Source organism: Pseudoalteromonas sp. P80D2 (assembly GCF_036680945.1).
Classification (GTDB): domain Bacteria; phylum Pseudomonadota; class Gammaproteobacteria; order Enterobacterales; family Alteromonadaceae; genus Pseudoalteromonas; species Pseudoalteromonas shioyasakiensis.
The window spans coordinates 347076-404746 of record NZ_JAZDAR010000026.1 but is presented as its reverse complement, the minus strand read 5'-3'; the positions used below and the strand labels follow the sequence as shown (position 1 = coordinate 404746).

54 protein-coding genes and 1 pseudogene (2 of these 55 cut by a window edge) are annotated in these 57671 nt (G+C 42.4%); 33 read left to right on the top strand and 22 right to left on the bottom strand.

Annotated features, from left to right (window positions below; all coding sequences use genetic code 11):
• The 3 genes and pseudogenes from agaR to tatA form a co-directional block, all read left to right on the top strand.
• Positions 1-498, top strand: the 3' portion of a protein-coding gene (gene agaR / locus VRK28_RS06650; protein ID WP_054561067.1) for a transcriptional repressor AgaR. It extends 267 nt beyond the left edge of the window; only the last 498 of its 765 coding nucleotides appear in the window; its start codon lies off the left edge, out of view; its stop codon occupies positions 496-498.
• Between the two features lie 315 nt (positions 499-813).
• Positions 814-3630 carry a TonB-dependent receptor gene (locus tag VRK28_RS06645; RefSeq protein ID WP_062566503.1) on the top strand — a complete coding sequence of 939 codons (2817 nt, stop codon included), beginning with the start codon at positions 814-816 and terminating at the stop codon, positions 3628-3630.
• A gap of 54 nt (positions 3631-3684) precedes the next feature.
• Positions 3685-3834, top strand: a pseudogene (gene tatA, locus VRK28_RS06640) (twin-arginine translocase TatA/TatE family subunit); the annotation flags it as partial.
• Between the two features lie 18 nt (positions 3835-3852).
• Here the strand turns inward: tatA and VRK28_RS06635 are convergent.
• Positions 3853-4932 (bottom strand): mechanosensitive ion channel family protein, encoded by a 1080-nt coding sequence (locus VRK28_RS06635; RefSeq protein ID WP_062566502.1) that lies wholly within the window; start codon positions 4930-4932, stop codon positions 3853-3855.
• Between the two features lie 122 nt (positions 4933-5054).
• Here VRK28_RS06635 and VRK28_RS06630 point away from each other — a divergent pair, with 122 nt between their 5' ends.
• The 3 genes from VRK28_RS06630 (at position 5055) to VRK28_RS06620 (ending at position 7929) form a co-directional block, all read left to right on the top strand.
• Entirely contained in the window at positions 5055-6017 is a 963-nt protein-coding gene (locus VRK28_RS06630; protein WP_062566501.1) for a YihY/virulence factor BrkB family protein, read from the top strand.
• Positions 6018-6105: 88 nt separating this feature from the next.
• Positions 6106-6948, top strand: coding sequence for a pirin family protein (locus tag VRK28_RS06625; protein ID WP_062566500.1), 843 nt, complete (start codon positions 6106-6108; stop codon positions 6946-6948).
• A gap of 9 nt (positions 6949-6957) precedes the next feature.
• Positions 6958-7929: a glutathione S-transferase family protein gene (locus tag VRK28_RS06620; RefSeq protein ID WP_062566499.1), complete on the top strand. Its 972-nt coding sequence runs from the start codon at positions 6958-6960 to the stop codon at positions 7927-7929.
• Between the two features lie 40 nt (positions 7930-7969).
• On the opposite strand, the gene VRK28_RS06615 is transcribed toward VRK28_RS06620, so the two are convergent.
• The 4 genes from VRK28_RS06615 to VRK28_RS06600 form a co-directional block, all read right to left on the bottom strand.
• Positions 7970-8545 (bottom strand): AAA family ATPase, encoded by a 576-nt coding sequence (locus tag VRK28_RS06615; protein WP_062566498.1) that lies wholly within the window; start codon positions 8543-8545, stop codon positions 7970-7972.
• A gap of 89 nt (positions 8546-8634) precedes the next feature.
• Positions 8635-8892, bottom strand: coding sequence for a hypothetical protein (locus VRK28_RS06610; protein WP_054561060.1), 258 nt, complete (start codon positions 8890-8892; stop codon positions 8635-8637).
• Complete coding sequence (locus tag VRK28_RS06605; RefSeq protein ID WP_062566497.1) at positions 8892-9338, bottom strand: hypothetical protein; 447 nt, start codon at positions 9336-9338, stop codon at positions 8892-8894. The genes VRK28_RS06610 and VRK28_RS06605 overlap by 1 nt, the downstream gene beginning before the upstream one ends.
• 5 nt (positions 9339-9343) lie before the next feature.
• Positions 9344-9685: a hypothetical protein gene (locus tag VRK28_RS06600; protein WP_054561058.1), complete on the bottom strand. Its 342-nt coding sequence runs from the start codon at positions 9683-9685 to the stop codon at positions 9344-9346.
• Positions 9686-10145: 460 nt separating this feature from the next.
• On the opposite strand from VRK28_RS06600, the gene mraZ reads away from it, so the two are divergent.
• The 16 genes from mraZ to lpxC all read left to right on the top strand — a co-directional run bounded on the left by mraZ (position 10146) and on the right by lpxC (position 27876).
• Complete coding sequence (gene mraZ, locus VRK28_RS06595) at positions 10146-10604, top strand: division/cell wall cluster transcriptional repressor MraZ (protein WP_054552739.1); 459 nt, start codon at positions 10146-10148, stop codon at positions 10602-10604.
• 30 nt (positions 10605-10634) lie between these two features.
• Positions 10635-11570, top strand: a complete 936-nt coding sequence (gene rsmH, locus VRK28_RS06590; protein WP_062566496.1) for a 16S rRNA (cytosine(1402)-N(4))-methyltransferase RsmH — start codon at positions 10635-10637, stop codon at positions 11568-11570.
• Positions 11570-11896, top strand: a complete 327-nt coding sequence (gene ftsL / locus VRK28_RS06585) for a cell division protein FtsL (RefSeq protein WP_054561056.1) — start codon at positions 11570-11572, stop codon at positions 11894-11896. The genes rsmH and ftsL overlap by 1 nt, the downstream gene beginning before the upstream one ends.
• Positions 11893-13710: a penicillin-binding transpeptidase domain-containing protein gene (locus VRK28_RS06580; RefSeq protein WP_062566495.1), complete on the top strand. Its 1818-nt coding sequence runs from the start codon at positions 11893-11895 to the stop codon at positions 13708-13710. The genes ftsL and VRK28_RS06580 overlap by 4 nt, the downstream gene beginning before the upstream one ends.
• Positions 13703-15181, top strand: a complete 1479-nt coding sequence (gene murE / locus VRK28_RS06575; RefSeq protein WP_062566494.1) for a UDP-N-acetylmuramoyl-L-alanyl-D-glutamate--2,6-diaminopimelate ligase — start codon at positions 13703-13705, stop codon at positions 15179-15181. Before VRK28_RS06580 ends, murE begins: the two co-directional genes overlap by 8 nt.
• Entirely contained in the window at positions 15178-16566 is a 1389-nt protein-coding gene (locus tag VRK28_RS06570; RefSeq protein ID WP_062566493.1) for a UDP-N-acetylmuramoyl-tripeptide--D-alanyl-D-alanine ligase, read from the top strand. Before murE ends, VRK28_RS06570 begins: the two co-directional genes overlap by 4 nt.
• Complete coding sequence (mraY, locus tag VRK28_RS06565; RefSeq protein ID WP_054552733.1) at positions 16560-17642, top strand: phospho-N-acetylmuramoyl-pentapeptide-transferase; 1083 nt, start codon at positions 16560-16562, stop codon at positions 17640-17642. The genes VRK28_RS06570 and mraY overlap by 7 nt, the downstream gene beginning before the upstream one ends.
• Positions 17643-18968, top strand: a complete 1326-nt coding sequence (gene murD, locus VRK28_RS06560) for a UDP-N-acetylmuramoyl-L-alanine--D-glutamate ligase (protein WP_062566492.1) — start codon at positions 17643-17645, stop codon at positions 18966-18968.
• Entirely contained in the window at positions 18965-20140 is a 1176-nt protein-coding gene (ftsW, locus tag VRK28_RS06555; protein WP_054561050.1) for a cell division protein FtsW, read from the top strand. The genes murD and ftsW overlap by 4 nt, the downstream gene beginning before the upstream one ends.
• Complete coding sequence (gene murG, locus VRK28_RS06550) at positions 20137-21210, top strand: undecaprenyldiphospho-muramoylpentapeptide beta-N-acetylglucosaminyltransferase (protein ID WP_332393618.1); 1074 nt, start codon at positions 20137-20139, stop codon at positions 21208-21210. Before ftsW ends, murG begins: the two co-directional genes overlap by 4 nt.
• A 17-nt stretch (positions 21211-21227) precedes the next feature.
• Complete coding sequence (murC, locus tag VRK28_RS06545) at positions 21228-22664, top strand: UDP-N-acetylmuramate--L-alanine ligase (protein WP_290442290.1); 1437 nt, start codon at positions 21228-21230, stop codon at positions 22662-22664.
• Positions 22661-23581: a D-alanine--D-alanine ligase gene (locus tag VRK28_RS06540; RefSeq protein WP_054561047.1), complete on the top strand. Its 921-nt coding sequence runs from the start codon at positions 22661-22663 to the stop codon at positions 23579-23581. The genes murC and VRK28_RS06540 overlap by 4 nt, the downstream gene beginning before the upstream one ends.
• 1 nt (position 23582) lies before the next feature.
• The gene (locus tag VRK28_RS06535) at positions 23583-24362 is read left to right on the top strand and encodes a cell division protein FtsQ/DivIB (protein WP_054561046.1); all 780 of its coding nucleotides are present in this window, start codon (positions 23583-23585) and stop codon (positions 24360-24362) included.
• Positions 24359-25591, top strand: coding sequence for a cell division protein FtsA (ftsA, locus tag VRK28_RS06530; protein WP_054552726.1), 1233 nt, complete (start codon positions 24359-24361; stop codon positions 25589-25591). The genes VRK28_RS06535 and ftsA overlap by 4 nt, the downstream gene beginning before the upstream one ends.
• Positions 25592-25612: 21 nt before the next feature.
• Positions 25613-26860: a cell division protein FtsZ gene (ftsZ, locus tag VRK28_RS06525; protein ID WP_054561045.1), complete on the top strand. Its 1248-nt coding sequence runs from the start codon at positions 25613-25615 to the stop codon at positions 26858-26860.
• Between the two features lie 104 nt (positions 26861-26964).
• Positions 26965-27876: a UDP-3-O-acyl-N-acetylglucosamine deacetylase gene (gene lpxC, locus VRK28_RS06520; protein ID WP_036971181.1), complete on the top strand. Its 912-nt coding sequence runs from the start codon at positions 26965-26967 to the stop codon at positions 27874-27876.
• Positions 27877-27947: 71 nt separating this feature from the next.
• Here lpxC and yjjG read toward each other — a convergent pair whose 3' ends face one another.
• The 3 genes from yjjG to VRK28_RS06505 are packed head-to-tail and all read right to left on the bottom strand — an operon-like array spanning position 27948 to position 30122.
• Entirely contained in the window at positions 27948-28622 is a 675-nt protein-coding gene (gene yjjG / locus VRK28_RS06515) for a pyrimidine 5'-nucleotidase (protein ID WP_062566489.1), read from the bottom strand.
• 11 nt (positions 28623-28633) lie between these two features.
• Complete coding sequence (yjjX, locus tag VRK28_RS06510) at positions 28634-29173, bottom strand: inosine/xanthosine triphosphatase (protein ID WP_054561043.1); 540 nt, start codon at positions 29171-29173, stop codon at positions 28634-28636.
• 49 nt (positions 29174-29222) lie between these two features.
• On the bottom strand, positions 29223-30122 hold the full coding sequence (locus VRK28_RS06505) for a phosphoribulokinase (RefSeq protein ID WP_054561042.1): 900 nt from the start codon (positions 30120-30122) through the stop codon (positions 29223-29225).
• Positions 30123-30352: 230 nt separating this feature from the next.
• Between VRK28_RS06505 and VRK28_RS06500 the strand changes: the two genes are divergently transcribed.
• Positions 30353-31222, top strand: coding sequence for a hypothetical protein (locus VRK28_RS06500; RefSeq protein WP_062566488.1), 870 nt, complete (start codon positions 30353-30355; stop codon positions 31220-31222).
• Between the two features lie 65 nt (positions 31223-31287).
• Entirely contained in the window at positions 31288-31653 is a 366-nt protein-coding gene (locus tag VRK28_RS06495) for a hypothetical protein (RefSeq protein WP_062566487.1), read from the top strand.
• Between the two features lie 39 nt (positions 31654-31692).
• On the opposite strand, the gene VRK28_RS06490 is transcribed toward VRK28_RS06495, so the two are convergent.
• The 6 genes from VRK28_RS06490 to VRK28_RS06465 form a co-directional block, all read right to left on the bottom strand.
• Positions 31693-34263 (bottom strand): M1 family metallopeptidase, encoded by a 2571-nt coding sequence (locus VRK28_RS06490; protein ID WP_062566486.1) that lies wholly within the window; start codon positions 34261-34263, stop codon positions 31693-31695.
• Between the two features lie 112 nt (positions 34264-34375).
• Entirely contained in the window at positions 34376-35053 is a 678-nt protein-coding gene (locus VRK28_RS06485) for a hypothetical protein (RefSeq protein WP_062566485.1), read from the bottom strand.
• A 217-nt stretch (positions 35054-35270) separates the two neighbouring features.
• Positions 35271-35621, bottom strand: coding sequence for a DUF2750 domain-containing protein (locus VRK28_RS06480; RefSeq protein WP_054552718.1), 351 nt, complete (start codon positions 35619-35621; stop codon positions 35271-35273).
• Between the two features lie 17 nt (positions 35622-35638).
• Positions 35639-36217, bottom strand: a complete 579-nt coding sequence (locus tag VRK28_RS06475; RefSeq protein WP_062566484.1) for a glutathione S-transferase family protein — start codon at positions 36215-36217, stop codon at positions 35639-35641.
• A gap of 60 nt (positions 36218-36277) precedes the next feature.
• Positions 36278-36559 carry a peptidylprolyl isomerase gene (locus VRK28_RS06470; protein WP_054552716.1) on the bottom strand — a complete coding sequence of 94 codons (282 nt, stop codon included), beginning with the start codon at positions 36557-36559 and terminating at the stop codon, positions 36278-36280.
• Positions 36560-36631: 72 nt separating this feature from the next.
• Positions 36632-37207: a glutathione peroxidase gene (locus VRK28_RS06465; RefSeq protein ID WP_062566483.1), complete on the bottom strand. Its 576-nt coding sequence runs from the start codon at positions 37205-37207 to the stop codon at positions 36632-36634.
• A gap of 75 nt (positions 37208-37282) precedes the next feature.
• On the opposite strand from VRK28_RS06465, the gene VRK28_RS06460 reads away from it, so the two are divergent.
• The 3 genes from VRK28_RS06460 (at position 37283) to VRK28_RS06450 (ending at position 41014) form a co-directional block, all read left to right on the top strand.
• Positions 37283-37774, top strand: coding sequence for a GNAT family N-acetyltransferase (locus tag VRK28_RS06460; protein ID WP_062566482.1), 492 nt, complete (start codon positions 37283-37285; stop codon positions 37772-37774).
• A 143-nt stretch (positions 37775-37917) separates the two neighbouring features.
• Positions 37918-39867 carry a hybrid sensor histidine kinase/response regulator gene (locus VRK28_RS06455; RefSeq protein WP_062566601.1) on the top strand — a complete coding sequence of 650 codons (1950 nt, stop codon included), beginning with the start codon at positions 37918-37920 and terminating at the stop codon, positions 39865-39867.
• A 19-nt stretch (positions 39868-39886) separates the two neighbouring features.
• A complete protein-coding gene (locus tag VRK28_RS06450; RefSeq protein WP_062566481.1) occupies positions 39887-41014 on the top strand; it encodes a response regulator in 1128 nt (375 codons plus the stop codon).
• Between the two features lie 20 nt (positions 41015-41034).
• Here VRK28_RS06450 and queG read toward each other — a convergent pair whose 3' ends face one another.
• From queG to VRK28_RS06415, 7 genes are all read right to left on the bottom strand, one after another.
• Positions 41035-42168, bottom strand: coding sequence for a tRNA epoxyqueuosine(34) reductase QueG (queG, locus tag VRK28_RS06445; protein ID WP_062566600.1), 1134 nt, complete (start codon positions 42166-42168; stop codon positions 41035-41037).
• Between the two features lie 71 nt (positions 42169-42239).
• On the bottom strand, positions 42240-43457 hold the full coding sequence (locus tag VRK28_RS06440) for a methyl-accepting chemotaxis protein (RefSeq protein WP_062566480.1): 1218 nt from the start codon (positions 43455-43457) through the stop codon (positions 42240-42242).
• A gap of 85 nt (positions 43458-43542) precedes the next feature.
• Positions 43543-44241 carry a glycerophosphodiester phosphodiesterase gene (locus VRK28_RS06435; protein WP_054561032.1) on the bottom strand — a complete coding sequence of 233 codons (699 nt, stop codon included), beginning with the start codon at positions 44239-44241 and terminating at the stop codon, positions 43543-43545.
• A complete protein-coding gene (locus tag VRK28_RS06430) occupies positions 44238-45104 on the bottom strand; it encodes a DMT family transporter (protein ID WP_058585886.1) in 867 nt (288 codons plus the stop codon). The genes VRK28_RS06435 and VRK28_RS06430 overlap by 4 nt, the downstream gene beginning before the upstream one ends.
• An 87-nt stretch (positions 45105-45191) precedes the next feature.
• Positions 45192-46718 (bottom strand): polyamine aminopropyltransferase, encoded by a 1527-nt coding sequence (locus tag VRK28_RS06425; protein WP_082710970.1) that lies wholly within the window; start codon positions 46716-46718, stop codon positions 45192-45194.
• A complete protein-coding gene (locus VRK28_RS06420; RefSeq protein WP_062566478.1) occupies positions 46708-47526 on the bottom strand; it encodes a hypothetical protein in 819 nt (272 codons plus the stop codon). The genes VRK28_RS06425 and VRK28_RS06420 overlap by 11 nt, the downstream gene beginning before the upstream one ends.
• 20 nt (positions 47527-47546) lie before the next feature.
• Complete coding sequence (locus VRK28_RS06415; protein WP_062566477.1) at positions 47547-48395, bottom strand: DUF350 domain-containing protein; 849 nt, start codon at positions 48393-48395, stop codon at positions 47547-47549.
• Positions 48396-48576: 181 nt separating this feature from the next.
• Between VRK28_RS06415 and rnr the strand changes: the two genes are divergently transcribed.
• A complete protein-coding gene (gene rnr / locus VRK28_RS06410) occupies positions 48577-51060 on the top strand; it encodes a ribonuclease R (protein WP_062566476.1) in 2484 nt (827 codons plus the stop codon).
• A complete protein-coding gene (gene rlmB, locus VRK28_RS06405) occupies positions 51057-51803 on the top strand; it encodes a 23S rRNA (guanosine(2251)-2'-O)-methyltransferase RlmB (protein ID WP_054561023.1) in 747 nt (248 codons plus the stop codon). The genes rnr and rlmB overlap by 4 nt, the downstream gene beginning before the upstream one ends.
• 69 nt (positions 51804-51872) lie before the next feature.
• Here the strand turns inward: rlmB and VRK28_RS06400 are convergent, their stop codons facing one another.
• The gene (locus VRK28_RS06400; protein ID WP_250659650.1) at positions 51873-52799 is read right to left on the bottom strand and encodes a manganese-dependent inorganic pyrophosphatase; all 927 of its coding nucleotides are present in this window, start codon (positions 52797-52799) and stop codon (positions 51873-51875) included.
• Between the two features lie 151 nt (positions 52800-52950).
• Here VRK28_RS06400 and VRK28_RS06395 point away from each other — a divergent pair, with 151 nt between their 5' ends.
• The 4 genes from VRK28_RS06395 to VRK28_RS06380 all read left to right on the top strand — a co-directional run.
• Positions 52951-53442 (top strand): hypothetical protein, encoded by a 492-nt coding sequence (locus tag VRK28_RS06395; RefSeq protein ID WP_054552702.1) that lies wholly within the window; start codon positions 52951-52953, stop codon positions 53440-53442.
• A gap of 11 nt (positions 53443-53453) precedes the next feature.
• A complete protein-coding gene (mutM, locus tag VRK28_RS06390; protein ID WP_054552701.1) occupies positions 53454-54263 on the top strand; it encodes a bifunctional DNA-formamidopyrimidine glycosylase/DNA-(apurinic or apyrimidinic site) lyase in 810 nt (269 codons plus the stop codon).
• A gap of 74 nt (positions 54264-54337) precedes the next feature.
• The gene (locus VRK28_RS06385; RefSeq protein ID WP_062566474.1) at positions 54338-55564 is read left to right on the top strand and encodes an efflux RND transporter periplasmic adaptor subunit; all 1227 of its coding nucleotides are present in this window, start codon (positions 54338-54340) and stop codon (positions 55562-55564) included.
• Between the two features lie 2 nt (positions 55565-55566).
• Positions 55567-57671: the 5' portion of an efflux RND transporter permease subunit gene (locus VRK28_RS06380; protein ID WP_062566473.1), read on the top strand. Its footprint extends 1030 nt past the window's final position; the window shows 2105 of its 3135 coding nt (coding positions 1-2105); the start codon lies at positions 55567-55569; the stop codon falls past the right edge of the window.

The following is a 57671-nucleotide window of genomic DNA, read 5'->3' as shown; positions in this document are numbered from 1 at the left end:
TTGGTTGATGATGGCGATTCATTGATTATTGATTCTGGTACCACCACAGAAGAAGTTGCCAAAGCATTAACCAATAAGCAGGGCCTTACTGTGATGACAAACGGCCTTAATATTGCCCATGTACTGGCTGATATTGAAGATGCAAATGTGTTTATGCTGGGTGGGCAATTACGAAAGAAATCAATGTCTTTTTACTCAAATGAAGTCGAGCAAGCACTTAGTAAATATAACTTTAAAAAGGTTATTTTAGGGGTTGATGGTATCGACTCAGAAGCAGGGATCACCACTCATTATGAGCCCGAGGCAATGCTGAATCGCACCATGTGCACCCGCGCAGATAAAGTCATTGCAGTCACAGATTCAAGTAAATTTGGTAAGCGTGCTTTGTATAATGTATTGCCGCTTAAATCAATCGATGTGCTGGTCACCGACAAAAATATGCCAGCAGAGTTCGTTGAATCATTAACGAGCTTAGGTATCGAAGTGATTACCGTTTAACTCTCTAGTTAAATAGAACTATTGAAAGGTGGCTTTTGCCGCCTTTTTTATTGTTCGTAAAAACCGAATCTCCCCACCGAAAAGAAAATCTTCAGAAAAAATCATTATCGTAACTTTCGAAATTAACTCCCCATCTTTAAAGGCATGCGAAGCCATTTTTGCTGTTTTTGAAACTTGATTCGTAACTATCGAAAGTTTCACTAGGTAATTAATTGTTGCTAGTTTGTTTCATTTTGTTATAGATTAAATATAAGGCCTTACTCATTACCATTTTTATGGTGAAAAAATCTGAACATTTAAAAACAGGAAATCATCATGGCAACAACAACTAGAAAAAAATATTTGAGCGTGCTGATAAGCTCGATTTTGGCCTCATCAGTCAGTTTCGCTGCGACGGCCCAGCAACAAGAAAACGATAGTAAGGCCGAAGAGGATGTTGAGGTTATTGAAGTTACAGGGATCCGTAGCAGTATTAAAGAATCAAACTTTCGAAAGAAAGAAGCAACGACGGTTGTTGATGTCGTTGTCGCTGATGACATCGGTAAGTTCCCCGATGAAAACTTAGCGGAAGCATTGCAGCGTATTCCGGGCATCACCATTACTCGTAATGGCGGTGAGGGGCAAAATATTTTAGTCCGTGGTTTAGGTGGCGGCTACAACATTACCACGTTGAATGGTCGTAAACTGGCTTCTGAAAACTCAGGCCGCGACTTTAACTTTGATACGATTGCTTCAGAGTTAGTGGGGGCACTACAAGTGTATAAGTCACCAGAAGCACGCTTAATTGAAGGGGGCATTGGTGCGGTCGTTGATATCGAAACTCGTAAACCACTAGACCAAGATGGCTTTACCTTGAGCGCTTCAGCAAAAGGGATTTATGAATCTCGAACAGGCGATGTACACCCGCATGCTTCATTCATCATCGGTGACAACTTTAATGATGATACTTTTGGTGTGCTTTTCTCGGGTGCGTATTCTAAGAAAACCTTACGTGCAGACACATACTCGGCAAGCGGTTTTTTTGACGAAGAAGAAGGTTGGGGGGCAGACAGCGCAGGTGTGCCAGTCGACATGAACGGCAACGGAGAAATTGATGGGCAAAGTGAAATATTTGCCTCAAAAATCCCGAGTTACATGTATTTTGCCAACGCGCAGGATGTGCGTGAACGCGTCGGTGCGACGTTAGCAATGCAATGGCGCCCAACAGATACCCTAGACATTAACTTTGATGCTCTTTATTCACGTTACAACACCGATGGTCATCGTTATCAAATCGGTTTTGTTAACTATGATGAAAGCTGGACGCCAGGCACGCCAGTGTTTACTGATGCAGAATTTGATGACACAGGCCGTGTAGTATCAATGACGCAAACCGGTAACACCATGGTGGAGCTACTCAACTTAACCAACCCACGTAAAACCGATACTTATCAGTTTGCCCTTAATGCTAAATGGTATCCAATGGATGGCCTAACACTGGCTGTAGATGTTGCCCATTCAAGAGCGAAAAACGAAAACGGCGGTGATAACCGCTTTATTGTTGCGCGTGGTTTTATTGACTCAATTGGGATTGATTACACCACGGGTAATATGCTGCCAGATGTGACCTTATCGCCGGGCTTAACTGCGGATCAATCATACGGTGCTCACTATAGCCGTAATACAGGTACTGGGGTTGAAGACACGGTTAATGACTTTAAGTTTACCGGTACATTTGTGCCAGAAAGCGATTTAGTGACCCGTGTTGATTTTGGTTTAACTTACCTTGAACAAACTAAAAGTCAGCTTGAATATGCATCAAAAAATGCCAGCCAATTCAGTAATGGTGGTCAATATTTAGAACGCGATGGCTATGAATTCGATGACAGCACCGTGGTCAATGTTGGTGACTTTAACCTCTTTGAAATCCCAAGTGATGTGTTTGTTGAGGCGAATTTCGATAACTTCTTAGAGGGTGAAAGTAGCATTACACCTGAGCCATGGCCAAGTTTCGACTACGATAAGTTACTTGCTTATTATCGCTCAATTAATGCTGAAGCAACCGATAAGAGTATTGTTGCATCGCTCAATTCATCGGGCACTTATGAGGTAACCGAAGAAGTTCTAACTGCGTATGCGCAAGTGACGCTCGAGAGCACTCTTGCAAATATGCCGTATATGTTAAACGTTGGTATTCGCGGCTCGCAAACTGAAGTGAGCTCTAAAGGGTCGGTTTATGATCTATCGTTAATTGACTTACAAGAAGATGGTAAACCACTTGAAAATGGTTGGCGCGAAACTGTTGAGCAATCATTTAAAGGGGATTACAGCAACATTTTACCAAGCATGAACTTTAAGCTTAGTATTACCGATGATTTAATTTACCGCTTCTCTGCGGCACAAGTGATTAGCCGCCCATCTTTAAGCTACTTACGTCCGTGGCTTGCGCCAAATTTTGATACGTATCGTGAAGGTTTACCACAACTTTCTATGGGTGATTCGTCGTTAACACCTGAAGAAGCTAATCAAGCCGATATGACCTTAGAGTGGTACTTTGAAGACAGCAGCTCGTTAAGTGGTGGGGTGTTTGTCAAAGACCTGAAATCATTTATCGATTACGTCGAAAGCCCAGTTGAAATTGAAGGTGTGCGTTACTTTGCATCTTACCCTGGTAAGAGTAAGTACGGTGCAACGATCAAAGGGGCTGAGTTTGCTTATCAGCAGTCGCTCGAAAACTTACTACCCGAACCTTTCAATGGCTTAGGCTTTCAGCTTAATTACACCTATGTTGACAGTAGTTACGATGAACCAGAGCTAAAAGAATCAGGTTTGCCATTTAGAGGCATGTCGAAAAACTCATATAACGCCGTGGTTTACTATGAGCAATATGGTTTCCAAGCACGTTTAGCGTATAACTGGCGCAGCAAGTTCTTGTCGGATCCTGATGCATGGGGTGGTCCATATTGGATCTCTGATTATGGTCAGTTAGATGCCAGCATGAGCTATAACATCAGTGACCAATTCACAGTGTTTGCCGAAGCAACGAACTTAACGAATGAACGTTATTGGGGTTACACCAAGCGTACTGACCAAGTGAGTTATCTAGAGCGTTTTGGTACTCAAGTAGCCTTGGGTGTTCGAGCTAGTTTCTAATTTTAGTGTTTACAAGCGCCTGTAAGGGCGCTTTTATTTTTAAATGAGGTTGTTATGGCAGGAATTAGTGTTTGGCAATTAGTCATTATTGCTGCAATTGTGGTGCTGTTATTTGGCACAAAAAAATTATCTCGAATAGGTGGAGATTTAGGGACGTCAGTCAAAGGGTTTAAGCGTGCTATGCAAGATAAACCCAATGATGAAGCCTAGTTCGCAAGTACTTTAAATTATATTGCTACCCTGCTCAGGGTCGCGAGATTGATCGGCTTGTTCGCGAATATCATCGGCATCACTACTAACGTCATCAAGGCTATGGTCGTCGAGTGATTTTGCTGTTTTTGGCTCTGCGCTTACACTATTGTTTGGCTGCTCGGTCTCGTTTTCGCTATTTAAAATAATTCGCTCGCGAGCATCATCAGGCATGCTTATTTGCTCTGCTAAATAGGTATTGACCAGCTCTCGCATTAATTGTGATGCCACTTTGATAGTACTGTGTTCGTTACTATTGACCCAAAAATAAATGGTTAGATTAAGAGTCGCTGAGCCTAATGAATCAATTAACACTTGGCTTGGCGGATCACTAATAACAGCAGGGTTTTGATTAACCACTTTCATTGCTAATTGTTGGGCATAGCGAATGTCATTATCGTAGCCAATGCCAACGTTAAAGTGACCTCGCATTTTAGGATTTGCGGTGAGGTTTTTAATGACGTTTTTATAGACGGTCGCATTGGGAATTTGAATGTGATTACCATCAAAATCAACCAAGGTGGTGGCGCGAGCCGTAACCTTTTTAACTACCCCTAAACGACCATCAACTTCGATAACATCATCAATACGAAAAGGGCGCTGCACACTAAGCAGCATACTTGAAATAAAGTTTTCGGCGATATCGCGAAAAGCAAAACCTAAAATAAGCCCGACTAAGCCAGTACCACTCATAATCGCCACGGCAAAACTGGTGAGTCCAGCAAGACGCAAAAATAAGTACACCCCAAACAAGATGATAATGATGCTAAAAAAGCGCCTAGTCACCACATGCAAAAGTTTACTTTCACTGACAAAGCCAAGTGGTTTGATTAATAAATACGATAAAGGGCGGGCTAAAAAGTAGCAAACAATGATGGCTACAATACCGAGTGTCAGTGCAGGTAACATTTGCCATGTAGTATGTAAAAACTGCGTGATTTGAGAGTTTAAGTCTTGCCAAGATAAGCTCTCAGGGATTGCTTGCGATGTTACTGAAACTGTCGGTGTAAACAAAGTAGCTAATTGATTTTTAATAAGTAAATAATAATTCATCGCACCGCTCCATGGACCTTTGTACTGTTTTTATAAGCTTAGCTTAATGCAATTCAGACGCCATTATTACTGGCAAGTTGTTTGCAGCTTGAGAGTGATTAAAGCAATTTTTTAGGTCGCTTATGAGTAAGGACAACCGAGGTTACCAAGCTCGCTCACCAATGGAGATCCCAATGCGAGGCTGGTGGGATATCTGCAAGCGGGTTTATCACAACCTATCACAAGACAATTTATCTTTTGTGGCGGCAGGCGTGGCATTTTATGCTCTGTTGGCTATTTTCCCTGCGCTGGCGGCTATTGTCTCTGTGTATGCATATTTTGCCTCGCCAACAGATATTTATGATCAGCTTGATAAAGTGATTGCCATTTTACCTGAAAGTAGCCGTGACATCATTTTGCTACAGGTTAGTGGTATCACTCAGCAATCGCAAAAGGTATTGAGTGCCAGTGCCATAGGTACTTTATTATTGACTGTTTGGAGTAGCAGCAAAGGCTGCCAAGCACTGATCACTGCCTGCAACATTACTTATCATCAGCGCAATAAGCGCCAGTTTTTTATGGCATTAGTGGTGCGTTTTTTATTTTCGTTAGGTGCTATTGTGGTTGCGCTGGTGGCGTTATTGATCATTGGTATTTTGCCAATAGTGCTTAACTTAGTTGGCTTAACTGAGCTTATCGATTTAATGATTCAGCTTATTACTTGGCCACTATTAGCCATTATTTTTAATTGCGCTTTAGCATTTTTATATCGTTATGCACCGCATAGAACGCCTGCCAAATGGCGCTGGATCACCCCAGGCTCAATGCTTGCCACGTTTCTTTGGATCATCGCATCAATCGGTTTTTCATATTATGTATCGCAATTTGCAAGTTATAACGAAACTTACGGATCGTTAGGTGGTGTGGTGATCATGTTGATGTGGCTTTATATCAGCGCATACATCATTATTTTTGGTGCCGCCATTAATGCCAGTGCCGAGCAACAAACCTTAGTCGATAGCACCATAGGGCCAGAGAAAGAAGTTGGAGAGCGGGGTGCTACAGTGGCTGATAGATTAACCAGACAACAAAATGAGCATTCTTAAAAATAGAATGATTAGCGCTAATTTTACTCATGGTTGTTAGTTAAATTAGCGCCTACAATCATTTCATACAATTTACGGGAGTAAAGTTATGAAAGTGATTCAACAATTAAATAGTCATGCCACACAAGATGGTGACGGCGTAAACATCAGTCGTATTCCTGGCTTTGATGGCAAGTATTTAGACCCTTTTTTAATGATCGATGAGCTTAAGTCAGATGATCACAGTGATTTTATGGGGGGCTTTCCTGCGCATCCTCACCGCGGTATCGAAACCTTTACTTATATTATTAAAGGTGGCTTTGAGCACCAAGATCAAATGGGTAACAAAAAAGCGATCCGTGCTGGTGATGTGCAGTGGATGAGTACCGGTTTTGGTGTGATCCACAGTGAAATGCCATTAGCAGATGCTAAAGAAGGCATGCACGGTTTTCAGATTTGGCTCAATATGCCAAGTGCCGAGAAACTAAGAGCACCACGTTATCAAGATACCACTGAAGCGCCAGCACCAACGACTCAAAATGAGCAAGGTGTTGAGCTTAAAGCGTTGGCAGGAAGCTGGCAGTTTGCCGGTGAAAAGCAGGACTCTAGCCTACAAGACCTCGCCGCTGATGGCATGCTTGCTGATGTGACTTTACCGGCTGGTACGCAGTTTTACCATGCACCATTAGCGCAAACTAAGGTGATGATTTATATCCATACTGGAGAAATTCATACTGAACAGGGCGGTCCAGTTAAAGCTGGCAGCTTATTGATTTTAGAGCCTGGCAGTAACATTGAGTTTAACTCGCAAACTGGTGCTGGGGCGTTGATCCTAGCCGGTGAGCCGCTTAAGCAACCAATCGCTCATATGGGCCCGTTTGTAATGACAACCCAAGCTGAGTTACAGCAAGCAGTGCGTGACTATCAGCTAGGTAAATTTGGCACACTATAGGAGGTTATTGTGGGATTACTAGTAAATGGCCAATGGCAAGATAAATGGTACGACACCGATAACAATCAAGGTGAGTTCAAACGTGAGGCAGCTCAGTTACGTAACTGGGTTACCGAAGATGGCAGTGCAGGGCAAAGTGGTGATGCGGGCTTTAAAGCTGAGAAAGATCGTTACCATCTTTATGTCTCTTTAGCTTGCCCTTGGGCTCATCGCACTTTGATTTTTCGCCATTTAAAAGGCCTTGAAGATTATATCAGTGTGTCGGTTGTAAGTCCTGACATGCTAGAGCATGGCTGGACCTTTGATAAAGACAATCACAGCACCGGTGATGCACTTTTCGATAGCGAATTTATGCATCAAATTTATACGCGTAACAAAGCCGATTATTCAGGTCGTGTTACGGTTCCCGTGCTTTGGGATAAAAAAACGCAGCGTATTGTTAGCAACGAATCTGCTGAGATTATCAGAATGTTTAATAGCGCGTTTAATGCCCTAACAGGTAATGAACGCGACTTTTATCCGCAATCGTTACGTTCTGAAATTGATGAAGTTAATGAGTTTGTTTATCACAACATTAATAATGGGGTGTATCGTGCAGGCTTTGCGACAACGCAAGAAGCTTACACGGAAGCCTTTGATGATCTCTTTGCCGCTCTAGATAAGATTGAGCAACGTTTAACAGCTAATCGTTATTTAGTGGGTGAGACCCTGACTGAGGCCGACTGGCGTTTATTTACCACCTTAATTCGCTTCGACAGTGTTTATGTGGGCCACTTTAAATGTAATTTGCGTACTATTGAGAGCTATCCGGCGATCAGCAACTATTTACGTGAGTTATATCAAATTGAAGGTGTAAGTAAGACCGTTGATTTTTATCATATAAAACGTCATTACTATTTTAGCCACACCATGATCAACCCAACTCAAGTTGTGCCAAAAGGGCCTGATATAGACTACGCTCGACCACATAATCGTGGTTAATAGATTCTGATAACTAACAGTTTTATGACTGATTAAGCTGTTAGTTATAACTATCCATGACCTTGCGGATAGTGTCGATGCCAAACATCACCTTTTGAATAAATGACTCTGAACTTTTCACTAAATTAAAGTTAGGGTGCTGTGACCAAACAGCTTGCAGTTTGTCATCAAGCAAAATAGCTTGCTGATCAGATTCGTTTCTAACAGGGTTATTAGAATGAATACTTTGCCCAGACTTAGCAGCTGTTTCAAAAAAGATCACTGCATCATACTGGTTAAGTTCGATTTCTAGGCTGGTGTTTAAACACTGAAAAAACTCATCTTGCTCACCGGGCCAATAGGCAAGCCCATCTAAACTACCACGATCGCAAAGCATTAAACGATCTGGGTGCATGGTTCGCTGAATATGTTCAAGGTGTTTTTGTAAGCTGAAGATAGCTTGTTGGTGAGCTTTAATGAGGTGAGTTGCATCACCACGTTCTACACCACCGCTGAATAGCATGGTCGCAGACTCTGGTACAACAACAATTTGATTAGAAAATTCACGTCTTAATAGATCGATGGCTGTTGTTTTACCACCGCCTGGGCCGCCTGTTAATACAATCCTTTTTTTCACCTTACATTCTCACAAATTGCTCGTTTGTGTTTAAGGTAATGAAAATAGGTGGCAAAGAGAAGTAAAAAGCAAACATTACATGATAAAGATCACAACAAACGCAGTAACCAGCTGAAGCGGCTGACTTGTTTCAATTTACCGTCTTTGTGGTCTGAGTTATTAAGTGCTTCGTAGCCCATTCCCGCAGTGAAGGCACTGGCAATACCTACTTTACTTACTGCAAAGCGTTTTAAACGGTATTTGAATGCTTGATGGTGTTGACGTTTAAGCTCATCTTGTAGATCCATTTGTTGGCTTAGTTCAGTCACTCTGTGCTGTGGTTTATTAATAAAATAATCAATTAACATCATTCATCCTTATTAATATTAAATAATTGACGAACGCTTTTTAGCGTGTGATCAAAGCCTATCTTACTACTTACATAACCAATATTTTTCCAAAGCCATGCAAGGCATATCAGTTGTAATGCAATCAATGAAATAGCGGCTAACCACAATGATTGGCTAAAGCTAAATATTGCGATACCGACAGTAGCAAGTAGACCAGCCCAAAGTAGCACCAAGCCGCCTGCAAAACAGACGAGTAGGATGATCGTTAAGGCGAGTGAGCGTGTTGATAAGCGCCACTCAGCAGCTGCAAGCTTTTTACAAGTTCCAGTTTGTTCACGGTAGTCAATGTATAGCTGTTTGCCGTAATCAGATAATTTAGCAAGATGATCTTGCCACTGATCAGCGTTTAACGGCTGTTCAGTGGCATCTTGCGTTTTCTCATCTGTGGATTGAGAAGACTGCATAACAATTACTTACGACGAATAAGAGCAGTTACTAACATGCCTGCAGCAAAGGCAATACCTGCTGTTGCAAGTGGGTTTTCTGATGCAAGCTTACGAGTTTTACCACTGTACTCATTAATTTTAGCGCGTGCTACAGCTTGCTTTTCAGAAAGCGTTTGAGCAGAGCTCGATGCGCCTTGGCGAACACTATGTTCAGCACTTGCTGCACGAGTTGAAAGTGCATCAACAGCGTGATGTGCTGCTTCAGTTGCTTTTTCTGTGAATGGCGCCTCTACTTGAGCCGCGTTCGAGTTTGCACTGCTATTAGTTTCTGTGCTTGAATTCGATTTAGAAGTTGCGGTAGTCATAATCATTCCTTAAAAATTGCCATTTAATTGGTATCTAATCTATTGCAACCTTCATACCAAATAATAAAAATTAACTTTTTCAATGCGTTATAATTTTTAATCAGCCATTGGAGGGAGAACATTCGTAACTCTTGCAGGGTGATTAAGTAAAAATTACAACATTCGATAATTTTGTAATTATTCATTGGTTATTCATTAACCATTTTTCCCTAATACATCGCCAAGAAAATTGAAAAAATATTTTTTTTCGATGTTTTCCACTTTTTCCCACGTAATTCATAGGCTTTGCTTGAGGCCTTATTTTTTCTGGCTTCACAAGGCGCTTATGATGATCTGCTTACTTGACAAAATGGCTTGTCAAGCCCTAAACTGGAGCACTGTGGTAAAAAGTGGTTTTTAGTGGATCAAACTGGATCGGAAATAATCATTAACGATTAACAACCTATTTTTAAGGCAAGTTATGTTTCGGGGTGCGAGCTCTCTGAGTTTGGATGATAAAGGACGCTTTGCGGTACCGACTAAGTACCGAGATGCGATCTTGTCTGAAGATCAGGGAACGGTTATCTGCACTGTGGCCTTAAATGAACCTTGTTTGTGGTTATACCCGCTAGCAGAATGGCTCGAAATTGAAGAACGATTATTAAAGATTTCGAACATGAATCCACGCGCTCGCCGTATGCAACGTATGCTGCTCGGTAACGCTACAGAGTATCAACTAGATAAAAATGGCCGAATTTTGCTGGCGCCGTCGTTACGCGCACATGCAGAACTTGGAAAAAAAATCATGTTGGTTGGCTTGATGAACAAGTTTGAAATTTGGGATGAAGATCGTTGGCATGAACAAATGCGCCAAGATACTGAAATTGAACGCCTAGGCGATTTTGAGGCGAATCCTGAGTTCGATAATTTCTCACTCTAACCACAATAATAAAAAGGCAAAAAATAGCTAATGACAGCGCAATTTGAACATGTCTCTGTACTGATGGACGAAACCATAGATGCTTTGGATATTAAACCCGAAGGCATTTACATGGATGGCACATTTGGTCGCGGTGGGCACTCTGGACAAATTCTTGCGCGTTTAAGTGAGCAAGGTCGTTTACAAGCAATTGACCAAGATCCACAAGCTATTAAAGCCGCAGAAAAGTTTGCTGATGATGCACGTTTTTCGATTGCCCACACTCGTTTTTCAAACCTTAAAACAGTTGCCGAAGATAACGATTTAATCGGTAAAGTTGACGGTATTTTGTTAGATATCGGTGTTTCTTCGCCACAGCTTGATGATGCTGAACGCGGTTTTAGCTTTATGAAAGATGGCCCGCTTGATATGCGCATGGACCCAACCAGTGGTCGCAGTGCTGCACAATGGCTCGCTGAAGCTGAACTTGAAGATATCACTCATGTGATTAAAACCTACGGCGAAGAAAAGTTTGGTCGCCGTATCGCTCATAAAATAATTGAAACACGTGAACACACTGCTATCACAAGCACAAAGCAGCTTGCTGAGTTAGTCGATGAAGCGGTGCCAGTGAAAGATAAACACAAACACCCGGCTACACGTACATTCCAAGCGATCCGTATTTATATCAACAGTGAACTTGAAGAAATTCAAACTGCACTGCAAGCCGCTGTTGACGTTTTAAAACCAGGTGGACGTTTAGTCGTTATTTCGTTCCACTCGTTAGAAGATCGCATTGTTAAGCAATTTATAAAAAAACAGAGTAAGGGAGAGGCGATACCCAGAGGTCTGCCTTTGACGGACGCACAAATAAACAAAAACCTGACGTTAAAGGCAGTGGGTAAAGCCATTAAGCCGAGTAAGGCGGAAATAGAAGCTAACCCGCGTTCACGTAGTTCTGTGTTAAGGGTTGCTCAGAGGTTGTAATGAAAGCTAAAGCGACACATCGCCAACCCAATTTATTTGTAGAGATTTTTAAAGGCCTAGGAGCTAATAAGCTGACCTTGGCCTTGTTGGTTGTGATCCTTGCTTCGAGCTTAAGTGTGGTTCAAGTGACGCACCTAGCGCGTCAACAATTGATTGAACAAGATAAATTATTGCAAGAGCGCGATGAACTTGATCTTGAGTGGCGTTACTTGCTTGTAGAAGAAGAATTTTATTCGCAGCATGCGCGTATTGAAGAAGTCGCAACCATGCAATTAGAAATGAAACGGCCAACTAGCCAAGACGAACAGGTGGTGGTACTGCAATGAGAAGCAGAGGGAAAAAGCCAACGAATACCTTGATAACATGGCGCTTTTTGCTCGTGTGCTCAGTGGTGTTGCTAGTCTTTATGACGCTGGTTGCGCGTGCCGCTTTTTTACAGGTCATTGAGCCAGATAAAGCGCGTTCAGAAAGTGATAAACGTACTGTGCGAGTTGAAAAACAACATGTGCAGCGAGGTATGATCTTCGATCGCAATGGTAAAGAGTTGGCAGTCAGCGTGCCTGTGGTGAGTGTGTATGCCGATCCTAAGGCACTACATAAATCACTGATCAGCAAGGTACTGCGTCAAGCACGTAAAAATGGTGAAGATCAACAAGCGCTTGCTGAAAACACTGTTGAGTTAGATAAACGTATTGCCGCTTATTACAATAATGATATTCGCTGGCGTGAACTTGCGGATGTATTACGTATTGAACCAAGCAAAATTAACTCTCGTCTTCGTGATAATCCAAAGCGTCGTTTTGTCTACTTAAAACGTCAGGTTACCCCTGCTGTTGCTAACTATATTGGTGATCTTCGTTTACCAGGTATCCACTTACTTGATGAGTCAAAACGTTATTACCCTGCCGGTGAAGTGACAGCTCATGTTATTGGTTTTACTAACATAGATGGTCATGGTATTGAGGGGATCGAAAAGCTTTATGAAAAAGCTTTAACCGGTGTTGAAGGTCAGCGTACTATTCGTAAAGATGCGCAAGGCCGTGAAGTAGAAGTTCTTGATGAGCGCGAGCGTGTAGAGCCAGAGAGTATTCATTTAAGTATAGACCAACGTATTCAAGCAATTGCTTATAAGGCAGTGAAATCAGCGGTGTTATCGTACAAAGCGACCTCAGGTTCAGCCATGGTTGTGGATGTTAAAACCGGTGAAGTGTTGGCTATGGTAAATAGCCCATCGTTTAACCCAAATAACTTATCAGATGCTGCGCCGCATAAGCGTCGTAACCGTGCTATCACCGATTTGTTTGAGCCAGGCTCAACTGTTAAGCCGCTAGCCATTTTAGCTGGTTTAGACTACGGCGTAATTCAACCGGATTCAATTGTTGATACTTACCCTGGCTGGATGCGAGTAGGTGGTAGCCTTGTGCAAGATACTCGTAATCATGGTGAGATGACTTTAAGAGAGATCTTAAAATATTCAAGCAATATGGGTGTGACTAAGGTCAGCCAAGAGCTACCAAAAGATTACTTTGTTGGTCTTTATCAAAAAGTTGGTTTTGGCAGCGACAGTGGCACGGGCATGGTTGGCGAAAGCAGTGGTTTATTTTATCCAAATCGCCGCTGGTCTGATCATGAAATTGCTGCACTATCATTTGGTTACAACTTAGCAGTAAGTACCGCACAAATGGCGCGTTTTTATGCCATGTTAGGTTCAGGCGGTGTTATGCGTCCATTGACTGTACTTAAACAAGAGTCGGTACCTGAAGGCGAACGTATTTTTCAACAAAAAGATGTTGAAGCTGTTGTTCACATGATGGAAAGCGTGTTTGAGAAAGGTGGTACTGCTCAAAAAGTTCATGTTGATGGTTATCGTGCTGCAGGTAAAACAGGTACTTCTAAAAAAGCGGCTGTTGGTGGTTACGGTGATGAGTATGTTGGTTATTTTGCCGGTATTGCACCTGCAAGCAACCCGCGTTTAGCGGTAGTAGTATTGATTAATGAGCCGGGTGGAGATGTTTATTACGGCGGTGCGACGGCAGGTCCTGCATTTGCAGAGATTGTCTCCAATGCTTTAAGAATTCTAAACGTCGCACCGGATAAAGATGCGGTTGCGTACGTAGAAGGCAAAGATAACGATGCGTGATTTAAAACCGATTCTTAATCAAATTGATGTTGAGGCCAATAGTTTATTGGTTAATCAACTACGTCTTGATAGTCGAGATGTAAAAGCTGGCGATGTATTTGTCGCTATAAAAGGTCATCAGCTTGATGGCGGACAGTTTATTGAAAAAGCCATTGAAAATGGTGCGGTGGCAGTTATTGCTGACCGTTTATGTGAGTTCGAAAGTGAGTTTGAACCACTTTATTTAGTTACCGATTTAGCGAAAAAGCTGCCTGCACTTGCAGCTGCTTTTTACCAGCAACCATCAAAGCAGTTGGATTTAGTGGGTGTGACAGGCACCAATGGCAAGTCAACGACCACAGCGATGATCGCGCATTTAGCACAGCATTGTCATAAACGTGCGGCTGTGATTGGTACGCTCGGTTATGGGCACCCTGATAACCTGACTGAGCTTGCAAACACCACACCATCGAGCGTCGATTTACAGCGTATTTTATCTGAACTTGTAACAGAACAGCATGATGTTGTGGCTATGGAAGTCTCATCTCATGGCTTAGTTCAGCAACGTGTTGATCAGTGTAAATTTAAAGCCGCTGTGTTTACTAACCTTTCGCGTGACCACTTAGATTATCATGGCACGATGGATGCCTACGGTGATGCGAAGTTGATGTTAATGCGTGACCATATGCCTGAGCTTGTGGTGCTTAATCAAGATGATGCGCAAGTTGAAGCATGGTTAGAAAAATACGACTTCAATAACCTAATTTGTTACGGCCATAAAAACCTAACGCCTAAAAATGCGCGTTTTGTTTATTTCAGCGATGTAACCTATGATAACACCGGTATATCGGCGAAGTTCGATACCAGTTGGGGACAGGCTGAAGTTAATTGCACACTGTTTGGCGAGTTCAACTTATATAATTTAGCCGCTGCAATGGCTACTTTATTAGGTATGGGTTACCCACTTGATTTACTCGTTGAAGGGTGTAAATCATTGCAGCCTGTTGCTGGGCGCATGCAGGCATTTAGTGCGCCAGGTCAACCGACTTGTATTGTTGACTATGCCCATACTCCTGATGCGTTAGCACTAGCATTACAAGCATTGCAAAAGCATGTTCCAGGTGGCGTCAGCTGTGTGTTTGGCTGTGGTGGCGACAGAGACAAAGGCAAACGCCCGATGATGGCAAAAGCTGCTGAAGCTAATGCAGACCGTATTATTGTCACCAGTGATAACCCAAGAAGTGAAGACCCAGACGCAATTATTGCTGATGTGATTGCAGGGCTTGAGCAGCCTGAACGCGCACATTGTGAAGCAGACCGCGCGCAGGCTATTAGTTATGCCATTGCGCAAGCAGGTGCTGATGATGTCATTCTAATTGCGGGCAAAGGCCACGAAGACTATCAAATTATTGGCGACCAACGAATTGACTTCTGCGATCGTCAATATGTACAACAACAATTAAAAGAAAAATCGCAAGGGGCGCAGTTATGATCCCTATGGATTTTGATTGGCTAGCTAAAGTTCTAGCAACCGATTACCAAGGTGGTAATCAAACGGTAAAAAATATTAACACTGACACCCGTACTTTGTGCGACGGTGAAGTGTTTTTAGCGCTACAAGGGCCTAATTTTGATGGTCATAAATTTGTTGCGCAAGCAAAAGAAAAAGGCGCGATAGCTGCCATCGTAGCGCGTCCTGTTAACGTCGATATTGTGCAGTTTGTGGTCAGTGATACACGTATTGCGCTTGGCCAAATTGGCGCGGCTGTGATGGCACAGGTTGCACCAAAAACAATCGCTATTACAGGTAGCGTGGGTAAAACGACCGTTAAAGAAATGTGTGCGGCGATTTTATCAGGCCACGGTGAAGTACTGGCCACAAAAGGCAACTTTAATAATGACATTGGTGTGCCACTGACGTTATTACGTCTTGAGCCACAGCACCAATATGCGGTGATTGAGTTAGGTGCCAACCACATTGGTGAAATTGCATACACCGTTGCAATGACGAAACCTGATGTTGCTGTGGTATGTAATGTTGCAGCTTCTCACTTAGAAGGCTTTGGCTCACTACAAGGTGTAGCAACGGCCAAAGGCGAAATCTATGACGGCTTAAAGCCTGATGGTGTTGCCGTAGTTAATTGCGACAGTGATTATGCCGATTTTTGGCTTGATAAATTAACTGATCGCAACGTAAAACGTTTTTCTACTAACCAACAATTAGATTATTGGGCAGAAGATGTGGTGCTTGATGAGCAAGCCCGTGCTTCTTTTGTGCTTTGTAATAAAGATAAAAAAGTACCTGTCACACTGGCACTACCGGGCAAACATAATATTGCAAATGCATTAATAGCCACCGCGTTAACCACTGAGCTGGGTGTAAGCCTCGAAAGTGTTGCATCGGCGCTGGCAACCATGGGTGAAGTTAAAGGTCGTGTAAACGTCCTTAAAGTGTCAGACACATTGACGGTTATTGATGATACCTACAACGCGAATGTGCAATCGGTTAAGGCGGCAATTGATTTATTAAGTGATATGCCAGGGCGTCGTATTTTTGCGTTAGGTGATATGGGTGAGCTTGGTGAAGAAGCGCGTTTTTATCATCAACAAGTCGGTGAGTATGCACAGCAAAAAGGCATTGATGAGCTATACAGCTTAGGTGTTTTAAGCAAGTCAGCCAGTGATGTATTTGAAAAGCCAAACCGCCACTTCTCAAGCCGTGAACAATTATTACAACAATTACAAAGTGAACTTGCTCAATCGACGCAAAAAACCACAGTTGTTGTAAAAGGTTCGCGCAGTTCTCGTATGGAGCTTGTGGTCACAGATTTAGTAAATAGCCAGCAAAATGGCAACAATGGAGTATCGTCATGTTAGTTTGGCTGGCCGAGTATTTAACACAGTATTACAGTGGTTTTAATGTTTTTTCTTACCTAACGCTGCGCGCGATTTTAGGTATTTTAACAGCACTACTTATTTCACTTTATTTTGGCCCTAAGCTAATTCGTGCATTACAAAAAATGCAGATTGGTCAGGTGGTTCGTCACGATGGTCCAGAGTCACACCTATCTAAAAAAGGCACGCCAACTATGGGCGGTATTTTGATTTTAGGAGCGATTTTTACCAGCACATTACTGTGGGCAGACCTTTCAAATAAATATGTTTGGGCAACCTTATTTGTTGTGGGCTCGTTAGGTGTAGTTGGTTTTATTGATGACTACCGTAAAGTGATCCGCAAAGACCCTAAAGGCTTAATCGCTAAGTGGAAATACTTTTGGCAATCAGTGATTGCGTTAGTGGTTGCCAGTGCGCTTTATTTTACCTCGCAGCAAGGCAGCGAAACCTCATTAGTTGTGCCGTTTTTCAAAGACGTGTTACCACAGCTAGGATTGTTTTATATCGTGATGACTTACTTTGTAATTGTAGGTACGTCGAACGCGGTAAACCTAACAGATGGCCTTGATGGTTTAGCGATTGTGCCAACCATTTTAGTGGCGGCAGCGCTTGCCATTATTGCTTATTTAACAGGTAACGTTAATTTCTCAAGCTACCTACATATTCCGCATTTGCCACTCGCCAGTGAGCTTGTGGTTGTGTGTACAGCAATTGTGGGAGCTGGACTTGGTTTCTTATGGTTTAACACCTACCCAGCACAGGTATTTATGGGTGATGTAGGCTCATTAGCACTCGGCGGTGCTTTGGGTATTATTGCGGTGCTGGTTCGTCAGGAACTGGTACTTATCATCATGGGTGGTGTGTTTGTAATGGAAGCATTGTCGGTGATTTTACAAGTGGGCTCTTACAAATTACGTGGTCAACGTATTTTTAGAATGGCGCCTATTCACCACCATTATGAATTAAAGGGTTGGCCTGAGCCGCGCGTAATTGTGCGCTTTTGGATTATTTCAATCGTGCTAGTACTTGCTGGCCTTGCGACATTAAAGATCAGGTAAATGACAGTTATTAACGAGATTAAAAATAAACAAATTTCAGTGCTCGGACTCGGTGTAACCGGTCTGGGCATTGTGCGTTTTTTATTATCTCAGAATATTAAGCCAATTGTTGTTGATAGCCGCACAGCGCCGCCGGGTGCTGATTGGCTAAATGAGCATGCCAGTGAGTTAACGACTCACTTTGGTGATTTAGAGCAGGCAGACTTAGCCAGCAATGACATTATTATCATCAGCCCAGGTCTAAGCCTCGCGACACCTGCTGTAGCAAAAGCGATTGATGCTGGTGTTGAAGTGATTGGTGACGTTGAGCTTTTTGCCCGATTAACCGATAAACCAATTGTTGCGGTGACTGGTTCAAATGGTAAGTCGACTGTAGTTACATTGGCGTTTGAAGTACTTAAAGCGGCCGGTTATAAAGTTGGCCTTGGTGGCAACATTGGTACTGCGGTACTTGATTTACTATCGCAAGACTATGATGTGTATGTACTTGAACTGTCGAGCTTTCAGCTTGATACCACACACAGCTTAAAAGCAAAAAGTGCCTGTGTATTGAATGTGAGCGAAGATCACCTCGATCGTTATCCAAGCTACCAAGCATACATTGACTCTAAGCAAAGTATTTATAACGGCTCTGAGCTTGCGGTAGTTAATGCCATTGATGTGGCAACGCATACTGCAAAGCAGCCCCAAGTGAGCTTTGCGCTCGCTAATGCAGATTTTGCCTTGGTTGAATATCAAGGTGAGCAATACTTTGCAGCACACGGTAAGCCGGTGTTACCAGCAAGCTGTTTAAATGTTGTTGGCTTGCACAATCAACAAAACGCGCTCGCGGTGATGGCATTACTGAGCCCGTTTGATATTGCTAAAGAGCATTACCAGCAAGCGTTTAGTGCTTTTACTGGGCTTGCACACCGTTGTCAGTTTGTTGCTGAAATTAATGAAGTAAAATACTTTAACGATTCAAAAGCGACCAATGTAGGTGCAACTATCGCTGCGATTGAAAGCTTAGCAGGTCAAGCAAAGCAATTAGTTGTGATTGCCGGTGGTGATGCAAAAGGGGCTGATTTAGATGCCCTAAAGCCATACTTAAACAACAAAGTAAAAGCGCTTGTTTGTTTTGGTAAAGATGCTAAAGCGTTAGTGGCTCTGACTGAAAAAGGTCACCTAACCACCAACATGCATGAAGCTGTGCAACTAGCAAAACAGTTAAGCAGCAGTGGCGATATCGTTTTATTAGCACCTGCATGTGCCAGCATTGATATGTATAACAATTACATGCAACGTGGTGATGACTTTGCTCAGTGCGTATTGGCGGAGGCGGTATGATTGCATTTGCTGACATCCGTGAAGCATTAACACCTAAGCAATCGCCACAGCTTTATGATGTGCCGTTATTGTATTGCATGTTGATGTTGATTGGCGTTGGCTTTGTGATGGTAACCAGTGCCTCTATGCCAACAGCAGAGCGATTATTTGATAATCCGTATCACATTATCATTCGCCATGGCATGTTCTTAATTATGGGCTTTTTCTTGTTTTGGATTGCCACTAACGTGCCTATGGATTGGTGGAAGCGCAGTAACGCCTATTTATTGTTGCTGGGTTTAGGTTTGCTGGTTTTGGTGCTGATTGTTGGCCGTGAAGTGAACGGTGCAAAGCGTTGGATACCTATTGGCCCTGTGGGCTTTCAGGTTGCTGAAGCCGCCAAACTGTATTTCTTTAGCTACATTGCTGGTTACTTAGTGCGTAAACGTGAAGAAGTACAAGAGAACTTAAAAGGTTTCTTTAAGCCATTAGCCGTATTTGGTGTGTATGCGTTTTTGATTTTGATGCAGCCAGACTTAGGAACTGTAGTTGTATTGTTTGTGACGACAGTTGGTTTGTTGTTTTTAGCGGGTGCTAAGTTATGGCAGTTTTTTGGCCTTATCTTAACGGGTATTGCTGCAGTGGTGGTGCTAATTATCGCTGAACCATATCGTATGGCTCGTGTTACAGGCTTTTTAGAACCGTGGGAAGATCCGTTTGGTAAAGGTTATCAGTTAGTACAATCGCTAATGGCCTACAGCCAAGGTGGTTGGTTTGGTCAAGGTTTAGGTAATAGTGTACAAAAACTGCAATACCTGCCAGAGGCACATAATGACTTTATCTTTGCAGTGATTGGTGAAGAGCTCGGCTTTTTTGGCGTATTTAGTATTTTGATTGTACTTGCTGTATTTGTATTCAGAGCCCTTTTAATTGGCCAAAAAGCGCTGCAATGTGGCAAAGAGTACGAAGGCTATTTTGCCTTTGCTATTGGTATCTGGTTTGCGTTTCAAACCATGGTAAATGTTGGTGCAAGTGCGGGCATTTTGCCAACCAAAGGCTTAACACTACCGTTTATTTCGTACGGTGGCTCTAGCTTATTAATTATGACCATAGCAACAGGTGTACTTTTGCGAATAGATTTTGAAACAAAGATGGCGACTAAGCAGGCAACCTCACGTGGAGGTAAACGATGAGTAAAAAATTACTTGTTGTTGCAGGTGGTACCGGTGGCCATATTTTTCCAGGTATTGCCGTGGCTGACTTTTTAAAACAGCAAGGCTGGCAAGTTAGCTGGATTGGCACGCCTGATAGAATGGAAGCAACGGTAGTACCTAAGCACAACATTGAGATTGATTTTATCAATGTAAAAGGTGTGCGCGGAAATGGAATTAAACGCCTGATTAAAGCACCTTTTATGGTGATGAATGCGATTTTTCAAGCACGTAAAATTTTAAAAGCTCAAAAGCCTGATGTTGTTCTTGCTATGGGTGGCTATGTGACCGGACCTACTGGCATTGCAGCAAAGAGCTTAGGAATTCCTTTGGTTATTCATGAGCAAAATGCTGTTGCTGGCATGAGTAACCGCTGGCTAGCGAAGTTTGCCAACAAAGTGCTGGCAGCTTTTCCATCGGCTTTTGCAAAAGAACAATGTGAAGTAGTGGGTAACCCAGTCAGAGCAAGTGTCGCTAATGTCACTGCTAAGCAAACAACGACACCAATTAATGTGCTGGTGGTAGGCGGTTCACTTGGTGCACAGGTACTAAATGAGACTTTACCTGCTGTATTCAGTGAACTTTCAGCGCTAACAACGCTTAATATATGGCACCAAACGGGTAAAAATAATGAACCGAATGTGACTGCCAGCTATCAACAGTTAGGATTAACTGAAAATAGTAAAGTCGCTGAATTTATTGATGATATGGATAGTGCATATCAATGGGCCGATTTGGTTATTTGCCGTGCTGGTGCGTTAACGGTGAGTGAGATTGCGGCAGCGGGAAGAATGGCCTTATTTGTGCCTTTTCCACATGCTGTAGATGACCATCAAACTGCCAATGCAAAGTATTTAGTGACTGAGCAAGCTGCGTTGATTATGCAGCAAAGTGAGTTTAACCAAGCGGCGGTTGTTGAGTTATTAACGCCTTACGTAAATGCACCAGAAAAAATTTCAACAATGGCAAGTAAAGCAAAACAGCTTGCTATTTTAGATGCCACAGCCAATGTTGCAAAACTTTGTGAGCAACTAGCAGATAGAAGAGATTAGTAGTGAAAGAAAGCACGATGAAAGAAAACAACACTCGTCCTGCGATGCGTCGTATCGACACTATCCACTTTGTGGGTATTGGTGGCGCAGGCATGGGTGGTATTGCCGAAGTACTTGCTTTTGAAGGCTACCGCATCACAGGTTCAGACATTGCGCACAGTGCGATGACTGAGCGCTTAATTAAAGTGGGTGCAGAAGTATTTATTGGTCATGATGAAAACAATGTAAAAGATGCCAGCGTGGTGGTGGTATCAAGTGCGATTAACGAGCAAAACCCTGAGATTAAAGCAGCAAAAGCGGCGCGTATTCCTATTGTTCGCCGCGCAGAAATGTTGGCTGAATTAATGCGTTTTCGCCACGGTATTGCAGTGGCAGGCACTCATGGTAAAACAACAACCACGAGTTTAATCGCGAGTATTTATGCACAAGCAGGCCTTGATCCAACCTTTATTATTGGTGGCTTGCTAAACAGTGCTGGTAGTAATGCCAAGGTCGGTAAAAGTGACTTTTTAATTGCAGAAGCTGATGAGAGCGATGCGTCATTCTTACATTTACAGCCTATGGTATCTGTGATCACGAATATTGAAGAAGATCACATGGATACGTATGGCGGTAGCTTAGAAAAAATGAAAGACACCTATGTTGATTTCATTCATAACTTACCGTTTTATGGTTTAGCTGTGGTGTGTATTGATTCTGAGGTTGCGGCAGAGCTGATCCCTCGTTTTGGGCGTCCTGTTATTACCTATGGTGAGTCGGCAGAAGCTGATTACCGCATGGTTGATTTTAGCCAAACAGCGAATACTTGTTCATTTAATGTTGTAAATAAGCAAGGTGAAAGCCTAGCAGTTACGCTTAATATGCCGGGTAAGCACAATGCGCTTAACGCGACTGCAGCGATTGCGGTCGCTAAAGATCAAAACATCGCTAACCATGCAATTTTAGAAGCGCTAACAAAATTTGAAGGGGTGGGTCGTCGTTTTCAGCATTACGGAAGCTTTGAAAATGAGCGCGGCAATGTCATGTTAGTTGATGATTATGGTCATCACCCATCAGAAGTTGCGGCGACGATTGCGGCGGTTCGTGAAGGGTGGCCAGATAAACGTTTAGTGATGATTTATCAGCCGCACCGTTATAGTCGAACCCGTGATTTATACGAAGACTTTGTCAAAGTACTGGCTGATGTTGATCAGTTATTACTGCTAGATGTGTATTCAGCGGGTGAAGAGCCAATCGTGGGAGCCGACAGCAAGAGTTTATGTCGTAGTTTACGCCAGCGTGGTAAAGAGCCATTACATGTTGCTAGTAACTCTGAGCTTGCTGGTGTCCTTGCCAGTACACTGCAAGATAATGATTTAGTTTTAACACAAGGCGCTGGTAACATAGGCCAGTTAGTGAAAAAGTTAGCAGCAACCGAGTTGTCTATTGAACAACTAAAGCAGGTAAACGTATGAGCCAGTTAAGTGACAAATTTGGCAAAGTAGCGGTACTTTTCGGCGGCACATCTGCCGAAAGAGAAGTATCTCTTAAATCAGGCCAAGCTGTATTGAATGCTTTGCAAAGTGCTGGCGTTGATGCCATTGCTTTTGATCCGAAAGATCAGCCGTTATGGCAATTAAAAGAATTAAACATTGAACGTGTATTCATTGCCCTTCATGGTCGTGGTGGTGAAGATGGCACTATTCAAGGTGCACTTGAGTTTATGGGTATTCCATATACAGGCAGTGATGTTTTAGGTTCTGCGCTTGCGATGGATAAAGTACGTTGTAAGCATTTATTTAAAGCAATGGGGCTGAGCACTGCACCTTATGCTGTTGTTGATAGCCGCCATGAGTTTGATAGCCAAGCGATTATTAATGAATTTGGTAAAGTGATGGTGAAACCGTCACATGAAGGTTCAAGCATTGGAATGGCAGAAGCAAACAGTGCGGAGCAACTCGATGCTGCGCTTAACGCTGCATTTAAGTTTGATAGCCAAGTGCTTGTTGAGCAATGGATCACTGGCCGTGAATTTACTGTTGCTGTACTCGGGCAAGATGTTCAGCCTGTCATTGAGATGACGACGCCAAATGGTTTTTATGACTATCAAGCTAAGTATCAATCGAATACAACTCAGTATCATTGCCCTGCAGATATATCTGTGCAAGAAACTGAATTGTTGCAAGATATGGCATTAAAAGCGTTTGATTTAGTCGGTGCAAGTGGTTGGGGTCGTGTTGATGCAATGCGTGATCAACAAGGTAACTTTTACTTATTAGAAGTAAATACGGTACCAGGCATGACAGAAAAGTCTTTAGTACCAATGGCAGCAAAAGCTAATGGTGCAAGCTTTGAGCAATTAGTTGTTCGCATTTTGGAGCAAACCCTTTAATATGCATCCTTTTTTAGAAAAAGCGCAACAATTAAAACAGCAGCTAAATTGGTCGTTGATTTTTGGTGTGAGCTTTTTTCTAGTAGTGATTTTTGCATTAGTAAAAATCACTACAGGCGTCTCAGATTGGTTGGTAGAGAACAAAGACGCACAAATAAAGCACTTATCAGTACTTGGGCAACCCCAATATACTGATGAGAAAGCAATTATTGGTGCAATAAAAAAAGCCGACTTATCGAGTTTTTTTGAATTAGACGTAAAACATGTGCAACGCTTAGTACAAGGCTTGCCGTGGGTAGCAACGGCATCGGTCAGAAAGCAATGGCCAGATACCTTGCAAGTATATGTTGTTGAGCATCAAGCTGTAGCGCATTGGAACAGTGACTTACTGTTAAACCAAGCTGGCGAAGTGTTCCAAGCAAGTAGTGATAAATTACCTACAAGCTTGCCACAGCTATATGGCCCAGAAGGCAGTGAAATCGAGGCTTGGACTGCTTTTAGTCAATTTCAAGAAATGCTCAAAGTGAATAACTTAGAGCTGACCAGTTTAGCGCTTTCTGAGCGCTTTTCGTGGCAGTTATGGCTTGATAACGGCATTCGCCTGAACTTAGGCCGCAAAGAAAAAGCAAAGCGTGTACAGCGTTTTATTGACGTGTATCCGCGCATGGAACAACGTGCAGATGCACAAATCGATGTTGTTGATTTACGGTATGATACCGGTCTTGCAGTGAGCTGGAAGCCAGTGCAAGAAGAACAATTAGAAAATAAGAGTAAGGCATGACCAAGTCAGCAGAAAGAAACCTAGTGATTGGATTAGACGTTGGCACATCGAAAGTTGTGGCCACCGTTGGTGAAATCACCGCAGATAACAAACTAAGCATTGTGGGTGTTGGCAGCCAAGTATCGCATGGTATGGATAAAGGCGGCGTTAACGACCTTAACCTTGTTTCTGAATCGATTCGTCGAGCTATAGATGAAGCTGAGTTGATGGCTGATTGTCGTATTAGCTCTGTTTATTTAGGTATTTCTGGAAAACATATCCAGTGCCAAAATGAAAGCGGTGTAGTGGCAATTAACAACACGGAAGTGACTGACGAAGATATTGAAAATGTCATTCATATTGCTCGTTCAGTGCCTATTTCGGCAGAACGGAAAATGCTACATGCATTGCCACAAGAATACAGCATCGATATGCAAGAAGGGATTAAAAACCCACTTGGCATGAGCGGTGTGCGTATGGAAGCTCGCGCGCACATCATTACTTGCTCAAACGATATGGCAAAGAATATCGAGAAATGTGTTGAGCGTTGTGGCCTTGAAGTGGATCAGTTGATCTTTACTGCACTGGCATCATGTTATTCAGTACTCACAGATGACGAAAAAGAGCTCGGTGTAGCCGTGTTAGATATCGGTGGGGGCACCATGGATATCACCATTTATATTAATGGTGCGCTTCGTCATTCAGCGGTTATTCCAGTGGCGGGTAACCAAGTGACTGGTGATATTGCAAAAATATTTAGAACACCTATATCACATGCTGAGTCACTCAAAGTACAATATGCGTGTGCGAGTAGCCAAATGGCAAGCAACGAAGACACAATTGAAGTACCGAGTGTTGGTGGCCGACCTGCGCGTATTATGTCGCGCCATACTTTAGCTGAGGTTGTTGAGCCACGTTTTAGAGAATTATTCGAGTTGGCGATGGAAGAAATACGCCGCTCAGGTTTTGAAGACCAAATTGCTGCAGGTCTCGTCATTACTGGCGGAACAGCAAAAATGACGGGTGCAATGGAAGTGGCAGAAGACATTTTCCAAATGCCAGTCAGAATTGGCAAACCAATCGGGATTGTTGGTTTGACAGATTATGTAGATGATCCTTCGTACGCGACCGCGGTTGGTTTGTTACAATACGGCCGTACAATGCAATCGATGAATGCACAAAAGTCGAAAGCTGAAGGTGATAATAATTGGTGGAACCGTATTACTAAGTGGTTCCAAGGTGAGTTTTAAGACTCAAGTCGGAGAGTAAACATGTTTGATATGATGGAACAGCACAGCGAAGAAGCTGTCATTAAAGTAATTGGCGTGGGCGGTGGCGGCGGTAACGCTGTTGAGCACATGGTAAAACAACAAATTGAAGGCGTACGTTTCATTGCTGCGAATACGGATGCACAAGCATTACGTAATTCATCAGCAGATGTAACTGTACAGCTAGGTACACAAATCACCTCTGGTCTAGGTGCGGGTGCTAACCCTGAAGTGGGTCGTAACTCTGCTGAAGAAGATGCTGAGACTATCCGTGCCAGCCTTGAAGGCGCTGACATGGTGTTCATCGCAGCTGGTATGGGCGGTGGTACTGGTACAGGTGCTGCGCCAGTGGTTGCTAAAATTGCTAAAGAGTTAGGCATTTTAACGGTTGCTGTTGTAACGCGCCCGTTTGACTTTGAAGGTAAAAAGCGTGCTGCAGCTGCTGAACAAGGCATTAATGAATTGTCAGAAACTGTAGACTCACTTATTACAATTCCGAACAATAAATTGCTTAAAGTTTTAGGCAAAGGCACTACACTGTTAGATGCCTTCGCAAAAGCGAATGACGTGTTATTTGGTGCGGTACAAGGTATTGCAGAGCTAATCACACGTTCAGGTCTAATCAACGTGGATTTCGCCGACGTACGTACTGTTATGTCAGCGATGGGTACTGCGATGATGGGTACAGCATCTGCGTCTGGTCCTGACCGTGCACAAGAAGCTGCAGAAGCGGCTATCTCAAGCCCACTACTTGAAGATGTCGATTTAACAGGTGCTAAAGGTATCCTAGTTAATATCACTGCAGGTATGGATATTGCGATTGAAGAATTTGAAATTGTTGGTAACCACGTTAAAGCACTTGCGTCAGAAAACGCAACAGTGGTTGTGGGTGCGGTAATTGACCCTGAAATGAGCGACGAGTTACGTGTAACGGTTGTTGCAACAGGTTTAGGCGGCGATCGTCGTCCACAGTTTGGTATTGTTGATAATGGCTTTAAGAAAGCATCAGGTTCTGATGTACAAAGCTCAATGAACCAAACAACTAGCAGCATGTATGTACCAAGCTTTGCAAGTCAAGGTAGCAGCGATGATGTAAGCATGTCATCAGCGTCTGAAAAGCAAGAGCCAGTACAACAAAGTACAACGAGCAGCTCAGTATCTAGCAGCACTGAGAGCAGCAAAAAATCTGATAAGTCAGAAGGGGGAGATTATTTCGATATCCCTGCTTTTCTTAGAAAGCAAGCTGACTAAATAGACTTTTACTGGTTATTTTGTTCGATAAATAAACAAATTGGCAGCTGGATGTATTTATGATACAATTCGCCGTCTAACTGTAACTATAAGTGAGCGAACCTATGATTAAACAGCGTACGATTGCAGAAGTAGTCAAAGCCATAGGAATTGGACTTCATAAAGGTGAGAAGGTCACTATTACTCTCCGACCTGCGAGCGCAAATACTGGGATAGTATTTCGTCGCGTAGACCTTGATCCGGTTGTTGATTTTGAAACAACACCAGAAGCCGTTGGTGATACGCAACTGTGTACCTGTTTAACAAACAAAGATGGCGTTCGCTTATCAACGACTGAGCACCTTATTGCGGCGGTAGCGGCAATGGGTATTGATAATCTAATTGTTGAATTAGACAGCTCAGAAGTACCAATTATGGATGGTAGTGCATTACCATTCATCTATTTGTTACAAAAAGGCGGCATTAAAGAAGTAAATGCAGCTAAGCGCTTTATTCGTATTAAAGAAAAAGTACGCATTGAAGAAGGCGATAAATGGGCTGAGATCGAACCATACGATGGTTTCCACATCGATTTTGAAATTGCGTTTGATCACCCAGCAATCAATGAAAGCCGCCAACGTATCGGTTTAGATATCACGGCACAAAGCTTCACTGAAGAAATCAGCCGCGCACGTACTTTCGGCTTTATGAAAGATATCGAGTATATGCACGCTAACAACCTAGCATTAGGTGGTAGCATGGATAACGCAGTTGTATTGGATGAGTTTAAAGTACTAAATCCAAACGGCTTACGTTACAGCGATGAGTTTGTTAAACACAAGATCTTAGACTGTGTGGGCGATATGTTTATGACAGGCCACAACATTCTAGGTAAAATCACGGCTTATAAATCAGGCCATGATTTAAACAATAAACTACTTCGTAAAATTATGGCGACTGAGTCAGCATGGGAATGGGCAACATTCGATACCCCAGTGACTATGCCAGCACCAGGCCTAGAAGTAGCGACAGCTTAATCGCAAGCATATTACAGTTATAAAAAATGACGCTTTAAGCGTCATTTTTTTTGCCAAACTATTATCAAGAATCATAAGCCTAGAATAGCTTCAAGCTCGACCAACTGATTGATTTGATAAGTTGGTTTAATATCCTCTGGTAGCTCAACTCCCGGGTGTTGTAACCAACACGTGTCGATACCCACATTGTGACCACCTAAAATATCGCTGGCAGCTGTATCGCCTACCATTAAAATCTGTTCTTTTGGCGGATTCCCCATTAATTGAAATGTATGTTGAAAAATCTCTGGGGCAGGTTTTGCTTTACCGACTAACTCTGAAATAACCAGCCAATCGAACATATCCTGTAAACCGGTGTGACCTAGGCGTTTTTGTTGTAACTTAGCAAACCCATTGGTAATAATGCCTAGCTTGGCGTGTGGTTTTAACTTTGTAAGCAAGTCAACTGCACCAGGTAATGGCACACAAATAGAGGCCATAGCATCCAAGAAGCCATCGTTAAGCTCTTTTGCTGGCACATCGAGTCTATTAGCCCATTCTGTAAAGCGAGTTATCTGTAGCTCGCTGGCGGTAATTTCATGCTTTTGATAAGCAACCCAAAGCGGCTTATTGGTTGCTTGGTAATGATGATAATCTGACTCAGTAAATTCTACGCCGTAATGTGCAAACATCACTTTTAAACCTTCGAATGCATTAAAACTAAATAGCGTTTCATCTGCATCGAATAATACGTGGCTATACTTCATGGTTATCCTAATTACTGGTTGAATAGGGTAGGGTGTGAAAATGGCGCCATGGCCAATGTCAGCGCTTGTACATAAGTACTTTCGCGCGTAGCAAGATGATTGGTTAATAAGCCAATAGCACCACCTTGTTGTTTGATATTAACGGTATTGAACGCCTCATCCATGACATCACCTAGTTCTTTACCAGCTAGCAAGGCATCGTAAAAAGGTTGCGGTAACGGTAGGTTGCTACTGCGACCAACGCTAAATTGCTGCTTGTTTGCAATCACTACAAAGGCAAAGGTTGCAGCGCCATAACTAAATTGTTCTGCGCCGCCTTCCATTGCTGCATAAAAGTCGGCGTCAAAGTGATCTTGGCAATACTTAACACGGTTTTCAGCGCCGATACGGGTTTCATCTTCGCCTAGCGGCTGATCAGGCACACCAGAAGGTGCATCTTCACCTTTGCATTCAATGGTATGATTTGGGAAATAAAGACTAAAGACATGTTTAGCCGCGTTAATTTTAACGGGGTTCTTTGAACCAACAATAACACGTAAAGTTTGTTTCAAGCCGACGACTCCATTGTTTTCACCAGAGTCAGCAGTGTACCCGAGTGAGTTAAATCGGCAAGTCAACCGGGGCTAAATTTTCAAGGGCGCGTTTTTTCAAAATAATATCTTTGATCAATGGGGTTAACACAAGCTCCATGGCTAAACCCATTTTGCCTCCAGGTACCACAAGGGTATTGATACGAGACATAAAGCTGCCTTCAATCATGCTCAAATAGTACGGAAAATCGACGTCATCTATGCCACGAAAGCGAATAACAACAAAGCTTTCGTCTAAAGAAGGAATATCTTTTGCGCTGAATGGGTTTGAGGTATCAACCGTTGGCACTCGCTGGAAGTTAATATGAGTACGCGAAAACTGCGGAGTAATATGATTTATGTAATCGTCCATCGAGCGCACAATAGAGCCCATTACCGCTTCACGAGAGTGGCCTCGTTCAGAGGTGTCACGAATGAGCTTTTGGATCCACTCAAGGTTGATAATAGGCACCATACCAATCAATAAATCGACATGCTTAGCAACATCATGATTCTCATCGACAGCACCACCATGTAGACCTTCATAGAATAAGATATCTGTATTTGATTCTAAGTCTTGCCAAGGGGTAAAGGTGCCCGGTAATTGGTTATAAGGGACCGCTTCGTCGAAAGTATGTAAGTAGCGTCTGATTTTACCTTGCCCGGTTTCGCCATATTGATAAAAAAGCTCCTCAAGGGCGCCAAAATCGTTAGCTTCTCGGCCAAAGTAGCTAATATGCTTGCCTTCTTGTTGTGCTTCACGGACTTTTTTATCCATTTCTGGACGTGTATAACGATGAAAGCTATCGCCTTCGATGAAGGCTGCATCAATGCTTAAGCTTCTAAAAATGTGCTTAATCGCATTGGTGGTTGTAGTAGTCCCCGCCCCAGATGAACCGGTAATAGCGATGATAGGGTGTTTAGCTGACATAATTATTCTCGTTATTGTTGATACCAGTCGGCATGAATTGTTAACCATTCTAGCGTGTTAAATGGTCAGTTACTTAGCTCGATTGGTATTATCGTGCATAAAATCAATCAGTAGAAACTGATAAAAAACGAACACGTCCTAGTTATAAAGGTCGAGCATGGTAAGGTCAAGTGACTGGCGGATTAATTAACGCTATCATGGGCTGATAAAAATTAAAACGAGAGAACAACATGAAATTGATTTCGTCTTTACTTTTCGTCGCAGCAGGGACATTTTTTACCAGTCACGTACATGCAGCGATGCCTAAAAGCGAAATATTACTTGCCGAGTTAGACACCCCATATGGTATGCAGGTGTCGCGAGTAACAGATGATAAAGCTTATAATAATCAACCATTTTTAGTTGATACAGGGCTTTACTATACCCATGAGGTTGTTGACGAAAATGGCCAGTCACAAACCGATATTGCGTTTTATGACTTTACATCTAAGAGCAGCGTGAATATCACCAACACGCCTGTCAGTGAATACTCGCCTACGCTGATGCCAAATCAGCAAGCCTTGTCGGCAATCGTGGTCGAAGCAGATGGCAAGCAAAAGTTATGGCAGTATCCATTAGCAGAAGAGCCAGCTGCAAGCCGAATTTTTGAATGGATTGAGCCGGTTGGCTACCACGCTTGGGGCGCTGATGAAGACCTGATCATGTTTATTTTAGGTGAGCCGCATACATTGCAATACACTCGTGTTGCAGCTGCTAAACCGCGTGTCATTGCCGGTGATATTGGCCGTACTTTAATTTTTGACAAGCACACAAACAGTTATTTATTTAGTTATAACAAAAACAACCAACATTGGGTTGCACGCTTTGCGCCGCAAACTGAGGAAGTTAGTGATTTATTTAGATTACCTGAGTCGGTGCAAGACTTTGCTTTAATTGACAAAGACACTGTGGCTTATGCGGTTAATAATCGAGTTCATAAGCGCAGCCTTACAGAGCCTGAAGTGGTATCACAGTGGCTCGATTTAAGACGCTTTTGTGAAGGCTCAATCTCACGGTTAAATTACAAACAGAGCAAACTGGCATTTGTATGTAATAAATGAGTAACGCTTTCAGCCTGATTGCTGTACTGTGGCTAAACTATCCACGTTATATGTAAGGAATGCCTTTGTCTTTTTCTGCCGAGCAAGTGAGTGTACAGCTGGTAAAAGCGGGCTGCCGCAGTAATTTTAAGATTAAGAATATTAACGAATTTATGCCAGCTAGCTCAAAAGAGGCATTTTATGTTCATGAGCAAAGTGGCCAGGCTAAAATTGTTATTAGACCTATATTTGAAGTATTCAGTGCTGATTTTGAGTCAATAGAGGGCATTACGCGAATCAAAGACTACTTTCACAGTAGTGAAATGACCCGCTTTCCAACTCGCATTTATAAAAGTGCACAGCCCATTCATTATGGTATTGCATTTAAAGTCACCTCACCTGACGCTGCTGAGCAATTTATAACTAAATTAACTGCTATTTTAGCGCAATAAAAAAGGGCCACATTGTGGCCCTTTTTGCATTTGCTTTAATTAGCGTTTAAGGAAGCTATTCACCGAGTTTAGCTCACGGTTTTTCAGTGCAATACAATCATTGATGCTTTCTTCAAGCTTACTAAGAGAACGTGCATAACCTGGTACTTCAGTGATTTTATCGTTGAAGAAGGTTTTGGTTTTTTCTAGGCTTTTCGCATCGCAGCTTGCCGTCGTGAAGAACGGTAAGTTTGGAACAAAGAACGGCGGTAAGTTCTTAGTGATGGCATCGTAATTGTTGTAAATCCACTCAATAAACAGTGCTTCACGCTCTTTACCATAGCCTAACCCACCTAGTAAGGTACGCATATCAGAGGCTGTTACGTTATCTGTTAAGCTGTATTCTAGAACCGCTTTTTGTAACTCAGGTTTACCAAAGTAACCCATCGCTGCCAGCATCTTAGTACGAACTTGTGGATCTTTGGTGGTTTTAAAGGTTTGTTTGTACTTTTCAAGTAACTTCGCATCGCCATGGTAAGCTGCAAGGTTTAAGTAAGTTGAGGCTAAATATGGGTCAACATTTTCAGGGTTGTTTAAGTACAGTGCCGCTTGTGCTTTTGCGGTATCAATGACTTTTTGATCTTGGCCATCAAAACCTAGACGGGCAATAACTTGCGCACGTAACTGTGATACCGCCGCGTCTTCACCTGTTTTTGCCGTTAATCCATATTGCTTAGCAGCTGGTGCAATGCTGTTACGGATAAACTTAGGCCATAGGTCACGGTTGCTGTCGTCTTCGAATACGCGTTTTTGAGAAGCAAGGTAACCTAATGCTGTGTTTGCCACTAATGGGTGAGCATCACTCACAAAGGCTTCTAAAGTTTGCATTAAGTGAGCCGCAGAGATAACACCTGCATCAAGTAATGAATCAACCGCAGAAAGTAGCGCTAAGCGCTCACGTACCGTTAGCTTGTCAGCAGCGTTCTCTAGTAGGGCATTAAACTGAGCATCATCTAATACCCAGCGGTAATAACCCATGGCACCTTGATCTGGGTAGATCCACTCAGGTTCAAAGTCGAGAGTTAGTTGCTGTGTTTCTTTATTCAGCAGTACACTTGCGGTTTTAACTTTGTCGCCCGCACCATACTTGATTGCAACCGGAACATTCCACAGTTGTGCAGGCGCATCAACGCCAGCATTTACAAAGCGGCTTTGGCTGATATTAATTTTCTTACCGTCTTGCGTTACTTTAATAAGTGGGAAAGATGATTGTTCGATAAATGATTTAAGAACACTTGCTACATCTTTATTAGACGCTTCGCCTAGTGCTTGCCATAGATCCGCGGCTTCTGCATTTTTATACGAGAATTTTTTCAAGTAAGCACGAATACCTTGCTGGAATGCCTCTTCGCCAATCCAGTTTTCAACCATAGATAAAACCGCACTCCCTTTACTGTAGGCAAGGCCAAGGCCATCCATGATATCAGCTTCAGTTTTGATTGGCTTACGAATAGGTTTAGTACTTAGACGCGCATCCAGTGCCATCACATGGTTTTGTGGTAAGTCTAAGTGCGACTCAAACTCAGGGTTAATTTGTGCAGTGATTTTTGCTGCCATCCAGCTTGCGAATGCTTCGTTTAACCATAAGTCATTCCACCACTTCATAGTCACTAGGTTACCGTACCACTGGTGCGCTAACTCATGGGCAATGATTGATACATTACGCTCTTTTTTGCTGCGCGTTGCTGTTGCTAGGTCTACTAGTAAAATGTCTTCACGGTAAGTCACTAGGCCTGCGTTTTCCATTGCGCCAAATGGGAACTCTGGTACTGCCACTGAGTCTAGCTTTTTGTATACGTAAGGAATGCCAAAATAATCTTCTAGGGCTTTTAACACTCGCGGCATATTTTCTTTTGCGTAATCAGCAAGGTGAATTTTACCTTGCGGAGTCAGTACACGGCCAGGGATTGGCATGCCTTTAATTTCAAGCTCTTCAAACGGGCCCACAGCCATAGCGACTAAGTACGAAGGAATCGGTGGCGTTTTGTCGAAAAAGTGCGTTGTCATATCGCCATCAACTTTGGTTTTTAAAACCGGTGTATTGGCATACACTTTTTGTGATGTTGGCGCTGTGATAGTCAGCTGAAATGGAATTTTATAACTTGGCTCGTCAAAAACCGGGAATGCACGACGCGCATCGCTCATTTCAAATTGCGTGAAAAGATAAGGTGTGCCTTGATCTAAAGTTTTATATAAACCAACACTTTGACGATTATAAGGGGCTGTAAAATCAACTTTTAAAGTGTATTTTCCTGGTTGGATTTTTTCTTCACAAGCGAATTTAACTTTGCCTGTTTTTAGCATTTCAGCACTTAGGTCACAGTTTTCTGCACCTAAAATTTTCGCCATGCTAACCGCATAATCAATACCGTTTAATTCGATATAATTCGTTGCTTTTAGAACCTCTAAAGCAATTTCGGTATGACCAGAAAAATTGTCTTTTGCAGGATCAAGCGTAAGTTCTACTTGTTGTGAGCTAGGCTTGGCAAGCTTTTCGATAACATATTCATTGGCATGGGCAGAGCTAACTGCAAGTGCAACACTCACCGTTAATAGGCTTTTTAAGAACATAAGTATCCCTGATTTTTTGTTGTTAGAAAGGCACCTGCTATGAGGGGCGAATCACCATGCTATCAGGTTTTAATTTGAACAGTAATAAATAGTTAGTAACAAAGTTTGTCAGTTAATTATGGCGGTCAATGAAACGCTGCCAATGCAGTTGCGGGTTTATTTGTCGTATGTTTTGCAGCACGGTATTTAATAACTGCATATCAGCAAAGCGTTGCTCGTTGAAATCTTTAAAACCAAGCAAGTAGTTAAAGGCGTCTTTGCAGTTGGCTTGCAGTGCATGAATTCGCACTTGTTGTTCAAAGTTGAGCCGTAAGCTGCTTATCGCGGTTTTCATACCTTGCTGATCAACAGTAGGAATAGCGCACTTTTGTAAATAACCAGCGCGTTCACCTTCACCCGAAAACCAAATACGTACTTTTTCGCTGTAGCGACCAGATTTAGCGGGTAAATCAAACATCAGTCGTTGCTGATTTTGCTCATTTAAATAGCCTAAGTATTGGTCAAGTCCTGCATCGAGTAATGCATTGTGGATAGGCACATAGCGGGGTTTTATCTTGCCATGTGTATGAAAATCAAAGCAGCGAATTCCATCAAGGGTGACAATATTATCAAGGGTTAAATGGCCAATTTCATCGCTGTAGGCACCGGTGTAATAAGCAAATAAAGGCAGCCAAAAGTGCCAATGCTTAGCTTGTTCACGTGCTAAACGCTGATCACCATAAATGTAACCATTATACAGGGTATGTAATTCCATGGCCGAAAAGGGCCTACGACCAAGATGGGACTTCAACCTAATACCTTGATAATAAAGATGTGTCGAAGAGTATAACTGATATACCCAAACCACCTCAAGATGCGAGCTTCAGTTGGAATTAAAAGCGATTTAGGCAAGGCATTGATTGCAAGTAATAGTGGTTCTATTGTTAAAATCAATATAAGTATCAAGTTTCCAGCTAAACGACACTGCCATAAATACGGCCGTGTCGTTATAAGCTTAAGGATTGCGATTAATCGCAAAGAGCTTTAGCTAAACCAACCGGTTCGATTTCAACGCATACTTGATCATCGTTCCAGTTTAAACCAACAAGCGCATCATCTTCGTTAAGGTCTTCAACCCACTCATCAAGAAATTCGTCTAGGCCAATTTCAACAGGGGTATAGTCTTGCCACTCATCTTTACATTGTGCTTTTGCAGCGTCTTCAGTACCCCAAAGTAATAGCACATCTGTGTCGCTAAATTGGTTTGATTCACAGACAACAAAACCACCATCTTCGGCACCCAGTGCCCACATAGATTCGTTCAAACGAACTTTTTCTACAAAGCTAACTAATTCTGATTCAATTTCGATATCGCTCATTTGCGTAACCCTTATCTTTATATTCGTGGATCTGTTTGTTGTACCGCCGCTTTATCGGCGAATTTATGATAAAAATCAACTAAGTTTTCTAGTTGGCTAAAATCAGTTAATTCGCGGAAGCGGATCCAATCTAGCAAGCAGTATAAACTGATGTTGAGGTATTCACAGCTTTTAAATACTGGCTCCGATAAATGAGTATTCAAATAGGCTAATGTTTCAACAATTCGTTCATTCTGTAAATTAAAAAATAGTTTGTCGCTGTTGGTATCAAACCCTGAACGCTGACAAAGTAAAATTTCTACCAGTGAATCATTGCAGGCATTGATAATGGTTAAGTAGTTCTCTTGCTGCCAGCTAAGTAACGGCTGATCAGCTTTCTCGAGCAGGTAGCGAATAATGGAGTTGGAATCACATAAGGTAAAATCATGGTCGATTAATACAGGAATTTTTCTGGCAGGGTTATGAGCAATCATGGTTTGTCTGTCTTGCTCAGAGAAAATATCCAAATTAATAAAATCAATAGGTAGGTTATTAAGTTCCGCCCAAATCCGAATACGGCGCACAAAAGGTGAGGTAGTAGAGCCTAGTAATTGCATGATGGTATCCTTTGCAAAAAAAAGCCGCTGTGAAGCGGCTTTTTGAAATCAATTTGTTAATTAGTCAGTACGGCTTGTTACTTCTAGAAGATGATAACCAAACTGGGTTTGCACTGGGCCTTGTACTTGGTTAATTGGTGCAGAGAATACGACTTTGTCGAATTCTGGAACCATCATGCCAGGGCCAAACTCACCTAATGCACCACCATCTTGACCTGATGGGCAATTAGAATGAGCACGAGCAAGCTCTGCAAAGTCAGCTCCTTGCTCAATTTGCTGTTTTAAATCTAAACAGTGAGCTTCACTGTCTACGAGAATGTGTCTTGCACTGGCTACTGCCATAACATCTCCTAATGTGTGTTTTAGTATTAAATTACTAGTTTAGTTCAATATTTACCGAACGAAAAATTAAATTTATTTTGCAGTTAGCTCAGCTTCAATTGCATCGCGTAAAGTTTGCGATTGTGGCTTAGTTTTACTATTAAAGCGCTGCACTGTCTTACGGTCAGCAGACACTAAATATTTGTAAAAGTTCCAGTTAGGTGAGCTAGTTGCTTCGTTTAGGTGTTTGAATATCGGGTTTGCATCGCTACCGCGAACGGCACTGGTAGCAAGCATATTAAAGGTTACGCCATAATTGATGAAACATACTTTTGCAGTGTCTTTTTCATCGTCTTCTTCTTGGAAAAAGTCATCTGATGGAAATCCTAATACGACCAAGCCTTGGTCTTTATATTCTTTATGAATAGCCTCTAAGCCTTCAAACTGGCCGGTAAAACCACAATTACTAGCTGTATTGACTATTAGGAGTGGTTTGTCTTTGAATTCGCAGAAGTTAATTGACTCTTTTGAGCGTAACTTTCTCATAGTGACATTGGTAAAATCATCACATTGGCTGCTTGCTTTAGCAGCTGGCGTAGCCTCAGTAGTTTGTGCTGCAAGGTTGGTTGTTATTAGGCCTGCTGCAAGTAACAAAGCATATTTATACATAGTTATTTCCCGCTAGTTATTTGTGATGAATATACGCTAATATGCAGCAAAGTGATCATTTAATTTCAGCTATTTATGACGATTCGCAAAGCAACACAAACCGATTTAACTGACATAGTCGCTATTTATAACGAGACCATCCCTGGTCGTATGGTAACTGCAGATACAGAAGAGGTATCGGTTGCAGACAAACAAGCTTGGTTTGATAGCCATACAGAGAAAAGACCTATCTTTGTTTTTGAGCAACAAGGTAAAGTGCTTGCTTGGCTGAGTTATAAGTCATTTTATGGCCGACCTGCCTATGATGGTACCGTTGAAATTAGTATTTACATCACCCAGCAAGCTCAAGGGAAGGGGCTAGGTAAACAATTGCTTACATTTTCAGAACAGCATGCAAAAACACTTGATATCAAGGTGTTATTAGCTTTTATCTTTAGCCATAACCTACCGAGCATAAAACTGTTTAATCGCTTTGATTACAAGGTCTGGGGAGAGCTTCCTGAGATTGCGATCATGGATGATAAAGCCTATAGCCTTACTATTTTAGGTAAGCGTTTAGACAGTTAATTAGCTAAAAAGCTAATAAAAAATGCGGTACAAATTGTGACCCATTGCGATTTTAGGCTACGCTAAAATAGGTATTTATTATTAAGCGAGTCTAGTCTACTGTGCGAAGAATATTGATTGTTGATAGCAATAGTGTTTTAGCAATGCGGGTCAAGGTGCTGCTAGAGCTTATTGGCTGTCGAGTTGAGCTATTACATTTTGCAATGGTTGATGATGCTGTTTTAGAGCAAGACTTTGATCTTGTTGCAGCTTCTCATGGTGTGCCAACCACTGTTATTAAAACGCTAATGGGAGTGTTCTCACAAGAGCATTTCTTGCTGTTAGCGCCTAAAGCGCAGCGTAGTGATTTACTAGAGCATTTTAGTGAAGTAAATCGCCTATTACCTAATGCTGTGGTGATTTACCCCTTCTTTGCAAATAAAGAGATTAGCTCTTTATTAGAAGGGGTACTTGAGCTCGACAGCGATAATATTCTTCAACTTCCTACCGTGTTACTTGTCGATCACTGTGCTGAACGTTTGGCGCAAATAGCCCTAAACCTCAAAGGGGCACATATTAAAACCTTCACAGCTGATAATACTGCATCTGCTGTGGATGTTATTAAAGAACAGAGCATTGATTTACTCATTAGTGATTTTACTTTTACTGATGGCACAGGGCTTGAGCTCTTTAATAAGCTCAAAACATGTCAGCCTAATAGTCGTTGTTTACTTTATACCTCTAAGCCAGATCAAGTCTCGATGGTAGCAGCTATTCGTCAAGGGGTAGAAGATGTGCTCATCAAGCCGATTGATGATAATAGTCTGCTGCAATCAGTACATAAACTTTGGCAGACAGAACTATTAAGGCGTCATAACACTGAATTAGTAGAGCGTTTGCAAAATACAGTTGATGCACTCATTGAAAAAGACAGCTTATTACGGGTCATTTTTAAGCATACACCCGATGCCATTATTCTATTTGAGCGTGGTGGTAAGGTTATAGAAACTAACGACGCCTGCGAGCAGCTGTTTGAAAAGCCGCTGAAAGAATTTGAGAATTGCTCTGTTTTTGAATTTTTTGATGTGGCATCAACTGAGCGCATCAAAGATAAGATTGCGACTTTAAGTAAAAACCGACAATTTAGTTGTGACTTACGACTACTCAAGAAAAATGGCAGTGAGGTGCCTTTAGTTGGCTCGTTTAACGAAATCGACCACCACGGAGAAATTGCGCTAGCGGTGATCTTTAAGAACGTTACACATCTTAAAGAGAAAGAAGATTTACTCGTTGAAGCTAAAGATTTGCTTGAAGAAGAGGTCAAAGCCCGTACTGCTCAGTTAGAGCATGCTAAAAATGTGGCAGAAGCGGCAAATCATAGTAAATCTGAGTTTTTAGCGAACATGTCTCATGAACTTAGAACACCTATGCATTCTATTTTAAGCTTTGCTCGCTTTGGGCTTGATAAGGTTGCTAATGACGATTTAAGTAAAGACAAGTTAAACAAGTATCTATCTAGAATTGAGCAAAGTGGTGAGCGATTATTATCGCTGCTAAATAACTTACTCGATCTATCAAAGCTCGATGTCGGGAAATTCCCGTTCAATCCGCAAAAGCATAACTTAAGCAATATTATAAAAACCAGCATTGATGATGTGTCGGGCACAGCCCTTGAAAAAAGTATTGCTATTCGGCCTATAGGTTTTGAACAAGGCATTGTGCTTGAGTGCGACGAAGAACAAATTAATCAAATTATGCGTAACTTGATCGGTAATGCACTGAAGTTTAGTGAGCCGAATAGCGAAATTGATATTAGTTTAGCGGTGAATGAGCAGATGGCCGAAATCGCTGTTATTGACCGCGGAATAGGGATCCCTGAACAAGAGCTTGAAAAGATTTTTGCTAAGTTTGAGCAAAGCAGTAAAACCAACAGTGGTGCGGGAGGCACTGGGCTTGGATTAGCTATTTGTCGGGAATTTGTAGCCTTACATCAAGGCACTATTTCGGCAAGTAATAATGAGTACGGGGGGGCCACTATTTTGGTACGGCTGCCCTTAGAAATAGACTTGCCGCAACACTTGGCAAATGAACAACAGTCTATATCGATGAATTAATAAAACGGAAGAGATAATCATGGCCTTGAAACGTATTTTAGCGGTTGATGATGAACCATTTAATTTAGAAATTATTGAAGAGATCCTTGAGGATCTCGATTTTGAGCTGAAAATGGTTAATAGCGGCCCAGAATGCTTAGAAGTCGTTGAAGAGTTCGACCCTCAAGTGATTTTACTCGATGTGAGCATGCCACAAATGAGTGGTTACGATGTCTGTCGTAAGCTCAAAGAAAACCCCAATACGCAAAAAATTATTGTGATGTTTGTCTCAGCCAGAGGCACCGTTGAGGAGCGCATGGAAGGTTATTCTGTTGGTGCAGAAGACTACATTGTTAAACCATTTAGCCATAATGAGCTCAAGCTTAAGTTACAACATTTGAATCAAGTGCTAATTGAAAAGGAATCGCTAGAACAACAAGTTGAAGATGCTACGTCAACGGCATTTAATGCGATGGCAAACAGCAGTGAAATGGGACAAATTGTTAATTATATTGAGCATATAGGTTCAATAGATAACGAACATGAACTCGGCAAAGCCTTTTTAAACTGTTTAGGTGCATTTGATTTACAAAGCAATGTGGAGTTTAGATTAGATAACGAAGTATTACATTTCTCTGTGTCGGGTGTGTGCTCGCCGATTGTGATCGAGCTGTTTGAAATGCTGAAAAGCAAAGGTCGATTGCACGAGTTCTCAAATCGGATTTTAGTAAACTATGAAATGATCAGTTTGCTTATCTTAAATATGCCTGGGCAAGACCCCGATAAGCATGGTCGAATTCGAGATCATATTTGCTTTTTAGTCAGTGTTACAGAGCAGCAGCTTAAAGCGATTCTCACTAAAAAAGAGCTACTTCAGCAGCAGCAACAGTTAAATGATGCTGTAAGTAAGGTGCACAGCAAATTTACAGGTTTGATTGAGCTTTTAAATGAAAACCGTATCAATAACGAAGCTGTATTTAAGCGGCTTCAAGAAGACTTAGAAAGTCGCATACCGACCATGGGCTTAGATGAAGACCAAGAGGTGTTCATCTATCAAAAGGTCGATGAAACCATTCAAAACTCAGTGGCTCGAGAGGAGTCAGTAAAAGGGGTTAAAGCAGCCTTTAAAGAAATTGAAAATGACTTATCACTATTATTAACGCGATAGGGCAAAGCTTGAACTAGTCATCAAGCATCTCTGGGTAGGCCTTTTTCAACAATGCGAATTAAGCGCGCCGTTTTACGAAGCTTTAACTGGCGCTTATTTTTTTGCTGATCAAGCGCCCACTCGATATGCTCAGCGACCAAAGCTGTAGCGGTTGTTAACCTTTGCTCTAAAGCCTCGATTATTTGCTCGTTGTAATCAGCGTTACCTAATCCGACAGCAAGGTTTCTTAACCAGCGCTCGTGACCAATACGGCGTATAGGGCTGCCTTCGGTATTTTTAAGAAAGGTTGCTTCATCCCATGCAAATAAAGTCAGTAATTCTTGATCTTTAAGTTGCTTTCTTGGGTGAAAGTCAGCTTCATCGGTGAGTTGACCGTAGCGATTCCATGGGCATACTAACTGACAGTCATCACAGCCATAAATGCGATTCCCTAACAGTGGGCGATACTCTTCAGGAATTGCGCCTTGTAATTCAATAGTAAGGTAAGAGATACATTTACGGGCATCGACTACATAAGGCTCGACAATCGCACCGGTTGGGCACAGTGTCATACAGGCAACGCATTTCCCACAGCCTTCAAAGCTATTCTCATCATCAATAGGTAGTGGTATATCAACAAACAGCTCCCCTAAGAAAAACCAAGAGCCCGCTTCTTTATTGATTAATAAACTATGTTTTCCACGCCAGCCCAAGCCTGCCTTTTCGGCTAGTTGCCTTTCAAGCACTGGAGCTGAGTCAACAAAGGGACGAAAGCCGAGCTGGCCAACTTGCTGCTCTATTTTTTGGCCTAACTTTTTCAGACGGTTGCGAATTAACTTATGATAGTCACGACCCAATGCATAGCGACTAATGTACGCTTTATCAGTCTGTTTGAGGTTTTTAGCAAAGCTTGCATCAGGCGGCAGGTAGTTCATTTTTACTGAGATGACTCGCTGCGTGCCAGGTACCAGCTCTGCTGGGCGCGCTCGCTTCATACCATGGGCTGCCATGTATTCCATCTCACCGTGATAGCCTAAATCTAACCAGCGCTGTAGCTGCGCTTCATGCTTCGTTAGGTCAATATCAGTGATCCCGACTTCTGCAAAGCCAAGGTCTTTACCCCATTGCTTTATTTGCAGTGCGAGTTGTTCATAATCAATAGAAGGAGTTGTCACGGTCAATAAAAAAGTAGCCAAGAAGCGGCTACTTTAACATAGTTTGACTCAGAGCAGCAGTTAAAAGCCGATCACACAAAGCGTTTTAACTGCTCTTGGGTTTGTTGGCTCAGTTTATGGGACTGTTGGCAATCAGCGAGTGATTCATCAATTTGCTGCTTAGCTTGCTCACCCAAAGCCACAATTTGCTCAACCGTTTGATGGGTCTGGGTTTGGGTTTGCTCTAGTAAATGCACCGCGCTGACAATCTGTTGTAGTTGTTGTTGGTTTTGCTCAAATTCGCCAAGCATATTGCTAAAGCCTGTTGAGGTGTTGCTAATGGCAGTTTCAGCTTCACTCGAGTGGCTAATTAACTGCTCAGACTCTTTATTGGTTTCGCTAACGAGGGTGTTCATCTGATTAATAAAATCGCTGATCTGGCGAGTTGCATCGTTTACTTTAACTGAGAGCGATCTAACTTCATCGGCAACCACCGCAAAACCTCGGCCTGCTTCACCTGCACGTGCCGCTTCAATTGCAGCATTTAGGGCAAGCAAATTGGTTTGGTCAGAAAACTCTTCAACCATTTTTAAAATGGCGCGAATGTTCTCGCTGTTTTCTTTAAGGCCAGACACCGTTGCTGAGAAGTTACCCAAAATTTGGCTAATCATCGCGACCTTTTTAACTAATGCCGATAACTCAGTGGCTGAGTGCTTAACAAAGTTTAAGTGTTCACTATTAACATGATGCACGCTGTCAGTATTTGCTGAGATATTCTCAAGGCTTGAAGTAATTTGGTTGCTTGAATCAGTAATGGTTTGGCTGAATTTTATTTGCTGGTGGCTCATTTCTGCAGTTTGCTGCATTGAATGAGTCATCTTTGAACTACTATCTGCACTGGCTTGTGCACTTTGGTAAGTGGTGGCTAATAGGTTTGCTAAATGAACAGTAAAGGTATTGTACTGCTCACTTAAATCACGAAACTCATCATAGGTAAAATGCGGTAGCTTGGCAGATAAATCAGCATCATGGCGGTTGATTTGCTCAAGTGTATCGCGCATTGCTTGCACTGGGCGCACAATTAAAAAGCGCATGTAGAAAACAGTAAAAATAAAGCTGGCGACGATAACAAAGGTCATTAACCAAAATAGTCCCATACCAGCTTGTTGCTCTGAAAGGCTGCTATAAAGCCAGATCAAAGTAATGGCTTGAAACGCAAACACAAAACCTAAATTACCGACAATCTTACGTGTGAGGGTGTAAAAGAAAGTTTGTTCGATAAAATTGTAAATGCGCATATAGCTACTCATTAAGGTGTTGTGTTGATTCATTTTGGCGTAATTTTTTTATTATTCAATGTCACATAATTCAACAGTATAGCTTAGTTTTGTTGAGTTACAGTGACTGCAGTGTCATTTGTGTATGACACGGAAAATTAGTAAAAATACCATCTACGCCATACTCTAGCATTAATTCGATATCTTCCACTTTATCGACCGTGTAAGCATAAACTTGAAGGCCGCGTTGTTTTGCGTCAGCAACAAACTCATGGTTTATAAAGTTTTTATCTACATGAATGCTATAGGCATGGAGTTTTTGCGCAAACTCGCTGTAATTAATTGGAATAGAAGCGGTAAGTGCACCAATCTTTACCCACGGCAATTTTTGCTTTAGCCACATCAGTTGGTGGTGATCGAATGAAGAGACTAGCAGGTTATCCCGAGAAATTTTCCCAGCGCTAACGTTTGATTCTATAAGCTCTACAAATTTATCTAACGAAAAAGTATGTTTAAGCTCTAAATTAAGTAAAGTTTTATCAGCAACCCAATCGATTGCTTGTTGTAAAGTGGGCACACACTCGCCATTGCCTGCATCGTATTGTTGAATTTGCTCTTTTGAGCAGGCGTTTACTTTACCGCGACCAGAGGTTGTACGATCAAGCCAAGTGTCGTGAATAATCATGTAATCATCAAGGCAGCTTTGCACATCAATTTCGATGCCATCTACTGCTAAATCAACAGCTGCGATAATGGCGCTTTGAGTATTTTCTGGGTAGGTACCACTGGCACCTCTGTGAGCGAATACTTTCATCATTGCTTATACCTACGAGTCACTGACCATGTTTCATAAAAAGCGGCACTAATCACCAGTGCGCCACCAATAAGAGTGCTAATTGAAGGTTGCTCATGCAAAATTAAAAAAGCGAAAAACGTACCGTATAAAGGCTGCAAACACGATATCAAACCAGCGGTTGAAGCTGATAAGTTTTTTAGGCTTGCTGCAAACAGTGAGTGCGGTGCTGCTGTAAAAATAACTCCTACGGTAATTAATAGCAGCCAATTTATTGTATCAACTTGTAATGGCGGTACTTCGACAAAGGCGCACAGCATAATGCAGGCGATCCAAGTTTGATAAAGCATGGTTTGTGGGCCGCCATATTGGCTAAAGTAACGCTTGTGAACGATATTTCGAAACGCAAAAAAGAACGCTGACAAAATGCCAATAGCAATACCTAGGGTGACATCATTGCCTAAGCTGGCATCAGGAATAAGTAAATAAATACCAAGCATCACCACCAAGGCGCTAAAAATATCTTTGAGCTGTGGTTTACTGCCATGAAATAAAGGCTCTAAAAATACCGTGATAACAGGGTAAGTAAAAAAGGCAATCATACCGACTGCAATACCTGCTAGTTGCATACCTGCGAAGTAGGTGAGCCAATGTATTCCAACAGTGACGCCAAGTAACAAGGCTATAAGGTAGTCGCGACGCGAGTGAAGCTTAATCGCTTTGTGTTGAATTGTAAGTAAGATCAGTAAGGCACAGCCTGCAATTGCTGTTCTGTAAACGGTAATATCTAATGCACTTAAGCTGACTAGCTTTGCGAATAATGCAGTACCACCAAATAGGAGTACTGCAATATGTAGATATATTAGGCTCTGTTTGTGCGCCTGCATTACAAACCTTGTTATTGTTGTTATTAACTCTCTTTGTAACGGTAATCCTTTACTTTGTAAACTCCCCAAATGGGCTAATCTATTCGTTTAGTTCCAATATTTCCATCCCTGCAAGTAATAGTGCAGCACATTAGGCTCATCAAGCGTCGATACTTTTTCATTGTTAGCGCTAATATCCGGGGTAAAAATAAACAATTGTGCGTCATTTTCAGGGCGGTAAAAGCGGGTTTTAACATGCAATACTTGTTGGTTACTGCACATCAAGTTGCAAGCCATAACAAAGCCCCATTCGCCAAAAGAGGGCACATTCAAATGATAAGGCAAGGTGTGCGTAAAGCCTGCTGCACTGAGCGTGTTATTGATAGACCAAAATGCTTGCTTCGCAAAAAATGGGCTGGTGGCCTGGGTCACTACAATACCGTTATTTGGTAGTCGTGTTTTTACTAGTTGATAAAACTGCTGACTGTAAAGGCGAGCTAAATTGATTGCTTTTGGATCCGGTAAATCAATAAAAATAATATCGAACAGCTGTTCGTTTTGCTCAATAAACACATAAGCATCTTGATGAATAACCGTCACTTTAGGGTCACTGAGTGAGTGCTTGTTAAGTGTTGTCAGGTTGTGATTAGTTTGCGCAAGCTTAGCGACTGCTGGATCTAAATCGACTAGGGTAATAGATTCTATTTGCGGGTACTTCAAAAGCTCTCTAGCTGCTAAGCCATCGCCACCGCCTAAAATTAGAATACGTTTGGCATTACCATGGCGCACCATAGCGGGATGGATAAGCGCTTCGTGATAGCGATACTCATCAATCGATGAAAACTGTAAGCCACCGTTTAAATAAAGCCGAATATCATCTTTATGACGAGTCAGTACGATTTGCTGATAGGGTGTTTGCTCTGAGTGTACAACACGGTCATCGTAGATTTGGCTTTGCCAAAGATGGGTGAGCTGTTTACTAGCAAATAAGCAAAGCACTAATACTGAGCAGACTAAAACTAATGTGAGTCTAAGCACTTTTCGACGATTTGGGCTGATATGGTCGATAAAGTACCACAGCAATAACAGCGCAATACTTAGATTCATTAAGCCAAAGCTTAAGGCTGTTTTAAAAACCCCAAGCCAAGGTAAAAATAGAAAAGGAAACAGTAAAGTCGCAAGCAGGGCGCCAAAGTAGTCAATAGATAACACATTGGCGAGGTTTGCTTTTAGCGCATAATGTTTTTCCATTAGGCGACTTAACAGCGGAATTTCTAAACCAATCAAAATACCAATTAAGCTGGTGAGTAAAATACTAATTGCTTGCAGTGGTAAGCCAAACGCATAACAGAAATACAATAAGGGCACACTTAAGCCACCAAGTAGTGCAAGCAGTAGCTCAAAACCGATGAAATACACCAGCAATGGCTTATCAGGCACAAAACGCGAAAAATAAGAGCCAACTCCCATTGCCGCCATATAGACGCCAATTGTCAGAGAAAATTGGGTGATGCTATCACCCAAAAAGTAGGCACCAGTGGTTGCGATCAGTAGCTCATAGATAATTGAGCAAAGGCCAGCAACAAAAATACTAAACAGTAAAATGTGGCTTTCGCGAATTGAGTTATTTTCCACCTGGGCCGCCTCGTGAACGGAAACCTGCACTGCCAATACTTTGTTCACGCAATTGTTTATCAACGCTTATCGTGAGGTGGTGATAGGAGTAAACTTGCCAATCTTGCTCTTTGTCACCTTTGCTATATGCCAAGAAGGAAAAGAAGAGCACGGGTGCTAAAAACAGTAACGCAATAGGCCAAACTGAGATACGCGATTCCATTGCTTTTATAGCCTCAGGGTTTAACTTATTGATTGGTTTATAAGTAATATCGGAGCCTTCACGCTCAGCTTCTAAACGATGCAGCATTACAAATAGCGCTACACCGCCGATGAAGCCAGAAATCCATAACAGCGGTAGCATGAAATTACTGTTACCTTTGATTGGGATTATACGAAACGTATAACTAAAATGTTCGGCACGCTTATTTGGGCCAAACGTACTACTGACGTAGGCGCTATATTGCCCCTTCTTAGGGAAGTGGACATCGTGATGAGTATAATCACGGTACTCAGTCCATTTACCATCTGAATCGTGTCCGGTTTCGGCCCAAAGTTCATCAGAGTAACTAAATAAGTAGTTACCATCAGGGTCAAAAATTTCGATATCAATGGCTTTCCATGAGTTTAAAGGCAGTCTGCCTTTAATTTCTAAGCGCATCATTTGGCCATCTTCTGGCACTGTAAATAGGTAAGGTTTGTCTTGTCCGTCGTAGTCTTTAAAGTTGCCATATTGGCCACTAATAAGTGGCGCTTGTAGATCTGCACGTATCACTAAGCAAACAACAAATGTGATAGCGGCAATAATAAAAAGCTTATAGATGTTCATCCATTACTCCATAAATAAGCTTAAATAGCGATAGTGATGATAACAGCAACACAGATTGCAATGCTGCTTTCAATAACCGCAACGGCGGTGTTTTTGTCGTGCATTGCTTGGTCGAGTGAAATTTTGCTAAAGATAATTTTATCAACGAGGTAACGCACAATTGGTAAAATTAAAAAGCCAAATAATGCGTCAATAAAGAATAAGCTTAAGCTTTGTTGCCAAGTATGAAAGCCACCAATAAGCGCATGACACAAGATAATAGCTAACGCCAACATGGTGCCAGAAAAGCTAAGCGCAACGGCTTTGTTGCCTTTTTCGAGCTGTTCGTGAAGATTAAAAGCAGTGAGGTGATCATAGCCTTTGGCAAAAATGATCAGCATTAGTTGCCCTAAAAAATAAAACACTATGGCTGATAACCAGCTGCCTTCACCGGTTAATGCGCCACCAATGATAAGTGCTGCGGCCATATAGTTTGCTGCTTGTACTAAGCCCACAGCCTCATTTTGTTGGTTAATTAATTGCTCTTGGTTACAGAACAAACGCAGCAGTAATTTGTCATTTAAAATACGTGAGCAAGTTAGCAGCACCATACCTAATACACTGTACAGTGATACATTCATCAAATCGCTTAGTAAACCTTGACTAGGCCCAGCTAAAACAAAGCCATAAATAATGGTAATTGCCCCTAAGTAGCCGCCAATAGATAAACCCAAGGCACTGTTGGCATTGTCGGTTAACTGGTTGGTGGTGTTATAAGGGGTTGCTAAGTTATACGACAGTTTTGCAACGGCTATGATTGCAATGAATAGACCAATATAGGCGCTGTTGTAGGCCATCGTTGCGAGGTAGTGGGTTAAGTTAATATCCATATAATTATGTTAGCTTGTTGTTATTTTCCGAAAATATTAACACAGAGTGTTTGTTGCAAAGAATATCAAAGCTTCATTTTTGGCAGAATTAATCAATTTCTTAAAAGTTTCATAGCTTTTGCCTGTCTCATTGTTAGGTTATGGGTTAAAATAACAACATAACCAACTAACAAGATAGTGAATGTCAAAACAGGATCCAAATCTCAGTCGAGAACAAGAAAAGTACGAAAACCCCGTCCCTAGCCGTGAGTTTATACTTACTCACTTAGAATCTCGCGCCAAACCAGCAAACTTCACACAACTTTGTGACGAATTACATGTGAATGATACAGAGCGTCAAGTTGCGTTCAAACGTCGTTTACGTGCTATGGAGCGCGATGGTCAACTGTATTTCAATAAGTTTAAATGCTACGCATTGATCGATGAATCTGGCCTAGTTAAAGGCAAAGTCATTGGTCATCGTGACGGATTCGGCTTTTTAGAAGTTGAAGGTGAGAGTAAAGATTGGTTTATCGCGAAGCACCAAATGAATATGGTGTTGCACGGTGACATTGTGCTTGCTAAAGGCAATCGCAAAGGCTCAAGTGGCAAATGCGATGCACGCATCATTAAGGTTTTGACCAATGAGCGAGCCCCGATTGTTGGCCGCTATTTTGTTGAGCATGGTATTGCAGTTGTTGTGGCTGAAGACCCACGCATAACGCAAGATATTATGATTCTACCGGGTAGTGAAAATGGCGCGCGCCACAACCAAATGGTGCAGGTGCAAATTACCCAAAACCCAAGCCGACATATGAATGCGGTAGGTAAAGTCACTGAGGTACTGGGTGAGCACTTAGCACCGGGTATGGAAATTGAAGTTGCACTACGCAATCACGATATTCCTCACGTTTGGCCTGAAGCGGTTGAAAAGCAAGTTGCTCATTTAGGTGAGTTTGTTGATGAACAGGCAAAGCAAGGTCGCGTTGATTTACGTGACTTACCGCTGGTGACAATCGACGGTGAAGATGCCCGAGACTTTGACGATGCCGTTTATTGTGAGCGCAAACCATCAGGTGGTTGGCGTTTATGGGTGGCCATTGCCGATGTGTCGCACTACGTAGGAATGAACACGCCTCTGAATAAAGAAGCGATTGAACGTGGTAACTCAGTATACTTCCCTGAGCAAGTTATTCCGATGCTGCCAAAAGTGTTATCGAATGGCTTGTGCTCATTGAACCCAGAAGTTGACCGTTTATGTATGGTTGCTGAGATGACGGTGTCAGAAGCGGGTAAGTTGTCTGGGTATAAATTTTACGAAGCGGTGATGAATTCACACGCTCGTTTTACCTACACTAAAGTGAATGCGATTTTACAAGGCGATGAAAAGCTGCGTGAAGAATACGCCAAGATGGTGCCACATTTAACTGACTTACAGCAAATGTACATGGCACTTAAAGCTGCTCGCCAAGAGCGTGGTGCGATTGAGTTTGAAACCTTAGAAACGCGCTTTGTGTTTAATGCACATCGTAAGATTGAATCAATCGTGCCTGTGGTTCGTAATGATGCACACAAACTTATCGAAGAGTGCATGATTTTAGCGAACGTATCGGCAGCCCGATTATTAGAAAAGCACGAGGCGAGTGCGCTTTATCGTGTGCATGATGAGCCTGATGCTGAAAAGCTTGGTTTCTTCAGAAACTTTTTATCAGAGCTTGGTATCGAAACTGCGATTTCTGATGAGCCAACACCAAAAGAAATAACCCAAGTGTTAGCTAAATTAGGCGACCGCCCAGAAGCTGAGCTTATTCAAACCATGTTGCTCCGTTCAATGAAGCAAGCGGTTTATCAGCCAGATAACATTGGCCACTTTGGTTTAGCTTTACCTGCCTATGCCCACTTTACATCGCCAATTCGTCGTTACCCTGATTTAGTGGTGCACCGTGCAATTAAAGCGGTACTTAAAGCGCAAGGTCAGCAAACATCGGGTGAGTATGCCTACACTGATGACGAAGTTGATATTTTAGGTGAGCAGTGTTCAACCACTGAACGCCGTGCTGATGATGCGACTCGCGAAGTGGCAGATTGGCTTAAATGTGAATTTATGCAAGACCATGTTGGTGACGAATTTGGTGGGGTGATCTCATCGGTAACTAACTTTGGTTTATTTGTACGCTTAGACGATTTACAAATCGACGGCATGATCCATGTAACTAACCTGGGCAATGAGTACTTCCATTACGATGGTGCTAAGCATTGCTTGATTGGTGAACAAACTCACACCGTTTATCGTCTAGGCGATAAATTAACGGTTCAGGTGTCATCTGTCAGTCTTGATGAGCGACGTATAAACTTAGTGTTAGCAGGTGAGGCGCAACAAGACCGTTATGCGCGTCGTCGTGGCCGTAGTGCCCCTGCAAAACCAAGTGTTCGAGCCCAGCTTAAAGCAGGTAAAATTCCTGGTAAAAAACCGCAGTCAGGCAGCTTTGAGGCAAAATCAGGCGACAAAGAGAATGAAAAACGTGGCAAGTCTTCACCTTCTAAAGGGCGCAAAAAGCCTAATAGTAAACAAGCTGATGCTGTAAAAGCCGGCAAAAAGAAGAGTAAGAAAAAAGCCACCAAAAAGGCAAAAAGACCGGGTAAGAATGCCCGTAAACGTAATGGCCGAGGAGCAAATAATACGTGAGTAATGAATTAATTTTTGGTTTTCACTCAGTTGAAGCAATATTAGCAAAAGAGCCTGAGCGCTTTTTAGAAATATACGCTTTAAAAGGGCGTGAAGATAAACGTTTAAACCCGGTTATTGACCAAGCACGTAAATTCGGTATTTCTGTACAATTTATGCAGCGTAAAGCGCTTGATAATAAAGCAAATGGTGAGCAGCACCAAGGCATTATCGCTAATGTGAAAGCGGCGCGCATGTATAACGAAAAAGATCTAGATGAGATCATAGCCCGTGAAGAAACGCCTTTCTTATTGGTGCTTGATGGTATAACAGATCCGCATAACTTAGGTGCCTGTTTACGTAGTGCAGATGCTGCGGGCGTGCACGCGATCATCGTTCCTAAAGATAAGTCTGCAAAACTGAATGGCACAGCGCGTAAAGTAGCATGCGGTGCGGCAGAAACAGTGCCATTGGTGCAAGTAACCAATCTTGCGCGTACGTTACGTGAAATTAAAGATGCTGGCGTTTGGGTTGTCGGCACTGCCGGTGAAACAGATACAGAGTTATTTGATGCAAATCTAACAGGGCCAATGGCTGTTGTTATGGGTGCTGAAGGGGATGGTATGCGCCGCCTTACTCGTGAGCATTGTGATTTATTAGTTAAAATCCCAATGGCTGGTTCGGTATCTAGTTTAAATGTGTCAGTTGCGACCGGTATTTGTTTATTTGAAGTGTTACGCCAGCGTAATGCAACGCAAATCTAACTGCCGCGAAAATTTCAGACACAAAAAAAGCCGATGTTACATCGGCTTTTTTGTATCTAACAGTTCTGATTAGATTTTTGCAAAAGCGTCTTGTAGTGGTGGTACTACTTGCTTCTTACGGCTTAATACGCGATCTAACCAAACGCGACCGTCTTCTGATTTAACATCATAGGCAGCTTCGATTACTGATACGTCATCAGACGCAATTAGCATTTCAGAGCCTTCTTTCATGATATCAGTTAACAGGAGTAATACTGAGTGGCGACCGCCTTCTTCTTTAAGCTTTGCGATGTCAGCTTCAAGATCTGCTTTGATCTCATCAAATACAGCAAGGTCGATAACTTCTAGCTGGCCAATACCTACTAGCTTACCGTTCATGTTGAAGTCTTTGAAATCACGCATTACTAAATCGCGTGCAGGCGTGCCTTCAACTGCTGATTTAACCTTGAACATTTCCATGCCAAGTTCTTTGAAATCTTCAATACCAGCGATTTCAGCAAGTGCTTCAACACACTTGATGTCAGCTGTTGTACACGTTGGTGATTTAAAGATTACAGTGTCGCTTAAGATAGCGCATAACATGATGCCTGCGATATCTTTTGGAATCTCTACGTTGTAGAAGTCATACATCATTTTGATGATAGTGTTTGAACAACCAACTGGACGGATCCAACACTCAAGTGGTGTTGATGATGTTAAATCGCCTAGTTTGTGGTGATCAACAACACCTACAACACGTGCTTCATCGATGTCATCAGGTGCTTGTGTTTTTTCTGTGTGGTCAACGATATAAACGTCTTCGCCTGCGTAGCTAAGTTTTAGCTCAGGTGCTTCGAAACCGAATTTATCTAGGATAAATTGTGTTTCAGGTGATACTTCACCTAAACGCGTCGGGATCGCAGGTTCATTGATCTGGTTTTTTAAGTAAGCAAGCGCAATTGCACCGCAAATTGAATCTGAATCAGGGATCTTATGACCCACTACATACATTGACATTGACGGAACTCCTTTAAATTTGGCGGATATTTTAGCAAAGTATCGACAGATTGATACATAACAGACATGAAATTTTGTTGATCAATTACAACTGCCAATTAATGTCCTTTTTGGTTACACTTTAAGATATTGAAAACTGAGGAAGATACTGATGCGCTTGAGCCGAAAAGCATGGAATAATGTAGTGATTATTTCGATGCTATTGATGATTTTTTTCTTCAATGGCCTACATAAAAAGCTCAATACACAGCCCGTTGAAGAAGGAGTACAAGCATTACTCCCAGAGCAAAGCTTCATTTTAGCAATGGCATTTCCAGAATTAAAAATCGAGCGTATCGGCACCTCTTGGCGTAGCCAATCACTACAAGAAACCACATGGCAAGGCGATGAGCAGCAGCTCGAACAACTTGTTGAACTTTGGCAACATCAAAAACTGACTATTGCCAGTCTCCCTGTTAGTAAAATTTCACAGACATCGGCTGATTATGTTGCCTCCGTGTGGCTAGCCGGGGAGCAGTTGCCAGCGGTGTATCAGTTGTACAACATAGATCAGCAATACTATTTATTAGATAAACGGTTACAACGAGTATTTGAGCTTGAACAAGCTGATGCGGCTAAGTTGTTTCCGTTATACCCGTTTTAAGAGAGTCACAGATGCCTGAATTACCAGAAGTTGAAGTTAGCCGTTTGGGAATAACGCCGCATGTGCTTAACCAAACAGTGACCAAAGTAAATATTCATAACGCCAGTATGCGTTGGCCTGTGCCTGATGATGTATATCAATTACAAGGACTTAAAGTTACTTCAGTGGAGCGTAGAGCAAAATATTTATTACTCGGTTGTGAGCTGGGTAGTGTTATTTTGCACTTAGGAATGTCGGGCAACTTACGAGTTGTGAGCGCAGATGAGCCATTAAAAAAGCACGACCATATCGAATTTATTTTAGCCTCAGGTAAAGCGCTAAGACTCAACGACGCGCGTCGCTTTGGTGCCTGCTTATGGCAAGCACCAGGCGAATGTCATACCTTGCTAACCAAGCTTGGACCGGAGCCTCTTACCGATGAGTTTGCTGCAAAGCGTGTTTACGAACAGTCTAGAAATAAAAAAGTACCAATTAAACAGTTTATTATGGATAACGCTGTGGTCGTTGGTGTAGGTAATATCTATGCCAATGAGTCGTTATTTAAGGCCGGAATTCACCCGAAACGAGAAGCCGGCAAGGTGTCTTTAAAGCGTTATCAGCAATTAGTGCCTATTATTAAAGAAACACTTGCTGCGGCTATCACGCAAGGCGGCACAACATTAAAAGATTTTGCTCAAAGTGATGGTAAGCCCGGTTATTTTGCCCAACAATTACTAGTTTATGGTCGCAAAGGTGAGCCATGTGTAACGTGTAAAGAGCCATTAAAAGAAATTAGATTAGGGCAAAGAAGCACTGTGTACTGCTCTAATTGTCAAAAATAACAAAGAATCCCTCATCTATGTAGTATTGCAACAGATAGCAAGATAGAGACAGGCTTAAGGAATGAGAAGGTTGTATGCTATTAAACAAATACGTCATAGGGTGCGTGTGCTTAGCGGCACTGGTGGGTTGTTCTAAAGAGCAACCTCAAGTTATCGTTGAAGAAGTGGTTACCGCTGAGGTTAAGCAGTTTGATGTGCCGCTGTATGGGAATTACGTGGCGCGTACAGACGCATCACTTGATGTTGAAATACGCGCAAGGATCACCGGCTTTGTACAAAGCGTAGAATTTGTTGAAGGTAGTTGGGTAAATGAGGGAGATTTACTCTACACCATTGATGATAGACCCTACCGAGCAAAACTTAATCGCGTTAAAGCGGCGCTGCAAAAAGACCAAGCAGCGCTGGCAAAAGCAAAGCGCGATGTTACTCGTTTAAAACCCCTCTACGAGCAAGATGCAGCAAGTCAGCTCGACTACGACAATGCAATTTCTATTCAAGAGCAAGCGCAAGCGTCATTATCAGCAACCCAAGCAGAACTTGAAGAAACCAAGCTTGATTTAGAATATACCCGTATTACGGCGCCAATTAGCGGCATGGTTGGTAGCTCTGAAGCCGATCTCGGTGCTTTGGTCGGCAGTAACGGTATTTCACTCCTTACTACCATTCAGCAAATAGACCCTATTTTCGTTAATTTTAATATGTCGGCACTTGATTACTTGAATGCCAAGCGGCGTATGACCAGCATGATGGAGCAGCTACAAGCCGAACAACAAGGCAAGGCACTTGAGGGCTTTGTACGTATTTCTTTGCCTGATGGCAGTGAGTATCGATATTGGGGTGATGTGAGTTTTACCGATCCTAAAATTAGCCCGAAAACGGGCACCTTTAAAGTAAGAGCAAAGCTGCCTAACCCTAATAGTGAGCTATTACCTGGGCAATATACAAAAGCACGGATTAAATTATCCGAATTGAAAGATGCCATTGTCGTCCCTGAGGAAGCTACACAAGTTGAGCAGGGCGGTATTTATGTGATGGTGGTACTTGACTCAGGTGAGATAGAGCGTCGCTTTATTGTTGTTGAGCATTACGGTGAACAAGGGATTGTTGCCAGCGCTGGCTTGAGTGCCGGTGAGCAAGTGGTGGTGAAAGGTTTGCATCGTATTCGTCATGGTCAGCAAGTAAAAGCGATTTCGTTAGCCGAGTTTGAAAAACGCCAATTAACGCCAAACACGGGCACTATTCCACTGGCGCCAGATAAACCAAGCAAACAAGATGATGAAAAAAATCAGCAGGGAGCTTAACTATGTTTTCGCATTTTTTTATCAAGCGTCCAGTGTTTGCTATCGTTATTTCGTTAGTTATTTTACTCACAGGCTTGGTCTCGCTCTTTACTCTACCGATTGATCAATACCCTGATATTGCTCCGCCGTCGGTTAAAGTGTCTGCTTCATTCCCTGGCGCAACGGCTGAGACCGCATCGGAGTCGGTAGCCATTCCTCTTGAGCAAGAATTAAATGGCACACCGAATATGTTGTATATGGAGTCAAAGGCAACTAACTCTGGCAGTGTTGGGATCACACTCACCTTTGATGTTGGCACCGACCCAGATCTCGCCCTTGTTGATGTGCAAAACACCGCAAGCCAAGCAGGTAGTAATTTACCTGTTGATGTGCAAACTGAAGGGGTGAATGTCTCTAATGAAAGTTCCGTTGAGCTGTTGAAACTGGCACTGACCTCTGATGATCCTCGCTATGACGAAATCTATTTGAGTAACTACGCCAGCATCAATGTTGAGGCGGCTTTAAAGCGTGTTCCGGGGGTTGGTAAAGTGCGTAACACCGGCTCGCGTTCTTATGCTATGCGGGTCTGGTTAAAGCCCGATATTTTAGCGGGTTACGAATTAACCGTGAATGATGTGACCGCAGCAATCAAAGCACAAAATAAAGAGGCCGCTGCTGGGGAGATCGGGGCTCAGCCAATGAGCGATGCAATTAAGCTTAATTTTCCGGTGCGGGCACAAGGACGGCTTAATAAGGTTGATGAGTTTAATAACATTATGTTGCGAGTTAACAGTGATGGCTCGATGATCCGTTTGCGAGATGTTGCAAGGGTTGAGCTGGCATCGTCTGCGTACACTTTAAATTCAAAACTAAATGAACAGCCCGCCACTATTTTGCAGGTTTATATGTTACCAGGCTCTAATGCATTAGCGGTTACTGAACGTGTTAAGGCTGAGATGGAACGCCTGAGCGCGGCTTTTCCAAAGGGAGTGAAATGGCAGTTATTTTATGATGCATCTGAGTTTATCAAGCTGTCGATTAATGAGGTGATCAATACCCTTATTCAAGCGCTGATCTTAGTGATTTTAGTGGTGTATTTATTTTTGCAAAACTGGCGAACAACTTTAATACCCGCTTTAGCTGTGCCGGTGTCAATAGTGGGTACCTTTATCGCCTTGGCTGCATTTGGATTTACCATTAACAATGTCAGTTTATTGGCTATGGTATTGGCAATCGGCATCGTCGTTGATGATGCGATTGTTGTAGTCGAAAGTGTTGAGCGATTGATCAATGAGCAAAATATGGAGGTAGTTGCTGCTACTAAGCAAGCGATGACAGAGCTTTCTGGCGCCATAGTGGCAACCTCTTTAGTACTGGCAGCGGTGTTTGTGCCGGTGTCATTTTTAGCCGGTATTACGGGCATTATGTACCGAGAATTTGCGATTTCAATTACCGTTGCGGTACTCATTTCGACCCTAGTTGCGTTAACCTTAAGCCCTGCTTTATGTGCGATTTTCTTAAAACCTAGCCTCCCATCAAACAATAAGATTTTTGTTAAATTTAATAATTGGCTTGAAGGTGTTGGCAAAAAATACACCTGGCTTGTAAAGGCATGCTCTGAAAAAGCAAAACGTAGTTATATTGGCTTTTTTATAATGCTAGGTGGCTGTTACTTTGTGTTCAGCCAATTACCAAGTAGCTTTATGCCGCAAGAAGATCAAGGACGCTTTTTTGTTGATATTACCTTGCCAGATGCGGCAACGGTCTCACGTACCAACGAGGTGATAAGTAAAGCTAACCAATTTGTTATGAGCCATGCTGGGGTGGCTTATTCATTCACGCTAGCAGGTGAAAACCGCCGTGCTGGTAGTGCGCAATCACATGGTCAAATGGAGGTGATTTTAAAGCCTTGGCAAGTGCGTGCAGAGCAAGGTTTTACGGTCACGAGTGTGATGAATGATATTCGTAAGCAGCTGTACGCCATTCCCGATGCTGAATTTAATGTGTTTCAGCCATCGGCTGTGGCGGGGCTTGGTTCGGGCTCTGGTGTTGAGTTTGCGCTGCAAGAAAAAACAGGAGGCAACTTAACGGGTCTGGTTGAATCGCTCGAGGTACTGCTGGCAAATTT

Bases quoted from the DNA above. Each gene is read 5' to 3' on its own strand.
- VRK28_RS06645 (WP_062566503.1), top strand. From the start codon at position 814: ATGGCAACAACAACTAGAAAAAAATATTTGAGCGTGCTGATAAGCTCG.
- VRK28_RS06635 (WP_062566502.1), bottom strand. From the start codon at position 4,932: ATGAATTATTATTTACTTATTAAAAATCAATTAGCTACTTTGTTTACA.
- VRK28_RS06630 (WP_062566501.1), top strand. From the start codon at position 5,055: ATGAGTAAGGACAACCGAGGTTACCAAGCTCGCTCACCAATGGAGATC.
- VRK28_RS06625 (WP_062566500.1), top strand. From the start codon at position 6,106: ATGAAAGTGATTCAACAATTAAATAGTCATGCCACACAAGATGGTGAC.
- VRK28_RS06610 (WP_054561060.1), bottom strand. From the start codon at position 8,892: ATGTTAATTGATTATTTTATTAATAAACCACAGCACAGAGTGACTGAA.
- VRK28_RS06605 (WP_062566497.1), bottom strand. From the start codon at position 9,338: ATGCAGTCTTCTCAATCCACAGATGAGAAAACGCAAGATGCCACTGAA.
- VRK28_RS06600 (WP_054561058.1), bottom strand. From the start codon at position 9,685: ATGACTACCGCAACTTCTAAATCGAATTCAAGCACAGAAACTAATAGC.
- mraZ (WP_054552739.1), top strand. From the start codon at position 10,146: ATGTTTCGGGGTGCGAGCTCTCTGAGTTTGGATGATAAAGGACGCTTT.
- rsmH (WP_062566496.1), top strand. From the start codon at position 10,635: ATGACAGCGCAATTTGAACATGTCTCTGTACTGATGGACGAAACCATA.
- ftsL (WP_054561056.1), top strand. From the start codon at position 11,570: ATGAAAGCTAAAGCGACACATCGCCAACCCAATTTATTTGTAGAGATT.
- VRK28_RS06580 (WP_062566495.1), top strand. From the start codon at position 11,893: ATGAGAAGCAGAGGGAAAAAGCCAACGAATACCTTGATAACATGGCGC.
- murE (WP_062566494.1), top strand. From the start codon at position 13,703: ATGCGTGATTTAAAACCGATTCTTAATCAAATTGATGTTGAGGCCAAT.
- VRK28_RS06570 (WP_062566493.1), top strand. From the start codon at position 15,178: ATGATCCCTATGGATTTTGATTGGCTAGCTAAAGTTCTAGCAACCGAT.
- mraY (WP_054552733.1), top strand. From the start codon at position 16,560: ATGTTAGTTTGGCTGGCCGAGTATTTAACACAGTATTACAGTGGTTTT.
- murD (WP_062566492.1), top strand. From the start codon at position 17,643: ATGACAGTTATTAACGAGATTAAAAATAAACAAATTTCAGTGCTCGGA.
- ftsW (WP_054561050.1), top strand. From the start codon at position 18,965: ATGATTGCATTTGCTGACATCCGTGAAGCATTAACACCTAAGCAATCG.
- murG (WP_332393618.1), top strand. From the start codon at position 20,137: ATGAGTAAAAAATTACTTGTTGTTGCAGGTGGTACCGGTGGCCATATT.
- murC (WP_290442290.1), top strand. From the start codon at position 21,228: ATGAAAGAAAACAACACTCGTCCTGCGATGCGTCGTATCGACACTATC.
- VRK28_RS06540 (WP_054561047.1), top strand. From the start codon at position 22,661: ATGAGCCAGTTAAGTGACAAATTTGGCAAAGTAGCGGTACTTTTCGGC.
- VRK28_RS06535 (WP_054561046.1), top strand. From the start codon at position 23,583: ATGCATCCTTTTTTAGAAAAAGCGCAACAATTAAAACAGCAGCTAAAT.
- ftsA (WP_054552726.1), top strand. From the start codon at position 24,359: ATGACCAAGTCAGCAGAAAGAAACCTAGTGATTGGATTAGACGTTGGC.
- ftsZ (WP_054561045.1), top strand. From the start codon at position 25,613: ATGTTTGATATGATGGAACAGCACAGCGAAGAAGCTGTCATTAAAGTA.
- lpxC (WP_036971181.1), top strand. From the start codon at position 26,965: ATGATTAAACAGCGTACGATTGCAGAAGTAGTCAAAGCCATAGGAATT.
- yjjG (WP_062566489.1), bottom strand. From the start codon at position 28,622: ATGAAGTATAGCCACGTATTATTCGATGCAGATGAAACGCTATTTAGT.
- VRK28_RS06505 (WP_054561042.1), bottom strand. From the start codon at position 30,122: ATGTCAGCTAAACACCCTATCATCGCTATTACCGGTTCATCTGGGGCG.
- VRK28_RS06500 (WP_062566488.1), top strand. From the start codon at position 30,353: ATGAAATTGATTTCGTCTTTACTTTTCGTCGCAGCAGGGACATTTTTT.
- VRK28_RS06490 (WP_062566486.1), bottom strand. From the start codon at position 34,263: ATGTTCTTAAAAAGCCTATTAACGGTGAGTGTTGCACTTGCAGTTAGC.
- VRK28_RS06480 (WP_054552718.1), bottom strand. From the start codon at position 35,621: ATGAGCGATATCGAAATTGAATCAGAATTAGTTAGCTTTGTAGAAAAA.
- VRK28_RS06475 (WP_062566484.1), bottom strand. From the start codon at position 36,217: ATGCAATTACTAGGCTCTACTACCTCACCTTTTGTGCGCCGTATTCGG.
- VRK28_RS06470 (WP_054552716.1), bottom strand. From the start codon at position 36,559: ATGGCAGTAGCCAGTGCAAGACACATTCTCGTAGACAGTGAAGCTCAC.
- VRK28_RS06465 (WP_062566483.1), bottom strand. From the start codon at position 37,207: ATGTATAAATATGCTTTGTTACTTGCAGCAGGCCTAATAACAACCAAC.
- VRK28_RS06460 (WP_062566482.1), top strand. From the start codon at position 37,283: ATGACGATTCGCAAAGCAACACAAACCGATTTAACTGACATAGTCGCT.
- VRK28_RS06455 (WP_062566601.1), top strand. From the start codon at position 37,918: ATGCGGGTCAAGGTGCTGCTAGAGCTTATTGGCTGTCGAGTTGAGCTA.
- VRK28_RS06450 (WP_062566481.1), top strand. From the start codon at position 39,887: ATGGCCTTGAAACGTATTTTAGCGGTTGATGATGAACCATTTAATTTA.
- VRK28_RS06440 (WP_062566480.1), bottom strand. From the start codon at position 43,457: ATGAGTAGCTATATGCGCATTTACAATTTTATCGAACAAACTTTCTTT.
- VRK28_RS06435 (WP_054561032.1), bottom strand. From the start codon at position 44,241: ATGATGAAAGTATTCGCTCACAGAGGTGCCAGTGGTACCTACCCAGAA.
- VRK28_RS06430 (WP_058585886.1), bottom strand. From the start codon at position 45,104: ATGCAGGCGCACAAACAGAGCCTAATATATCTACATATTGCAGTACTC.
- VRK28_RS06420 (WP_062566478.1), bottom strand. From the start codon at position 47,526: ATGAACATCTATAAGCTTTTTATTATTGCCGCTATCACATTTGTTGTT.
- VRK28_RS06415 (WP_062566477.1), bottom strand. From the start codon at position 48,395: ATGGATATTAACTTAACCCACTACCTCGCAACGATGGCCTACAACAGC.
- rnr (WP_062566476.1), top strand. From the start codon at position 48,577: ATGTCAAAACAGGATCCAAATCTCAGTCGAGAACAAGAAAAGTACGAA.
- VRK28_RS06400 (WP_250659650.1), bottom strand. From the start codon at position 52,799: ATGTCAATGTATGTAGTGGGTCATAAGATCCCTGATTCAGATTCAATT.
- VRK28_RS06395 (WP_054552702.1), top strand. From the start codon at position 52,951: ATGCGCTTGAGCCGAAAAGCATGGAATAATGTAGTGATTATTTCGATG.
- mutM (WP_054552701.1), top strand. From the start codon at position 53,454: ATGCCTGAATTACCAGAAGTTGAAGTTAGCCGTTTGGGAATAACGCCG.
- VRK28_RS06385 (WP_062566474.1), top strand. From the start codon at position 54,338: ATGCTATTAAACAAATACGTCATAGGGTGCGTGTGCTTAGCGGCACTG.